Annotated in this window: 54 protein-coding genes, 1 tRNA gene and 3 riboswitches (1 of these 58 running past the window's edge); of the genes, 35 read left to right on the plus strand and 20 right to left on the minus strand. The window is 68.3% G+C overall.

The window, feature by feature from the left end; genetic code table 11:
- Window positions 1-240 (minus strand): transposase (locus GGR48_RS14980; protein WP_183952656.1); only part of this gene is annotated, 240 nt, incomplete at its 3' end.
- Window positions 241-397: 157 nt separating this feature from the next.
- Between GGR48_RS14980 and GGR48_RS14985 the strand changes: the two genes are divergently transcribed.
- Window positions 398-1,585 (plus strand): glycosyltransferase, encoded by a 1,188-nt coding sequence (locus GGR48_RS14985; RefSeq protein WP_183952657.1) that lies wholly within the window; start codon window positions 398-400, stop codon window positions 1,583-1,585.
- A gap of 4 nt (window positions 1,586-1,589) precedes the next feature.
- On the opposite strand, the gene GGR48_RS14990 is transcribed toward GGR48_RS14985, so the two are convergent.
- Genes GGR48_RS14990 through yajC form a run of 4 tightly spaced genes read right to left on the minus strand, consistent with a single transcriptional unit; the run spans window position 1,590 to window position 4,945 of the window.
- Window positions 1,590-1,976, minus strand: a complete 387-nt coding sequence (locus tag GGR48_RS14990) for an Mth938-like domain-containing protein (RefSeq protein ID WP_183952658.1) — start codon at window positions 1,974-1,976, stop codon at window positions 1,590-1,592.
- Window positions 1,977-1,985: 9 nt separating this feature from the next.
- Entirely contained in the window at window positions 1,986-2,966 is a 981-nt protein-coding gene (secF, locus tag GGR48_RS14995) for a protein translocase subunit SecF (RefSeq protein WP_183952659.1), read from the minus strand.
- Window positions 2,967-2,982: 16 nt separating this feature from the next.
- A complete protein-coding gene (secD, locus tag GGR48_RS15000) occupies window positions 2,983-4,587 on the minus strand; it encodes a protein translocase subunit SecD (protein WP_183952660.1) in 1,605 nt (534 codons plus the stop codon).
- Between the two features lie 7 nt (window positions 4,588-4,594).
- Window positions 4,595-4,945, minus strand: coding sequence for a preprotein translocase subunit YajC (yajC, locus tag GGR48_RS15005; RefSeq protein ID WP_183952661.1), 351 nt, complete (start codon window positions 4,943-4,945; stop codon window positions 4,595-4,597).
- A gap of 193 nt (window positions 4,946-5,138) precedes the next feature.
- Between yajC and GGR48_RS15010 the strand changes: the two genes are divergently transcribed.
- Window positions 5,139-5,215, plus strand: a tRNA-Pro gene (locus GGR48_RS15010).
- 201 nt (window positions 5,216-5,416) lie between these two features.
- Window positions 5,417-5,926, plus strand: coding sequence for a YcxB family protein (locus GGR48_RS15015; RefSeq protein WP_183952662.1), 510 nt, complete (start codon window positions 5,417-5,419; stop codon window positions 5,924-5,926).
- Window positions 5,927-5,961: 35 nt separating this feature from the next.
- Here GGR48_RS15015 and GGR48_RS15020 read toward each other — a convergent pair whose 3' ends face one another.
- A complete protein-coding gene (locus GGR48_RS15020) occupies window positions 5,962-6,540 on the minus strand; it encodes a septal ring lytic transglycosylase RlpA family protein (RefSeq protein WP_183952663.1) in 579 nt (192 codons plus the stop codon).
- A gap of 109 nt (window positions 6,541-6,649) precedes the next feature.
- A riboswitch (cobalamin riboswitch) is annotated at window positions 6,650-6,852 on the plus strand.
- A 158-nt stretch (window positions 6,853-7,010) separates the two neighbouring features.
- On the opposite strand from GGR48_RS15020, the gene GGR48_RS15025 reads away from it, so the two are divergent.
- The 7 genes from GGR48_RS15025 to cobJ all read left to right on the plus strand — a co-directional run bounded on the left by GGR48_RS15025 (window position 7,011) and on the right by cobJ (window position 16,180).
- Window positions 7,011-8,066, plus strand: coding sequence for a HoxN/HupN/NixA family nickel/cobalt transporter (locus GGR48_RS15025; protein ID WP_183952664.1), 1,056 nt, complete (start codon window positions 7,011-7,013; stop codon window positions 8,064-8,066).
- A 154-nt stretch (window positions 8,067-8,220) separates the two neighbouring features.
- Window positions 8,221-8,419, plus strand: a riboswitch (cobalamin riboswitch).
- A 181-nt stretch (window positions 8,420-8,600) separates the two neighbouring features.
- Window positions 8,601-9,638 carry a cobalamin biosynthesis protein CobW gene (cobW, locus tag GGR48_RS15030; protein ID WP_183952665.1) on the plus strand — a complete coding sequence of 346 codons (1,038 nt, stop codon included), beginning with the start codon at window positions 8,601-8,603 and terminating at the stop codon, window positions 9,636-9,638.
- 6 nt (window positions 9,639-9,644) lie between these two features.
- The gene (cobN, locus tag GGR48_RS15035; RefSeq protein ID WP_183952666.1) at window positions 9,645-12,965 is read left to right on the plus strand and encodes a cobaltochelatase subunit CobN; all 3,321 of its coding nucleotides are present in this window, start codon (window positions 9,645-9,647) and stop codon (window positions 12,963-12,965) included.
- A complete protein-coding gene (locus GGR48_RS15040) occupies window positions 12,962-14,083 on the plus strand; it encodes a cobalamin biosynthesis protein CobG (protein WP_183952667.1) in 1,122 nt (373 codons plus the stop codon). Before cobN ends, GGR48_RS15040 begins: the two co-directional genes overlap by 4 nt.
- Window positions 14,083-14,712, plus strand: coding sequence for a precorrin-8X methylmutase (locus GGR48_RS15045; RefSeq protein ID WP_183952668.1), 630 nt, complete (start codon window positions 14,083-14,085; stop codon window positions 14,710-14,712). Before GGR48_RS15040 ends, GGR48_RS15045 begins: the two co-directional genes overlap by 1 nt.
- Window positions 14,709-15,434: a precorrin-2 C(20)-methyltransferase gene (gene cobI / locus GGR48_RS15050; RefSeq protein WP_183952669.1), complete on the plus strand. Its 726-nt coding sequence runs from the start codon at window positions 14,709-14,711 to the stop codon at window positions 15,432-15,434. The genes GGR48_RS15045 and cobI overlap by 4 nt, the downstream gene beginning before the upstream one ends.
- Window positions 15,431-16,180: a precorrin-3B C(17)-methyltransferase gene (gene cobJ, locus GGR48_RS15055; RefSeq protein ID WP_183952670.1), complete on the plus strand. Its 750-nt coding sequence runs from the start codon at window positions 15,431-15,433 to the stop codon at window positions 16,178-16,180. The genes cobI and cobJ overlap by 4 nt, the downstream gene beginning before the upstream one ends.
- On the opposite strand, the gene GGR48_RS15060 is transcribed toward cobJ, so the two are convergent.
- Window positions 16,156-16,902 (minus strand): cobalt-precorrin-6A reductase, encoded by a 747-nt coding sequence (locus GGR48_RS15060; RefSeq protein ID WP_183952671.1) that lies wholly within the window; start codon window positions 16,900-16,902, stop codon window positions 16,156-16,158. The two genes, cobJ and GGR48_RS15060, sit on opposite strands and share 25 nt — an antisense overlap.
- On the opposite strand from GGR48_RS15060, the gene cbiE reads away from it, so the two are divergent.
- Genes cbiE through cobF form a run of 6 tightly spaced genes read left to right on the plus strand, consistent with a single transcriptional unit; the run spans window position 16,901 to window position 21,989 of the window.
- Window positions 16,901-18,100, plus strand: coding sequence for a precorrin-6y C5,15-methyltransferase (decarboxylating) subunit CbiE (gene cbiE, locus GGR48_RS15065; RefSeq protein ID WP_183952672.1), 1,200 nt, complete (start codon window positions 16,901-16,903; stop codon window positions 18,098-18,100). The two genes, GGR48_RS15060 and cbiE, sit on opposite strands and share 2 nt — an antisense overlap.
- On the plus strand, window positions 18,094-18,444 hold the full coding sequence (locus GGR48_RS15070; RefSeq protein ID WP_183952673.1) for a cobalamin biosynthesis protein: 351 nt from the start codon (window positions 18,094-18,096) through the stop codon (window positions 18,442-18,444). The genes cbiE and GGR48_RS15070 overlap by 7 nt, the downstream gene beginning before the upstream one ends.
- Window positions 18,441-19,205: a precorrin-4 C(11)-methyltransferase gene (gene cobM / locus GGR48_RS15075; protein ID WP_183952674.1), complete on the plus strand. Its 765-nt coding sequence runs from the start codon at window positions 18,441-18,443 to the stop codon at window positions 19,203-19,205. Before GGR48_RS15070 ends, cobM begins: the two co-directional genes overlap by 4 nt.
- Window positions 19,202-20,509 carry a cobyrinic acid a,c-diamide synthase CobB gene (locus GGR48_RS15080; protein WP_183952675.1) on the plus strand — a complete coding sequence of 436 codons (1,308 nt, stop codon included), beginning with the start codon at window positions 19,202-19,204 and terminating at the stop codon, window positions 20,507-20,509. The genes cobM and GGR48_RS15080 overlap by 4 nt, the downstream gene beginning before the upstream one ends.
- On the plus strand, window positions 20,506-21,228 hold the full coding sequence (gene cobA, locus GGR48_RS15085; RefSeq protein WP_183952676.1) for a uroporphyrinogen-III C-methyltransferase: 723 nt from the start codon (window positions 20,506-20,508) through the stop codon (window positions 21,226-21,228). The genes GGR48_RS15080 and cobA overlap by 4 nt, the downstream gene beginning before the upstream one ends.
- Window positions 21,225-21,989 carry a precorrin-6A synthase (deacetylating) gene (cobF, locus tag GGR48_RS15090; protein WP_183952677.1) on the plus strand — a complete coding sequence of 255 codons (765 nt, stop codon included), beginning with the start codon at window positions 21,225-21,227 and terminating at the stop codon, window positions 21,987-21,989. The genes cobA and cobF overlap by 4 nt, the downstream gene beginning before the upstream one ends.
- 365 nt (window positions 21,990-22,354) lie before the next feature.
- Here the strand turns inward: cobF and cobO are convergent, their stop codons facing one another.
- Complete coding sequence (gene cobO / locus GGR48_RS15095) at window positions 22,355-22,954, minus strand: cob(I)yrinic acid a,c-diamide adenosyltransferase (RefSeq protein WP_420854047.1); 600 nt, start codon at window positions 22,952-22,954, stop codon at window positions 22,355-22,357.
- Window positions 22,954-23,478, minus strand: a complete 525-nt coding sequence (gene cobU / locus GGR48_RS15100) for a bifunctional adenosylcobinamide kinase/adenosylcobinamide-phosphate guanylyltransferase (RefSeq protein ID WP_183952679.1) — start codon at window positions 23,476-23,478, stop codon at window positions 22,954-22,956. Before cobU ends, cobO begins: the two co-directional genes overlap by 1 nt.
- Window positions 23,479-23,505: 27 nt before the next feature.
- Between cobU and GGR48_RS15105 the strand changes: the two genes are divergently transcribed.
- From GGR48_RS15105 to GGR48_RS15115, 3 genes are read left to right on the plus strand one after another with little or no spacing between them, the layout of a single operon-like run.
- On the plus strand, window positions 23,506-24,495 hold the full coding sequence (locus tag GGR48_RS15105) for an aminotransferase class I/II-fold pyridoxal phosphate-dependent enzyme (RefSeq protein ID WP_240455931.1): 990 nt from the start codon (window positions 23,506-23,508) through the stop codon (window positions 24,493-24,495).
- Window positions 24,488-25,426: an adenosylcobinamide-phosphate synthase CbiB gene (cbiB, locus tag GGR48_RS15110; protein ID WP_183952680.1), complete on the plus strand. Its 939-nt coding sequence runs from the start codon at window positions 24,488-24,490 to the stop codon at window positions 25,424-25,426. Before GGR48_RS15105 ends, cbiB begins: the two co-directional genes overlap by 8 nt.
- The gene (locus GGR48_RS15115; RefSeq protein ID WP_183952681.1) at window positions 25,414-26,868 is read left to right on the plus strand and encodes a cobyric acid synthase; all 1,455 of its coding nucleotides are present in this window, start codon (window positions 25,414-25,416) and stop codon (window positions 26,866-26,868) included. The genes cbiB and GGR48_RS15115 overlap by 13 nt, the downstream gene beginning before the upstream one ends.
- Here GGR48_RS15115 and cobS read toward each other — a convergent pair.
- The 6 genes from cobS to GGR48_RS15145 form a co-directional block, all read right to left on the minus strand.
- A complete protein-coding gene (gene cobS / locus GGR48_RS15120) occupies window positions 26,853-27,569 on the minus strand; it encodes an adenosylcobinamide-GDP ribazoletransferase (protein WP_183952682.1) in 717 nt (238 codons plus the stop codon). The two genes, GGR48_RS15115 and cobS, sit on opposite strands and share 16 nt — an antisense overlap.
- Entirely contained in the window at window positions 27,566-28,123 is a 558-nt protein-coding gene (locus GGR48_RS15125) for a histidine phosphatase family protein (RefSeq protein WP_183952683.1), read from the minus strand. Before GGR48_RS15125 ends, cobS begins: the two co-directional genes overlap by 4 nt.
- Window positions 28,120-29,130, minus strand: coding sequence for a nicotinate-nucleotide--dimethylbenzimidazole phosphoribosyltransferase (cobT, locus tag GGR48_RS15130; protein ID WP_183952684.1), 1,011 nt, complete (start codon window positions 29,128-29,130; stop codon window positions 28,120-28,122). Before cobT ends, GGR48_RS15125 begins: the two co-directional genes overlap by 4 nt.
- Window positions 29,127-29,534 carry a DUF1636 domain-containing protein gene (locus GGR48_RS15135; protein WP_183952685.1) on the minus strand — a complete coding sequence of 136 codons (408 nt, stop codon included), beginning with the start codon at window positions 29,532-29,534 and terminating at the stop codon, window positions 29,127-29,129. The genes cobT and GGR48_RS15135 overlap by 4 nt, the downstream gene beginning before the upstream one ends.
- A 91-nt stretch (window positions 29,535-29,625) precedes the next feature.
- A riboswitch (cobalamin riboswitch) is annotated at window positions 29,626-29,807 on the minus strand.
- 162 nt (window positions 29,808-29,969) lie between these two features.
- Window positions 29,970-32,237 carry a S9 family peptidase gene (locus GGR48_RS15140; protein WP_183952686.1) on the minus strand — a complete coding sequence of 756 codons (2,268 nt, stop codon included), beginning with the start codon at window positions 32,235-32,237 and terminating at the stop codon, window positions 29,970-29,972.
- Window positions 32,234-35,353 (minus strand): glycoside hydrolase family 2 TIM barrel-domain containing protein, encoded by a 3,120-nt coding sequence (locus GGR48_RS15145; protein WP_244954867.1) that lies wholly within the window; start codon window positions 35,351-35,353, stop codon window positions 32,234-32,236. The genes GGR48_RS15140 and GGR48_RS15145 overlap by 4 nt, the downstream gene beginning before the upstream one ends.
- Window positions 35,354-35,475: 122 nt before the next feature.
- Between GGR48_RS15145 and GGR48_RS15150 the strand changes: the two genes are divergently transcribed.
- The 4 genes from GGR48_RS15150 to GGR48_RS15165 all read left to right on the plus strand — a co-directional run bounded on the left by GGR48_RS15150 (window position 35,476) and on the right by GGR48_RS15165 (window position 37,824).
- The gene (locus GGR48_RS15150) at window positions 35,476-35,889 is read left to right on the plus strand and encodes a MerC domain-containing protein (RefSeq protein ID WP_183952687.1); all 414 of its coding nucleotides are present in this window, start codon (window positions 35,476-35,478) and stop codon (window positions 35,887-35,889) included.
- 133 nt (window positions 35,890-36,022) lie between these two features.
- Window positions 36,023-36,922 carry an ROK family protein gene (locus GGR48_RS15155; protein ID WP_183952688.1) on the plus strand — a complete coding sequence of 300 codons (900 nt, stop codon included), beginning with the start codon at window positions 36,023-36,025 and terminating at the stop codon, window positions 36,920-36,922.
- A gap of 87 nt (window positions 36,923-37,009) precedes the next feature.
- Entirely contained in the window at window positions 37,010-37,549 is a 540-nt protein-coding gene (locus tag GGR48_RS15160; protein ID WP_183952712.1) for a glycosyl hydrolase 108 family protein, read from the plus strand.
- Complete coding sequence (locus GGR48_RS15165; RefSeq protein WP_183952689.1) at window positions 37,546-37,824, plus strand: 3TM-type holin; 279 nt, start codon at window positions 37,546-37,548, stop codon at window positions 37,822-37,824. The genes GGR48_RS15160 and GGR48_RS15165 overlap by 4 nt, the downstream gene beginning before the upstream one ends.
- A 131-nt stretch (window positions 37,825-37,955) precedes the next feature.
- Here GGR48_RS15165 and GGR48_RS15170 read toward each other — a convergent pair whose 3' ends face one another.
- Window positions 37,956-39,206, minus strand: coding sequence for an aspartyl protease family protein (locus GGR48_RS15170; protein WP_240455933.1), 1,251 nt, complete (start codon window positions 39,204-39,206; stop codon window positions 37,956-37,958).
- Between the two features lie 319 nt (window positions 39,207-39,525).
- Between GGR48_RS15170 and GGR48_RS15175 the strand changes: the two genes are divergently transcribed.
- Together GGR48_RS15175 and GGR48_RS15180 are read left to right on the plus strand one after the other, a co-directional pair.
- Window positions 39,526-39,954 carry a DUF4157 domain-containing protein gene (locus tag GGR48_RS15175; RefSeq protein WP_183952690.1) on the plus strand — a complete coding sequence of 143 codons (429 nt, stop codon included), beginning with the start codon at window positions 39,526-39,528 and terminating at the stop codon, window positions 39,952-39,954.
- Entirely contained in the window at window positions 39,951-40,181 is a 231-nt protein-coding gene (locus tag GGR48_RS15180; protein ID WP_183952691.1) for a hypothetical protein, read from the plus strand. The genes GGR48_RS15175 and GGR48_RS15180 overlap by 4 nt, the downstream gene beginning before the upstream one ends.
- A 119-nt stretch (window positions 40,182-40,300) precedes the next feature.
- On the opposite strand, the gene GGR48_RS15185 is transcribed toward GGR48_RS15180, so the two are convergent.
- Complete coding sequence (locus tag GGR48_RS15185) at window positions 40,301-41,836, minus strand: TadA family conjugal transfer-associated ATPase (RefSeq protein WP_183952692.1); 1,536 nt, start codon at window positions 41,834-41,836, stop codon at window positions 40,301-40,303.
- Window positions 41,837-41,944: 108 nt separating this feature from the next.
- Between GGR48_RS15185 and GGR48_RS15190 the strand changes: the two genes are divergently transcribed.
- Both GGR48_RS15190 and GGR48_RS15195 read left to right on the plus strand, forming a co-directional pair.
- Window positions 41,945-43,459 carry a S1C family serine protease gene (locus GGR48_RS15190; RefSeq protein ID WP_183952693.1) on the plus strand — a complete coding sequence of 505 codons (1,515 nt, stop codon included), beginning with the start codon at window positions 41,945-41,947 and terminating at the stop codon, window positions 43,457-43,459.
- 93 nt (window positions 43,460-43,552) lie between these two features.
- Window positions 43,553-45,112 (plus strand): hypothetical protein, encoded by a 1,560-nt coding sequence (locus tag GGR48_RS15195; protein WP_240455930.1) that lies wholly within the window; start codon window positions 43,553-43,555, stop codon window positions 45,110-45,112.
- A 301-nt stretch (window positions 45,113-45,413) separates the two neighbouring features.
- On the opposite strand, the gene GGR48_RS15200 is transcribed toward GGR48_RS15195, so the two are convergent.
- The gene (locus GGR48_RS15200; RefSeq protein ID WP_183952694.1) at window positions 45,414-46,265 is read right to left on the minus strand and encodes a bifunctional transcriptional activator/DNA repair enzyme AdaA; all 852 of its coding nucleotides are present in this window, start codon (window positions 46,263-46,265) and stop codon (window positions 45,414-45,416) included.
- A 224-nt stretch (window positions 46,266-46,489) separates the two neighbouring features.
- Between GGR48_RS15200 and GGR48_RS15205 the strand changes: the two genes are divergently transcribed.
- Genes GGR48_RS15205 through GGR48_RS15240 form a run of 8 tightly spaced genes read left to right on the plus strand, consistent with a single transcriptional unit; the run spans window position 46,490 to window position 52,270 of the window.
- Window positions 46,490-47,059, plus strand: a complete 570-nt coding sequence (locus GGR48_RS15205) for a F0F1 ATP synthase subunit delta (RefSeq protein ID WP_183952715.1) — start codon at window positions 46,490-46,492, stop codon at window positions 47,057-47,059.
- Between the two features lie 7 nt (window positions 47,060-47,066).
- Window positions 47,067-48,596 carry a F0F1 ATP synthase subunit alpha gene (atpA, locus tag GGR48_RS15210; RefSeq protein WP_007406897.1) on the plus strand — a complete coding sequence of 510 codons (1,530 nt, stop codon included), beginning with the start codon at window positions 47,067-47,069 and terminating at the stop codon, window positions 48,594-48,596.
- A gap of 3 nt (window positions 48,597-48,599) precedes the next feature.
- Window positions 48,600-48,893 carry a putative quinol monooxygenase gene (locus GGR48_RS15215; RefSeq protein ID WP_183952695.1) on the plus strand — a complete coding sequence of 98 codons (294 nt, stop codon included), beginning with the start codon at window positions 48,600-48,602 and terminating at the stop codon, window positions 48,891-48,893.
- Between the two features lies 1 nt (window position 48,894).
- Window positions 48,895-49,770 carry a F0F1 ATP synthase subunit gamma gene (locus GGR48_RS15220; RefSeq protein WP_183952696.1) on the plus strand — a complete coding sequence of 292 codons (876 nt, stop codon included), beginning with the start codon at window positions 48,895-48,897 and terminating at the stop codon, window positions 49,768-49,770.
- The gene (locus GGR48_RS15225; RefSeq protein WP_183952697.1) at window positions 49,770-50,363 is read left to right on the plus strand and encodes a hypothetical protein; all 594 of its coding nucleotides are present in this window, start codon (window positions 49,770-49,772) and stop codon (window positions 50,361-50,363) included. Before GGR48_RS15220 ends, GGR48_RS15225 begins: the two co-directional genes overlap by 1 nt.
- Window positions 50,363-51,835 carry a F0F1 ATP synthase subunit beta gene (gene atpD / locus GGR48_RS15230; RefSeq protein WP_183952698.1) on the plus strand — a complete coding sequence of 491 codons (1,473 nt, stop codon included), beginning with the start codon at window positions 50,363-50,365 and terminating at the stop codon, window positions 51,833-51,835. The genes GGR48_RS15225 and atpD overlap by 1 nt, the downstream gene beginning before the upstream one ends.
- On the plus strand, window positions 51,835-52,017 hold the full coding sequence (locus GGR48_RS15235) for an eL24 family ribosomal protein (RefSeq protein ID WP_183952699.1): 183 nt from the start codon (window positions 51,835-51,837) through the stop codon (window positions 52,015-52,017). Before atpD ends, GGR48_RS15235 begins: the two co-directional genes overlap by 1 nt.
- 1 nt (window position 52,018) lies before the next feature.
- Window positions 52,019-52,270 carry an ATP synthase F1 subunit epsilon gene (locus GGR48_RS15240; protein WP_058746267.1) on the plus strand — a complete coding sequence of 84 codons (252 nt, stop codon included), beginning with the start codon at window positions 52,019-52,021 and terminating at the stop codon, window positions 52,268-52,270.
- Window positions 52,271-52,598: 328 nt separating this feature from the next.
- On the opposite strand, the gene GGR48_RS15245 is transcribed toward GGR48_RS15240, so the two are convergent.
- Entirely contained in the window at window positions 52,599-54,770 is a 2,172-nt protein-coding gene (locus GGR48_RS15245) for a primosomal protein N' (RefSeq protein ID WP_183952700.1), read from the minus strand.
- 48 nt (window positions 54,771-54,818) lie between these two features.
- A protein-coding gene (locus GGR48_RS15250; RefSeq protein WP_183952701.1) for a sensor domain-containing diguanylate cyclase crosses the window boundary here: on the minus strand, window positions 54,819-55,478 show its 3' end. The gene runs 804 nt beyond the window's last position; the window shows 660 of its 1,464 coding nt (coding positions 805-1,464); its start codon lies off the right edge, out of view; its stop codon occupies window positions 54,819-54,821.

A 55,478-nucleotide genomic window follows, 5' to 3' on the forward strand; every position in this document is an offset into this window, starting at 1 on the left:
CAGCGCGTCGAGCAACTTGAGCCAGAAGCCACGGCGCGACCAGCGGTTGAACCGGTTGTAGATCGTGGTCGACGGCCCGTAATCGGCCGGGCAGTCGCACCAGCGGCTGCCGACCTTCAGCACATGCACGATCCCGGAGATCACCCGCCGGTCGTCTACCCGTCGTGCACCAGGCTGGTTCTTCGGCAAATGCGGCTCGATCGCCGCCCACGCTTCATCCGACAACCAGAACAGCGCCATGCCTCACTCCTCCTGATCCACACACCAGTGAATCAGGAAAACCATCACCCCTCAAGAGGCTGATTGAGTTTGAACCCTAGTCCAGAGTGGTGGTGCCGCCCGAAAAAGTGGTGCAAATGAGCCGCGCCTTGTGCGGGAGAGGTCGGTATAAGGCGTCATGCTGCACGTCCTGACCCTGTCCAGCCTGTTCCCCGATGCGACCCGGCCCAATTTCGGGGTCTTCGTCGAACGACAGACGGCGGCGCTGTCGGCGCGGCCGGGAGTGGCGGTGCGCGTCGTCGCGCCGATCGGCTTGCCGATCTGGCCGCTGGCGCGGGCGGGGCGCTTCCGCGTACAGGCCGCCCTGCCGCTGCGGGAGACGTGGCATGGCCTGGACGTGTCGCGGCCGCGCTTCGTCACGCTGCCGGGGACGGGCGGGCGGTTCCATGTCGCCGCGCTCGTCCGCGCGCTGGCACCGGTGCTCGACGCCTTATGGGCCGAGCAGCGTTTCGATGTGATCGACGCTTCCTTCTTCTTCCCCGACGGCCCCGCCGCCGTCGCGCTGGGACGGCGCTATGGCGTACCGGTGTCGATCAAGGCGCGCGGGGCCGATATCCATCACTGGGGCTACGCGCCCGCCACCCGTGCGCAGGTCGCCCGGGCGGCGCGCGCGGCGGACGGGCTGCTGGCGGTCAGCGACGCCATGGCCGACGACGTCGCCGCATTGGGCGTCGCGCGCCAGCATGTCCGGGTGCATCATACCGGCGTCGACCAGGCGCGGTTCCAGCCGACCGACCGCGCCGAGGCGAAGCGTGCGCTGGGTGTCGCGGGGCCGCTGGTCCTATCGCTGGGCGCGCTGATCCCGCGCAAAGGGCACGGCGTCGTCATCGACGCGGTGGCGCGGCTGCCCGGCGTGACGCTGATGATCGTGGGCGAGGGGGCCGAGCGTGACGCGCTGGCGACGCGGTCGCGGCGGCTGGGCATCGCCGATCGCGTGCGGCTGGTCGGCGGGATGCCGCATCATGACCTGCCGGCGCTGCTCGGCGCGGCCGATGTCATGGCGCTGGCGTCGGTGTCCGAAGGGCTGGCCAATGCCTGGGTCGAGGCGCTGGCCTGCGGCACGCCGATCGTCATCACGCCGGCGGGCGGAGCGCGCGATGTCGTGACCAGTCGCGCGGCGGGGCGGATCGCCAGCGCCGATGCGGGCGCGTTCGCGGCGGCGATCGGCGAGGTGTTGGCCCAGGCGCCCGATCCCTGGACGGTGCGCGCGGCGGTGCGGGATTTCACCTGGCCGGCCAATGCGGCGGCGTTGCACTCGCATCTGGCCGAACTGGTCGGGCGGCGGAACGACTCCGCGCCCCGATAAGGTGTCAGGCGGCGTCGAGCGGGTAGAGCGCGGCGACGATCTTGCGCCCCTCGCTGCGCAGCACACCCCAGGCGCGGGCGGCGGCGCGGCTATCCATCGCCTCGACGCCCAGGCCCGCCGCCTCCATCGCCGCGCGGAACGCCGCCGGCGGGCGGCGCAGTTCGGCACCGGTGCCCAGCAACAGGAACTCGGGCGCTTCGTCGATCAACGCCTGGACCGAGGCGGTGTCGAGCGCGTCGAACGCCGGCGGGCTCCACGGCTCATGCCAGTCGGGCGACAGGAGCAGCGCCGGATAGGCGATCTCCCCGACCCGGTAACCGTTCGCGGCGAAGCCACGGACGATCGGGCCGGGTGCGGTGGGATCGCGGGTGATGCGGATCGAATCGCTCATGCGCGCCGCTTAGCCCTCACGCGGGGTGATACGCTCGGCGTCGGCGATGGTCCGCTTGTCGGTGGTGCCCGGCTTCTCACGATTCGGCTCGGCGCGCAGGCCCAGCGAGATGAGCAGCGAGGACGAGACGTAGATCGACGAATAGGTGCCGACCACGATGCCCAGGATCATCGCGGCGGTGAAGCCGCGCAGCACATGGCCGCCCAGCAGCAGCAGCGCGACCAGCGCCAGCAGGATCGTGACCGAGGTCATGACCGTGCGCGGCAGCGTCTCGTTGACCGACAGGTTGATGATCTCGCGCATGTCCATCTTGCGATAGCGGCGCATATTCTCGCGGATGCGGTCGTCGATCACGATCTTGTCGTTGATCGAATAGCCGATGATGGTCAGGAACGCCGCGATGATCGTCAGGTCCAGTTCGAACTGGGTGATCGCGAAGAAGCCCAGCGTGACGAGCAGATCGTGGACGATCGCGACGATGGTCGACACGCCGAACTGCCATTCGAAGCGGAAGATGGCGAACAGGCCGATGCCCAGGATCGCCAGCACGACCGCCAGCACGCCGTGCTTGATCAGCTCGTTCGACACCTTGCCCGACACCGTGTCGTAACGGCTGAAGGTGGCGCCGGGGAATTGCTGGCCCAGCGCGGTCTCGACCTTGCGGACGACGGCATTGGTCGCGCCTTCGTCTTTCGATTCGGGCAGGGGCAGGCGAATGCTGATGGTGCGGCCGTCGCCGACCGTCTGGATGCTGGCTTCGCCCACGCCCAGGCCATCGACGACCGAGCGGACGCGGTCGGCCGAGGGCGGGGTGGGGAACTTCTCTTCGATCATCAGGCCGCCGACAAAGTCGACGCCCAGATTGAGGCCCTTGGCGAACGTCACGCCGACCGCGAGCACGGTCAGCAACAGGGTCAGCCCGAACGCCCAGCCGCGCAGGCGGACGAAATCGATGTTCGTATTGTCGGGGACGAGTTTCAGGAGGCGCATGATCTGTTCTCCTGCCTCAAATATTGATGGTCTTGGGCTTTTCGCGGCGCAACCACAGCGCCACGAGCATCCGCGTGAAGGTAACGGCGGTGAACACGCTGGTCACGATGCCGATCAGCAACACGACCGCGAAGCCCTTCACGGGCCCCGAGCCGAGCACGAGCATGATGACGCCCGAGATCGCGTGCGTGACGTTCGCCTCGAAGATCGTCCGGCTGGCCTCCTTATAGCCCAGCTCGACCGACTGGACGACGCTGCGCCCGCGTCGTCGTTCTTCGCGGATACGCTCGTTGATCAGCACGTTGGCGTCGACGGCGGTGCCGATGGTCAGAATGAAGCCCGCGATGCCCGGCAAGGTCAGCGTGGCGTTCAGCATCGCCATGACCGCCAGGATGACCAGCACATTGATGACGACCGCGATGTTGGCATAGATGCCGAACCGGCCATAGGTGACGGTCATGAACACGATCACCGCGACCGCCGCGATCGCCGAGGCCAGGATGCCCTTGCGGATCGAGTCGGCACCCAGGTCGGGGCCGACGGTGCGTTCCTCGACGACCTTCAGATCGACCGGCAGCTTGCCCGAGCGCAGCGAGATCGCCAGCTGGTTGGCGCTGTCGACGGTAAAGTTGCCGCTGATCGAGGCGCGACCGCCCAGGATCGGCTCATTGATGTTGGGGGCCGACAGCACCTGACCATCGAGGATGATGGCGAAGGGCTTGCCGGTGTTTTCCTGCGTGATGCGCGCGAACTTGCGGCCGCCCTGCGCGTCGAAGGTGATCGCCACTTCCGGCGCGTTCGTCTGTTGATTGAACTGCTGCTGCGCGTCGATGAGCTGGTCGCCCGAGATGATGACGGGACGCTTCACCGCGATCACCGGCGCACCCAGCGGGTTGCCGGGATAGGGCAGGACCTGGCTGCCCGCCGGTGCATTGCCCTTGACCACCTCGGCTGGATTGGCGGTGGTGTCGACCAGCTTGAATTCCAGCTTGGCGGTCTTGCCGATCAGGTCCTTGAGCTGCTGCGGGTCCTGAAGACCCGGCACCTGCACAACGATGCGGTTGCTGCCCTGCTGAAGGATGGTCGGTTCCTTGGTGCCCAGCGCGTCGATACGCCGCCGGACGACTTCGGTCGCGGTCTTCATCGCGGTGTCGACCGCCTGGTTCAGGCCCGCCTGGGTCGGCTTCAGCACGAAGCGCGAGGTGTCGACGACCTGGATGTCCCATTCGCGCTGGCCGCTCATGCCCGCACCGCCGCCGGTGATGGTCAGCAGCCGCTCGCGCGCCGCATCGACCTGCGAGGGGTCGCGCAGCATGAAGCTGAGCTGGCCGTTGCGGACCGAGATGTCACCGATGTCGATCCGCGGATTACCGCGCCGCATCTCGGCGGCGACCTGATCGCGCATCGTCTCCAGCCGCGTGTTGGCGAGGTCGGCGGTGTCCGCCTCCAGCAGCAGATAGCTGCCGCCCGCCAGGTCGAGGCCCTTGTTCACGCGGGGATGCGGAATCGAACCCCAGCTGTTGGTGACGCTTTCGGGCAGAAAGCTCGGGACCGCCAGCAGGCACAGGGCGGCCAGCAGGGCGATGATGGAAGCGACCTTCCAGCGGGGGAAATCCAGCATCGTGAGGTCAGTCGTTCGCGGGTTTGGCGTTGGGGTTGACCACGTCGGTCAGCGTCGCCTTGACCACGCGGACGCGGACGTTCGGGGCGATCTCGACCTCGACCAGCTGGTCCTCGACGCGGGTCACCTTGCCGACGATGCCGCCCGCCGTGGTGACCTGATCGCCCTTCTTGACCGCCTCGATCGACGCCTGCAGCGTCTTCATGCGGCGCTGTTGCGGGCGGATCATCAGGAAATAGAAGACGACGAAGACGAGGAGCAGCGGCGCGAGGCTGAGGAACGAGGCGGCGCCACTCGATGCGGCGGCGCCGGAGGCGGCGGCCATCACGGCGACTGGGGCGGTGAAGGGAATGAACATTCGGACCCGTCTTTGCTGAATGGGCACGGGCACCCGCCGATGCGCGAACGATCGACCAGCCCCCATGTCGGATAGCCTGCCCGCTACCATCGCAGGCGGACAGGCGCAATGGAGAGGCCGATGTGGTGTCGCCATCATCGCAACATCAAGGCTTGCATCCCGGATAAAACCCGCCTAGAGGCCGCCGCTCGGTCGGGGCGTAGCGCAGCCTGGTAGCGCATCACACTGGGGGTGTGGGGGTCGCAGGTTCGAATCCTGTCGCCCCGACCAATCTTCTTCCAACATTGGCGGATGACGATGAAGCGGGCGAAAGCCCGCTTTTTCGTTTTTGGCCTCTAGTTCCTAAATAGATCACGGCAAAGAGGCAGGCGATCATGCCGTCATGGGCGGATCGTAGCGACGCAATCCGAGTGTCAGCTACGAGTGTTCGACCCCATTGCGGAATATACAGCGCGATGGCACAGTCATGCCATGCAAGTAGCGAAATTCGACGCCACTGCCGATGATTTGCTGGCGGCATACCGCCTGAATTTTAAGATCAGACTCAAAGCAAAGCGCGCAAGGCGTAACCTCATGATAGGTTGTCTTTTTTTAAGTGTGCTATCGGTATTCGCGGCGTGGTTGTGGGATTTGGGCTCTTTGCCAATCGCTGCGGCAGTAGGCGCGGTCTATTGGGTGCTATTTTTAGTCGCTGTCTTCGGCGCCGCTTACCTGAGATTGCGCGGTCAGTCTCGAACCATCTATGCTCAGCAGAAAAACCTTCATGGAACTACGTTCGTCGAATGGGATGACAGAGGTATCAAATTTGGCTCGATAAGGGGGCAGTCGAACTTTGAGTGGGACGATTTTTACGGCATATTTGCAAATGCTGAAGTCATTATTCTCAAGCAAAGCGCAGATTTGATGAATTTCATACCGACGCGAGCGCTTACAGATGATCAGGTCGTATATATTGCCGGGCGCCGAACGGGGCAAAGTTAGACGGTGTCCTTAAAATGGGCCCTTGCATTCGTTATCTACCGCACCGTCATCCCCGCCGCCGCGACCTGCGACATCAGGTTTGCCCGCACCGCATCCGACACTGGCGGCAGAGGCCGCGCCGCCTTTCCGTGGCGCAGGCGTTCGCGGTCCTTCTCGTCCGGCTCGACGACGCGTACCCGCACCGCCGCCTTGCCGACCGCGCGCAGGCCCAACTGCTCGGCTGCGCCGCGTGACAGGTCGATGATCCGCGACGATCCCGCGAACGGGCCGCGATCGTTGACCCGCACGATGATCCGCCGCCCGGTATCCAGCGCCGTCACCTCGACATAGCTGGGCAGGGGCAGGGTAGTGTGCGCCGCCGTCGCCCAGCCGGGGCGGAAGCGTTCGCCGTTCGCGGTGCGCTTGCCCGATTCGCTGCCATACCAGCTGGCATAGCCGAGCATGTCGTAGGTCGCGTCCTCGGCGGGGACATAGGTGATACCCCGCACCGTATAGGGCTTGCCGATCCGCACCGGCGTGTCGCTGACCGGTCGGTAATGGCCGCCGGCGCAGGCCGCGACCAGGCAGGCCGCCGCCGGTGTCCAGCGCCGCCCCCGGAGAGGCCATCGTCTCACATTCACCATGAGGCGGGGCTTAAGCCGCGCGCCGGGCGCGATAAAGCGGTTTGCGCCTCCATCCACCGCAGACTATCCCCGTGCCGACCGGTCGGGGCTTTCAGCTCCATCGCCGGCCAATCGCATCGGTGCCCCTCGGGGCTTGAAACGGGAATATGGTGCAAAGCCATAGCTGTCCCTGCAACTGTAAGCGGTGAGCGCGTGATGCCGGTTCCTGCGAGAGGGAACAGCCACTGGAGTTATCCGGGAAGGCCGCATGACGGAACGCTTCGACCCGCGAGCCAGGAGACCTGCCGATGCGAGTCGCTCTTGCCGCGATCCAGGGGATGGTCATGGCTGGGATATATTGTATCATTTGAGCGACGCCGTCCGGCCGACCCGAATCGCAAGACCCTGCTAGGCGCGCGCCCGTCTGGCAGGAGCGGGGCGGCCTTTCGTCGCCATGGCGCTTGGGGGAGGTTGATCCGCCCATGTCCGAAGTTTCCGCCCGTTCTTCTTTGAAGCGTCGCGTCATGCTGCTGATGGGGGCGTTGGTCATCATCAATATCGCCGTCTGGGGCTGGGCGTTCAGCGTTTTTGCGGGCAACAGCCTGATGCTGGGCACGGCTTTGCTCGCCTATAGCCTGGGGCTGCGCCATGCGGTCGATGCCGATCACATCGCCGCCATCGACAATGTCACCCGCAAGCTGATGCAGGACGGTCAGCGGCCGATCGCGGTCGGCCTGTGGTTCGCGATCGGCCATTCCGCCATCGTGCTGATCGCGGCGACCACGGTCGCGCTGGCGGCGAGCACCCTGTCCGACTTCGAGGCGTTCGGGCAGAGCGGCGGCACCATCGCCACCATCGTCTCGGCGAGTTTCCTGTTCGCCATCGCGATCATGAACCTGATCATCCTGCGCGATGTCTGGACCCGCTTCCGCCGCGTCGCGCGCGGCGAGCCGATGGCGGAGGCCGATGCCGACATGTTGTTTTCGGGGCAGGGGCCGTTGTCGCGGCTGTTCCGCCCGCTCTTCCGGTTGATCCGGCGGAGCTGGCATATGGCGCCGCTGGGCTTCCTGTTCGGGCTGGGCTTCGACACCGCGACCGAGGTGGCGATATTGGGTCTGTCGGGGTCGCATGCCGCCGATGGCGTATCGCTGGCGACGATCCTGGTGTTCCCGGTGCTGTTCGCGGTCGGCATGGCGCTGATCGACACCGCCGACGGGCTGGTGATGCTGGGCGCCTATGAGTGGGCGTTCGTCCATCCGCTGCGCAAGCTCTACTATAACATGACGATCACGCTCGTCTCCGCGCTGGTTGCGCTGGTGATCGGCGGCATCCAGGCGACCGCCTTGCTTGCCGAGCGGTTCGGATGGACGGCGGGGCCGTTCCGTTATGCGGGCGCGCTGGCCGAGCATTTCAACGTGCTGGGTTTCGCGATCGTCGGACTGTTCGTCCTCTGCTGGGGGGCGAGTTTCCTACTCTATCGCTGGCGCGGGTTCGCGGCGATGGAGGCGCGAATTGCCAAGCCCGGCGCGGCGGGATAAATGCCGCGGATCGGGCTCCTAACCGCGAGAACATTGAACCGATCCGTCATTGCGAGCGGAGCGAAGCAATCCAGAGCCGGACCAGGACGCCCTGGATTGCTTCGCTCCGCTCGCAATGACAGCCTTGATCGCTTCGATGGGATCAACGACCCAGGAACTCGACGATCGCGCCGGTGCCCGCAAGGGCTTCAAACGGGAATGGGGTGAAAATCCCCGGCTGTCCCTGCAACTGTAAGCGGTGAGCGAGCGATGCTGGTGCTGTAGCAGGCACCGCCACTGGAGTGATCCGGGAAGGCGCATCCCCTTCGCTTCGACCCGCGAGCCAGGAGACCTGCCGGCGTCATGGTCGCTCTTGCCTGGACCCAGGGGGTGGTCGGGGCACGGTTCTCCGTCGGGGAGCGACGAAGCCATGCGGCCGGGGCCGCATCGGTCGCCGGTTCAGCGGGGCGGACGCATGTCGCGCGCCCGTTCGTCACCGCTCCGGCGACAGGTCCCATGTCCGCGCTCGCTCGTCCGGCGCGTCGGAGAAATAGCATGCGTGACCTGTCCAAGGTCCCCGTCACCATCGTCACCGGCTTTCTGGGCGCGGGCAAGACGACGCTCATCAGCCATCTGATCCGCAACGCCGGCGGCCGTCGCCTGGCGGTGGTCGTCAACGAATTCGGCACTTTGGGCGTCGATGGCGACATCCTGCAAAGCTGCGCGATTCCCGACTGTCCGGCGGAGAATATCGTCGAGCTGGCAAACGGCTGCATCTGCTGCACCGTCGCCGACGACTTCATCCCCACGGTCGAGCGGCTGCTGGCGATGGAGCCGCGTCCCGATCACATCCTGATCGAGACGTCGGGGCTGGCGCTGCCCAAGCCGCTGTTGAAGGCGTTCGACTGGCCCGCCATCCGCTCGCGCATCACGGTCGACGGCGTCGTAGCGCTGGCCGATGCGGAGGCGGTCGCGGCGGGCCGCTTTGCCCCCGATCTCGACGCGGTGGAGGCGCAGCGTGCCGCTGACCCCAGCCTCGACCACGAAACCCCGCTGTCCGAGGTGTTCGAGGACCAGCTCGCCTGCGCCGACATCGTCCTGCTGACCAAGGCCGACCTCGCCGGGCCGGAGGGCGTCGCCAAGGCGCGCGCAATCATCGCCGCCGAAGCCCCGCGCCCGCTGCCGATGGTCGAGGCGGTCGACGGCATCGTCTCCGCCGAGATCGTGCTGGGTCTGGAGGCGGCGGCCGAGGATGACATCGCCGCGCGCCCCTCGCATCATGATGGCGCGGACGATCACGAGCATGACGATTTCGACAGCATCTCGGTGATGCTGGGCGAGGTGGAGAGCCCCGAGGCGATCGCGGCGCGCATCGTGACGCTCGCCGAGCAGCAGGATATCCTGCGCGTGAAGGGCTATGCCGCCGTCGCGGGCAAGCCGATGCGGCTGCTGGTCCAGGCGGTCGGCCGCCGGGTGCGGACGAATTACGACCGTCCCTGGGGTCCGGGCGAGCCGCGCGGCACGCAGCTGGTCGTCATCGCCGAGCATGACCGTATCGACCGTGCGGCGATCGAGGCCGTGCTGAAGGGCTAAACGCACATGCATCTCGTCTTTCGCGAGAGCCATGGGCTGGAGGAACAGGCGGTTCCACAGGATCTGGGGCAGCGCCCCGGTGACGTGGTCGTGCTGTCCTTCTCCGACAGCGACCTCAGCGCCTTTGCGGCGGGCTGGCGGGTGGGCGGCTTCGACTGGTCGCTGCGGCTCGCCAATCTGTCGGCCTTGGTCCATCCGCTGTCGGTCGACACCTATGTCGAGCAGACGCTGGTTCACGCGAAGGCGATCCTGATCCGGTTGATCGGCGGGGCGGCGTACTGGGACTACGGCCTGCGTGAGGTCGAGCGGCTGGCGCGTGAACGGGGCATCGCGCTGGCGGTGCTGGCGGCGGACGGGCGTGAGGACCGGCGGCTGGCGGCGGCGTCGACGGTGGATGCCGGGTTGGTTCGGCGGTTGACGGCGCTGTGCGATGCGGGTGGGGCGGATGCAGCGGCGATGGCGTTGAGCGCGTTGGCGGCCGTCTCGCTTGCGGCCCTTGCCCCTCCCCAACCCCTCCCCCTGCCGGGAGAGGGGCTTTCTGCTGGAAGTGTCGCCAAAGGCACGCCCCTCCCGCAGGCGGGAGGGGATGGGGGAGGGGCCTCTCCACACGTAGCAGCTGTGGGAGGCTGGGCGCCGGACGGAGTTGTTTGCCCTGCAACTGCTGTACTGAAGCCAACCCGCCCCCGCATCCTGATCGTCTTCTACCGCGCCTATCTCGCCGCCGCCGATCTGGAACCCATCGCCGCCCTCCACACCGCGCTGACCCAACGCGGCTTCGATCCCATCGCCCTGTTCGTCCCCTCGCTCAAAGCCGAGGGCGCAGGCCCCTGGATCGCGCGCTGGGTCAAAGCCCTAAACCCCGCCGCGATCATCAACGCCACCGCTTTCTCCGCGCGCGGCGAGGACGACACCACCCCGCTCGACGGTGCGGGCGTGCCGGTGTTCCAGGTCGCGCTCGCCACCAGCGACCGTGAGGGCTGGGAGGGTTCCCCGCGCGGCCTGTCCCCCGCCGACCTCGCCATGCACGTCGTCCTGCCGGAGATCGACGGGCGGCTGTTCGCGGGCGTGGTCAGCTTCAAGCAACCCGGCGAGCGCGACCCCGATTTCGACATCGCCTTGCGTCTCCACCGCGCCGAGCCCGCCCGCATCGCGGCGGTCGCCGACCGGGTGGCGGGCTGGACGAAGCTGGCCGCGACCCCGGTGGCGGAGCGGCGGCTGGCAATCCTGTTGTCCACCTATCCGGGCAAGGACTGGCAGGCGGCGCATGCGGTCGGGCTGGACGGCTTTGCCTCGACGCAAGCGATCCTCGAAGACCTCCATGCTGCCGGTTACGACACGGCCCCGCGCGCCGACCTGCCCGCCGCGCTGATCGGAAACCGCATCGCCTGGCCGGTCGTCGCCTATCGCGAGGCGCTGGCCAGCTTGCCCGAAACCCTTCGCGCCGACCTGCTCGAAAGCTGGGGCGCGGTCGAGGACGACCCCCTGATCAAGGGCGACCAGTTCCATTTCCCCGCCCTCACCCTCGGCAAGGCGATCGTCGCGCTCCAGCCCGAACGCGGGCGGCGCGAGGCGCGCGCCGACGATTATCACGACCTCTCCCGCTGCCCGCGCCATTCCTATGTCGCCTTCTACCTCTGGCTGCGTGCGCAAGGGATCGACGCGCTGGTTCATGTCGGCGCGCATGGCACGCTGGAGTGGTTGCCCGGCAAGGCGGTCGCGCTGTCCGATGCCTGCTGGCCCGAGGCGCTGACCCGCGACTGGCCGGTCCTTTATCCCTTCATCGTCAACGATCCGGGCGAGGCGGCGCAGGCCAAGCGCCGTCTGGGCGCGGTGACGATCGGCCATGTCCCCCCGGCGCTGGTCCAGGCGGAGACGGGCGCGGGGCTGGGGCGGCTGGAGGCATTGCTCGACGAATATGCCAATGCCGATGGCCTCGACCCCGCGCGGCGCGATCGGCTACGCGGTCTGATCGCCGAAGAGGCGGAGAACGTGGGGCTGGGCGAGACTTTGGGGCTGGCGGGGACGGACGATCCGCTCGCCCGGATCGACGCGTTCGTCTGCGACGTGAAGGACAGCCAGTTCGGTGAAGGGCTGCACATCTTCGGCCGCGGCGAGCAGGGCGCGGCCGAACGCGCCGGGCTGCTCGCCGGACTGGATGGCAAGCGCGTTCCGGCGGGGCCTTCGGGTTCGCCCTATCGCGGGCGCGCCGATGTGCTGCCGACGGGGCGCAACCTCTATGCCATCGACCCGCGCGCGGTGCCGAGCCGCGCAGCGCAGACCCAGGGCGTCAAGCTCGCCGAGGAGCTGCTCCGCCGCCACATGCAGGAGGAGGGCGATTACCTGCGTACCCTGATCGTCGATCTCTGGGGATCGGCGACGATGCGCACGGCGGGCGAGGAGTTCGCCATGGCGCTGCACCTGATCGGCGTCGAGCCGGTCTGGGATCACCGTTCCGAGCGGGTGACGGGGTTCGAGGTCATGCCGCTGATGCGCTTCGACCGGCCGCGCGTCGATGTGACGTTGCGCGTGTCGGGGCTGTTCCGCGATGCCTTCCCGCATCTGGTCGCGCTGTTCGGGCAGGCGGTGCGTGCGCTGGCCGCTCGCGACGAAGAGGCGGACTGGAATCCGTTCAAGGGACAGGCGACTCCGCGCGTCTATGGTCCGGCGCCGGGCCGCTACGGTATCGGGCTTGACCCGGAGGCGGGCTATGACGAGGCCGCGCGGATCGAGGCGGGGCAAAGCTGGCTCGCCGCCTCGGCCACCGCGCTCGACGATGGCGACCGGCGCGATGCGGCAGGGATCGCGGCGCGGGTGGCGGGGGCGCAGGCCTTCGTTCATGTCCATGACCTGCCCGAGAGCGACTTGTTGCTCGCCGCCGACTATGCCGCGCATCAGGCCGGTTTCGCGGCGGCGCGGGCGGTCGTGGGCGAGGGGGCGGCGTCGCTCTATCATCTCGACACGCGCGATTCCGAAAGCCCCAAGGCGCGGACGCTGGCCGAGGAGATCGCCCGCACCGTGCATGCCCGCGCCGCCAACCCACGCTGGGTGGCGGGCATGATGGCGCATGGCTTTCGGGGCGCGGCCGAGATCGCCGCGACGCTCGACCATCTGGGCAGCTTCGCGCATCTGGCCGATGTGGTGCCCGCCGCGCTGATCGATTTGTACTGGGATGCGACGTTGGCCCGCGACGAAGTGCGCGAATTCATGGCGCAGGCGAACCCGGCGGCGCTGGCGGCGATGGAGGCGCGCTTTGCAGCGCTTCATCGGGCGGGACTGTGGCGGACGCGGCGCAATTCGGTGCTGGCGATGCTGGACGGCGCGGCATGAGCGGGTTCGAGGTCAGGGGCTGGTGCCCCGATGCGTTCCGCCCGATGATGGCGGGTGACGGCCTGCTGGTCCGCGTGCGTCCGCCGCTGGCTCGGTTGACGGCGGCGCAGGTCGAAGGGCTGTGCGACGCGGCGAACGCCCATGGCAATGGTCAGTTCGACCTGACCGCCCGCGCCAACCTGCAATTGCGCGGCGTTACCGAGGCGGGCTGGCCCGTGCTGATCGAAGAATTGCAGGCGCTCAGGCTGGTTGACTCCGATCCGGTGCGCGAGGGGCGGGCGGCGATCCTGCTCAACCCCGACTGGCGTGAAGGCGACGACACCCATGCCATCGCCAGAGAATTGCGCGCGCGGCTGGCCGAACTGCCTGAATTGCCGGGCAAGGTCGGCTTTGTAGTCGATGCCGGACCGAAGCTGATGCTGGCGCAAGAACCCGGTGATTTTCGAATTGAGCGAGCGGCTACAGGGGAATTACTGTTGCGCGCCGATGGCCGGGCAAGCGGCGTGACTGTGACCCGCTCGAATGCCGTCGATGCGCTGATCCGGCTGGCGCACTGGTTCGCCGACAGCGACGGAGCCGCCACCGGGCGGATGGCGCGGCACAAGGCCGCGCTACCCGACTGGGCTAAAGGGAACGCCGTACCTGCAACGGGTACAACGATGCAGCCCGGTGCGCATCCGATCGGTGCGGTCTATGGCCTGCCTTTCGGCCGGATCAATGCCGCGTCGCTGGCCGCCTTTGTCCGCACCCATGACTGCGCCATTCGCCTTACCCCTTGGCGGCTCCTGATCGCGGAGGGCATCGCCCCGACGCCAGCCCACGGGATGCTGCTGGCCGACAGCTCTATCCTGCACGTCGATGCCTGTGTCGGCGCGCCCGCCTGTCCGCAGGCCAGCGTCGCGACCCGCGATCTTGCCGCCCAACTCGCGCCGCTGATCGAGGGCCGCCTGCACGTCTCGGGTTGCGCGAAGGGCTGCGCACGGGCACGGGCGGCGGACTGGGTGTTGACCGGGCGGGCGGGGGCGTTCGATCTGGCGCGCAATGCCCGCGCCGGGGCCGCGCCCCTTCACACCGGATTGACGCCCGAGCGGGCGGTCGCGCTTCTCGGAGCCTGTTGATGTCGTACGTTTATGAAACCGATGGCGCGGCGATCTATCGCCAGTCCTTCGCCATCATCCGCGCCGAGACGGACCTCGCCCGCTTCGATGCGGAGGAAGAGCCGGTTGCGGTGCGCATGATCCATGCCGCCGGGCTGGTCGAACTGGCGCCCTCGATCCACTTTTCGAGCGGCTTCGCAGAGGCGGGGCGGCAGGCGCTGGCGAAGGGCGCGGCGATCCTGTGCGATGCACATATGGTCAGCGAAGGCGTCACCCGCGCGCGCTTGCCCGCCGACAATCCGGTGATCTGCACGCTGCGCGATGCCTCGGTGCCTGCACTGGCGAAAGAGATGGGCACGACCCGCTCCGCCGCCGCGCTGGAGCTGTGGCGGCCGCACCTGGCGGGGGCGCTGGTGGCGATCGGCAATGCGCCGACCGCGCTGTTCCATCTGCTGACCATGCTGGAAGATCCGACATGCCCGCGTCCGGCGGCGATCATCGGCTGTCCAGTCGGTTTCGTCGGTGCGATGGAGTCGAAGGACGCGCTCTGGGAGGCGCAGCCCGTGCCATGCGCGATCGTAAAGGGTCGCCCCGGCGGCAGCGCGATCACGGTGGCGGCGATCAACGCACTGGCGAGCCGCGCCGAATGACGGGAACCGTTTACGGAGTCGGCCTGGGGCCGGGCGCAGCGGACCTGATGAGCGTCCGCGCCGACCGGCTGGTGCGCGGGGCGCGGCATGTCGCCTATTTCCGTAAAAGCGGACGGCGCGGCCATGCGCGTACCATCGTCGAGGGCATGCTGCGGGGCGACGTGGTCGAATATCCGATGGACTATCCGGTCACGACCGAAATCCTGTTCACTGATCCGCGCTATAACGAATGCCTGTCGGCCTTTTATGCGGACTGCACCGCGCATATCCTGTCGCTGGTGCAGGGCGGCGAGGACGTCGTGGTGCTGTGCGAGGGCGATCCGTTCTTCTATGGCTCGTTCATGCACTTGCACAGCCGGTTGAAGGACCACGCCCCCGTCGCGGTCGTGCCCGGCATCACCGGCATGTCGGGCGCTTGGACCGCCAGCGGCGCGCCGATCACCTGGGGCGACGATGTGCTGACCGTCGCGATGGCGACCCTGCCCGAGGCGGAGCTGACCCGCCGCATCGCCGAGACCGACGCACTGGTCGTCATGAAGATCGGCCGTCACTTGCCCAAGTTGCGCCGCGCCATCGCGGCGGCAGGGCGGACGGAGCAGGCATGGCTGGTCGAACATGCCGCCCAAGCCGGGGAACGTGTGCGCCGTCTGGCCGAGGTGGAGGATGCACCCGCCCCCTATTTCTCGATCGCCTTGATCCATGGACAGGGACGGCGGCCATGAGCGGCTGGCTGATCGTCGTCGGCCTGGGGCCGGGCGCGGAGGCGATGGTGACGCCGGAGGTGTCGGCGACGCTGGCGGAGGCGACCGATGTGGTCGGTTACATTCCTTATGTCGCGCGCGTGCCCAAGCGGCCCGGCCTGACTCGCCATGCCAGCGACAACCGGGTCGAGCGCGACCGTGCGCTCCATGCACTGGAGATGGCGGAAGCAGGGCAGCGCGTCGTCGTGGTGTCCTCGGGCGACCCGGGCGTGTTCGCCATGGCGGCGGCGATCTTCGAGCGGGTGGAGGAAGATGCCGAGCGCTGGCACGATCTCGACATCCGCGTCCTGCCCGGCATCACCGCGATGCTGGCGGCAAGCGCGCGGGCGGGGGCGCCGCTCGGGCATGATTTCTGCGCGATCAACCTGTCGGATAATCTGAAACCGCAAGCGCTGATCGAGCGGCGATTAAAGCTGGCGGCGGAAGCGGATTTCGCCATCGCGCTTTATAATCCCCGTTCAAAGGCGCGGCCCGATGCACTGGACGCCGCCTTCGCGCTGCTCCGCGAGACATGCGGTGACGAGCGCCCGGTATTGTTCGCCCGTGCCGTTTCGACGCCGGAGGAGCATTTGCGCATCGTGTCCTTGCCCGAAGCATGCGGCGAGATGGCCGATATGCGTACCATCGTCATCATCGGGTCCAGCCGCACGCGGATGATCCCGCACGCCGGGCGGCCGATCCTCTATACCCCCCGGACGACGCCGTGATCCAGCCACTCCAGCACGGCCGCGACGCTGCTCACCTGCGGGCGGGGCGGGATGAAGGGGCGGTCGATCATCACGACCGGCAGGCCCAGTTCGCGCGCCGCATCCAGCTTGGCCCGCGCGCCCGATCCGCCCGCATTCTTGGCAACGACCACCTCGATCCGGTGGTCGCGCAGCAGCGCGCGTTCGCCCGCCAGGGTGAAGGGACCGCGATCCACCACCAGGTGATGGTAGGGCAAAGCGGGCGGCGCGGCAGCATCGACGAAGCGCAGCAGATAGAAGTGCTGCGGCGCGCTGGCAAAATCGCCGATGGTCTGGCGACCCAATGCGAGGAAGACGCGCGCCGGACCGGAGCCGAGCGCCGCCACCGCCTGTTCGGTATCCGCCACGCGGGTCCAGCGATCGCCGGGACCGTCCACCCATTCGGATCGGGTCAGCGCGAGCAGTTTTACGCCTGCGCGCTCCGCCGCCGCGATGGCATTGGCGCTGATCCGCGCGGCGAAGGGGTGAGTCGCGTCGACCAGATGGGTCACGCCTTCCCGCGTCAGATAGTCGGCCAGACCGTCCACGCCGCCGAACCCGCCGACACGGGTCGGGATCGCCTGCGCGCGCGGGTTTTCGGTGCGGCCCGCATAGCTGAGCGTCGCCCGCTCGCCTTGCGCGGCCAGCGCGGTGGCCAGGGCGCTCGCTTCGGTCGTGCCGCCGAGCAAAAGGATATGGCGCATGGCTGACTCCGGGCCGTGGCTGACGATCGTCGGGATCGGCGAGGATGGCTGGGACGGCCTGACCGCCCCCGCCCGCGCCGCGATCGAGGCCGCCGATAGCGTGATGGGTGCACCGCGTCACCTGTCGCTGCTGCCCAAGGCGGGTCGCGCCGAGCGGATCGTCTGGCCGGTGCCCTTCGCCGAGGGCGTGCCGCTGTTGCTCGAACGGCGGGGCGAGCGGGTGGTGATGCTCGCCTCGGGCGATCCCTTCTGGTTCGGCGCGGGGTCGGTCGTGACCCGTCATCTGGAGCCGGGCGAGTGGGTCGCCTATTCGGCACCGTCGACGCTGTCGCTGGCGGCGGCGCGGCTGGGTTGGCCGGTCGAGACGATCCACAGCGTCGGCCTCCACGCGCGCCCGGTCGAGACGCTGCGTCCGCTTTTGGCGCCGGGACAACGCATCCTGGCGTTGATGCGTGACGGCGCTTCGGTGACCGGGCTGGCCGCATGGCTTACCGAGCAGGGCTTCGGCGACAGCGCGCTGACGGTGCTGGAGGCGCTGGGCGGGCCGCGTGAGCGGGTGCGGGGCTGCACGGCGAATGCGCTCGACTGGACCGACATCGCGCACCCGGTCGCGGTGGCGATCGAGCCTGCCGGGGCGGGGCGAGTCCTGCCCTGCGCGAGTGGCCTCGACGACGACTGGTTCGCGCATGACGGCCAGATCACCAAGCGCCCGGTCCGCGCGCTGGCGCTCTCCGCGCTCGCCCCGTGTTCCGGCGAGTTGCTGTGGGACATCGGCACCGGATCGGGTTCGGTCGCGATCGAATGGCTGCTGAGCGACGCGACCACCCGCGCCATCGGCTTCGAGCGCGATCCCGACCGTCTCGCGCGCGCCGCCGACAATGCGGCGCGGCTGGGCCTGACCCGGCTGGAACTGGTCGAGGGCGATGCGGTCACCGAACTGGCCCAGCGCCCGCACCCCGATGCGGTGTTCGTCGGCGGCGGCCTGTCGCGGCCGTTGGTCGAGGCGTTGCGGACCCTGCCGCACTGTCGCTTGGTCGCCCATGCCGTGACGCTGGAGACGGAGGCGCTGCTGGCGGAATGTCATGCGCGATACGGAGGTGAGTTGCTGCGCATCGAACTGGCGCGGGCTCGTCCGCTCGGCACGAAGCGGGGGTGGAAGGCTAGCTATCCTATCGTGCAATGGCGGGTCGCATGGTGATCGCGGGGTTCGGATGCCGGGCAGAGGCGACGGCCGAGTCGTTCCGCAGCGCGTTGGCGGCGACCGGCATGCGTCCGGATGCGCTGGCCGTACCCGCCGACCGCGCCGCGGTGATCGCGCCATTCGCCGAAGGCATGGCTGTCCACACCATCGCCACCGACCTGTTGCAAGGCATCGACACCCCGACCCGCTCGACCGTCAGCCTAGCCGCGCGTGGCGTGGGCAGCGTCGCCGAAGCCGTGGCGCTCGCCGCCGTCGGGCAGGGCGCGCGGATCGTCATTACCCGTGTAATCTCCTCCGACCGCATGGCAACCTGCGCCATTGCCCAGGGACTTGAAGAATGACCGTCCATTTCATCGGCGCCGGACCCGGCGCGCCCGATCTGCTGACCCTGCGCGGTCGCGACCTGATCGCCGCCTGTCCGGTATGCCTCTATGCCGGATCGCTGGTGCCGGAGGCGGTGCTGGCGCACTGCCCGCCGGGCGCGAAAATCGTGAACACCGCGCCGATGACGCTCGACGAGATCATGGCCGAGATCTCGGACGCCCATGCCAAGGGGCAGGACGTCGCCCGACTCCATTCGGGGGACCTGTCGGTCTGGTCGGCGATGGGTGAGCAGGTCCGGCGGTTGCGTGAACTGGGCATACCCGTCTCGGTGACGCCCGGCGTGCCGTCCTTCGCGGCGGCGGCGGCGGTGCTGGAAAGCGAATTGACCCTGCCCGGCGTCGCCCAGTCGGTGATCCTGACCCGCACTCCCGGCCGCGCCAGCGCGATGCCCGATGGCGAGTCGCTGACTGCCTTTGCCGCGACCGGGGCGACGCTGGCCATCCATCTGTCGATCCACAATCTGGCCAAGGTCGTGGCCGACCTGACCCCGCATTACGGGAGCGACTGCCCCGTCGCGATCGTCTGGCGCGCCAGCTGGCCCGAGCAGCGGATCGTCCGCGCGACGCTCGCCACTATCGAGGAAGCCGCCGCCGATGGGCCGGAGCGGACCGCGCTGATCCTGGTCGGCCGTGTCCTCGCGCCAAGCGGTTTCGCCGAGAGCCGTTTGTACGCCGAAGGCTATGACCGTCGCTATCGCCCCGGAAACAGCCTGACATGACGCCGGGCCTGATGATCGCCGCGCCCGCCTCGGGCACTGGCAAGACGACGGTGATGCTCGGCCTGCTCCGCGCGTTTCGCGATGCGGGACTGGCGGTGCAGCCGTTCAAGAGCGGCCCCGATTACATTGACCCCGCCTTTCATCGCGCAGCCTGCGGGCGGGCGTCGTTCAACCTCGATGGCTGGGCGATGCCAGCCCCGCTGCTCGATACGCTGGGTCAGCGCGGGGCGGATGCCGATCTGGTGTTGGCGGAAGGCTCGATGGGACTGTTCGACGGTGTGGCCAAGCCCGGCGCGACCGGCATGGGCAGCAGCGCGGAGACCGCCAAGCGCATGGGCTGGCCGGTGATCCTGGTCATCGACGTATCGGGTCAGGCCCAGTCGGCGGCGGCGACCGCGCTGGGCTTCGCACGCTACGACCCGGAATTGCGGGTGGCGGGCGTGATCCTGAACCGTGTGGCGAGCCCGCGTCACGAGCGGCTGGCGAAGTTGGGTTTCGAGGAGATCGGCCTGCCGGTCTTCGGCGCGCTGCCTCGGCGCGGCGACCTGGTCCTGCCCGAGCGGCATCTGGGGCTGGTGCAGGCGGTCGAGCATCCCGAACTCGACCGGCTGATCGGCGACTATGCGGCGTTCCTCGCGGCGCATGTCGATCTGGAGGCGGTCCGTGCGGCGGCCTATGCCAAGCCCGCCATGCCCATATCCGGCACGCTCCCGCCACCGCCCGCCCAGCGGATCGCGCTGGCGCAGGATGCGGCCTTTTCCTTCGTATATCCGCATATGCTGGAGGGCTGGCGCGCGGGCGGTGCGGAAATCCTGCCCTTCTCACCGCTGGCCGACGAAGCCCCCCATGCCTCGGCCGATCTGGTCTGGCTGCCCGGTGGCTATCCCGAGCTTCATGCCGGACGGCTGGCGGCGGCGGAGCGTTTCCGCGCCGGGCTCGCCGCCCATGCCGCCACCAAGCCGATCCACGGTGAGTGCGGCGGCTATATGGCGCTGGGCGAGGCGCTGATCGACGCGGCGGGCGTCAGTCACCGGATGGCCGGGCTGCTCGGCCTCGTCACCAGCTATGCCAAGCGCAAGATGCATCTGGGCTATCGCCGCGCGACCTTGCTTGGTGACGTGGCGGGCATGCCCGAGGGTGCGGTGCTGGGCGGGCATGAGTTTCACTATTCAACCGTCCTCGAACAGCCCGATGCCCCGCTTGCCCATGTCGTCGATGCGCAAGGTGACGCCGTACCGGAAACCGGATCGCGGCGGGGCCAGGTGACTGGCACCTTCTTCCATCTGGTGGCGCGCTGGTGGTGAGCGGGTTCGTATCCCTCGTCGGTGCGGGGCCGGGCGATCCGGAGCTGCTGACGCTGAAGGCGGTGCGCTGTCTGGGCGCGGCCGATGTCGTATTGTTCGACGACCTCGCCGCCGGGCCGATGCTGAGCCATTGCCGCCCCGACGCCGAGCTGATCGCGGTCGGCAAGCGCGCGGGGCGCGCCTCGCCCAAACAGGGTGAGATCGATCGGCTGCTGGTCGACCATGCGCTCAGCGGCAAGCGGGTTGTCCGGCTGAAGTCGGGCGATCCCGGTATCTTCGGGCGGTTGGAGGAAGAGATCGTCGCGCTGAAGACGGCGGGCATTCCTTATGAGATCGTCCCCGGCGTCAGCGCGGCGAGCGCGGCGGCGGCGGCGGCGGGTATTCCGCTGACCCGGCGCAACGAAGCCAGGCGCGTGCAGTTCGTGACCGGTCATGACGTCACCGGCGCGCTGCCCGCCGACCGCAACATGGGCGCGCTGGCCGATGCGAGCGCGACGACGGTGGTGTTCATGCCCAAGCGGACCTTCCCCGCGCTGGCCGAGACGCTGGTCGCGCACGGCCTGTCGCCTGAGACGCCGGCGCTGATGGCCGAGCATGTCGGCTGTCCCGACCAGCGGCTGACCCGCGCCAGCGTGGGCGCGCTGGCGGCGCAACTGGCAGAGGGCGTGTCGGACAAGGCGGCGCTGATCCTCTACGGCCCGCTGATGGAGGATCTGTGATCCATCTCGACCTGATCGGCATCGGCACGGGCAATCCCGATCATCTGACTCGTGCGGCGGAGGCCGCGATGCGCGCCGCCGACCTGATCCTGCTGCCGCGGAAAGAGGACAAGGCCGAGCTGATCGACTTGCGCCGCGACATCTGTGCGCAGGTGCTGGCCGGGACGGCGGTGCGCGTGGTCGAGTTCGACCTGCCGGTGCGGGCGATTGAGGGAGCCTATCTCGATACGGTCGAGCATTGGCACGATGCGATTGCCGAACGCTGGGCGGCGGAGATCGCGGCGCATCTGCCGGGTGGCGGGCGCGTGGCGTTGCTCGTCTGGGGTGATCCGTCGCTGTACGACAGCACGATCCGTATCGCCCGGCGCCTGGCCTCCGTGGAGCGGGTGACGGTGGTGCCGGGGATCACCAGCCTCCAGGCGTTATGTGCGGCGCATGCCGTTCCCTTCAACGCGGTCGGGGCGCCGGTGATGGTGACGACCGGGCGGCGGCTGCGCGAAACTGGTTGGCCCGAGGGGGCGGATAGTGTCGCGGTGATGCTCGATGGGGGGTGCGCGTTCATGACGCTGGACCAGCCGGATGTCGCGATCTGGTGGGGGGCGTATCTGGGCATGGCGCAGCAAGCGATCGAGTCCGGGCGGCTGGCGGATGTCGCCGAGCGGATCGTTGCACGCCGGGCGGAACTGCGGCGTGCGCATGGCTGGATCATGGACGTGTACCTGCTCCGGCGGGGTGGGGATTTGGTGGGGGAAGGGGCGTGATGGAGCCCTCCCCTCTGCCACGCGCCGCTCCCCTCCCGCAGGCGAGTTGCGGGTCGGCCATGCCCCCGGCATGGCCTGAACGATGCGAGGCATCGTTCACCCGCAACTGGGCTGGGGGAGGGTCCCGCCCCAAGCTGTATCGCCCGTGGCTTAACCCCCACCCCAAACCCCTCCCCCCTGCCGGGAGGAGGGGCTTAATGCGGATCGTTTCGTCCCGAGCATCTCCCCTCCCGCAGGCGAATTGCGGGGCGGCCATGCCTCCAGCATGGCCTGAACGACGCGGGGCATCGTTCACCCGCAACGGGGTTGGGGGAGGGCAGGGCCACAGGCCAGACGCCGTTTGGTGCACCCCTCCTTGCTTAGGCTTAGAACTCGATGCCCTTTTGCGCCTTCACGCCCTGTTCGCGGAAGGGGTGCTTCACCTGCGTCATGTCGGTCACCAGGTCCGCCGCGTCTATCAGCGCCTCGGGCGCGTTGCGGCCGGTTATCACGACATGCGTCATCGCCCCCTTGGTGCTCAGCACCTCCAGCACCTCGTCGACCGGCAGGTAATCGTAACGCAGCACGATGTTCAGCTCGTCCGCGACGATCAGGTCGTAGGACGGATCGGCGATCATCCGCTTGACCTCGTCCCACGCACCCCGCGCGGTGGCGATGTCGCGGGTGCGGTCCTGCGTGTTCCAGGTGAAGCCTTCGCCCATCGCGTGGAAATCGACCTCTGGAAAGCGCGCCAGCACGGCCGCTTCGCCGGTGGTCATCGCGCCCTTCACGAACTGGACCATGCCGACGCGCATGCCGTGGCCGACGGCGCGGATCACCATGCCGAGCGCGGCGGTCGTCTTGCCCTTGCCCTTGCCGGTATGGACGATGATCAGGCCCTTTTCGGCATCGCGTGCGGCGACCTTGCTGTCCTGCGCGGCCTTTTTCTTGGCCATGCGCTCGGCATGTTCGGCGTCGGTTCGCATCATTTCTCTCCTGAAAGCCTGAGCGGCAGTCCGGCGACGACCAGATCGGTCGCATCGCACACCCGCGCCAGTCGCTGGTTGAGCGTGCCCTGCGCGTCGCGGAAGCGCCGGGCCAGCGCATTGTCGGGCACGATGCCGAAGCCGACTTCGTTGCTGACCAGCACCACCGGCCCGGGGGCGTTTGCCAGCGTCGCGACCAGCGCATCGCCAGCCGCCGCCAGATCGGCCTCGCCGAGCAGCAGGTTGGTCAGCCACAAGGTCAGGCAGTCGACCAGCAGCACCCGGTCGGCGCGGCTATGCTGGGCGATAGCTTCGGGCAAAGCCAAAGGGGCCTCCACGGTCGTCCAGCGTTCGTCGCGATCGGCTTGGTGCCGCGCGATGCGGTCGCGCATCTCGTCGTCCCATGCCTGCGCGGTCGCGATGAAGCAGCCGGTGGGCGTCATCGCTTCGGCCAGCGCCTGTGCGTGGCGGCTCTTGCCCGACCGGGCACCGCCGAGGACGAGAATGGTGCGGGGCGTCGTCATGCCGCTCCGCATCGCGGGAGCGGGCCGATGACGCAAGCCCCCATGGCCGCGCTGACCTATCATGGCGGCCGGATCGATGCGGCCAAGGCGTTGTTCCCGAACGCGCCCGCGCCCTGGCTGGACCTGTCGACGGGGATCAATCCGGTGGCATGGACCCCGCCCGAGGGTCTGGCGGTCGACGCCGCCCCCTTGCCGGACCGCAGCGCGCTGGCCCGGCTGGAAGCGCTGGCGGCGGCGCATTTCGGCGTCGCGGCGGAGCGGGTCGCGGCGGTGCCGGGCAGCGAGATGGCGCTGCGCCTGTTGCCAATGCTCGGTGTGCTTCAGCCGATCGTCGCGGTTCGGCCTAGCTATGGCACCCACGGCGCGGTGGCCTCCACGCGGGTCGACCAGTCTGCGCTGGACGATTGGGTGGGGCAGGCGGGGAGCCTGTTGGCCGCCAACCCCAACAATCCCGACGGCGTTCACCGCTCACTCGAGCAGCTGGTCAGATTGGCGGCGGCGCAAGAGCGGGCGGGCGGCTGGCTGATCCTCGACGAGGCCTTTGCCGATGCGATGCCGGGACGCGGCTTTGACGGTGGCGAGCAGGTCGTGTTGCTGCGGTCGTTCGGCAAGTTCTTCGGGTTGGCGGGCGTACGGTTGGGTTTCGTGATCGCCCCACCCGAAATACTGACGCGCCTTCGCGCGTTGCTGGGCGACTGGCCGGTATCGGCGCAGGCCATTGTCTGGGGCAGCGCGGCTTATGCCGACAGCGCGTGGATCGCGGCGACCCGGATAGCGCTGCGTGAACGAGCGGCGGCCATGGATGAAGTACTGGCGCGTCATGGCCTGACCGCGCGCGGAGCCTGTCCGCTGTTCCGCATGGTCGAGACGTTGGACGCCGCCGCGATCTTCCAGCGACTGGCGACGGCGGGCATATTGGTGCGGCCCTTCGCCGATGCGCCGGAGCGGTTGCGTTTCGGCGTACCCGCCGCAACGGCGGACCTCGAACGACTGGATAGGGCGTTGCGGCATGGCTGATCCCGTCGCTCTGGTCGCATTGGCGCTCGATGCCGCGATCGGCTGGCCCGACCGGCTTTATGCGCGTGTTGGCCATCCGGTCGGGGCATTCGCGCGATTCCTGAATCTGGCCGAGCGGCTGGGCAATTCGCCCAAGCGGCCGGAGGGCGTGCGGCGGGGCTTGGGTGTCGTAACCATGGTCGCGCTGATCGCGCTGACGGGCGGAATAGCCTGGGGGATCGAGCACGCCGTGCATCTGTGGCTCGGCCGGTGGGGTTGGGTTGCCAGCGCCGTGCTCGCCTGGCCCGCGCTGGCTCAGCACAGTCTGTACGTCCATGTCCGGCCCGTCGCCGACGCGCTGCTGCGTGGCGACCTACCCGCCGCCCGGGCGCTGGTCGCGCGGGTGGTGGGGCGCGATACCGAGCGACTGGATCAGGCGGGCGTGTCGCGCGCGGCGATCGAGACACTGGCGGAGAGTTTTTGCGATGGCATCGTCGCGCCGCTCTTCTGGTTGCTGCTGCTCGGGCTGCCGGGTGTGTGGATGTACAAGGCGATCAACACAGCCGACAGCATGATTGGCCATAAGGAGCCGCGCTGGCGGGCGTTCGGCTGGGCGGCGGCGCGAATCGATGACGGGGCGAATTGGATTCCGGCGCGGATCGCGGGGGTACTGATGTGCGTCGCGGGTGCCGGCGGCTGGGCGGTGATGAAGCGCGACGCGCGCGCCCATGCCTCGCCCAATGCGGGCTGGCCCGAAGCGGCGATGGCGGGGGCACTTGGCGTCGCGCTGGCCGGGCCGATCGCCTATGATGGGGTGACCCAGATCAAGCCATGGATCGGCCGCGAGGGGCGGGTCGCTCAGCCACGCGACATCGTGACCGCCCTGCAAATCTATGCGCGCGCCTGTCTGTTGCTCTGGGTGATCGCGGGGGGCGTCGCATGGCTGGCGTGATGATTCAGGGCACCGGCTCGGACGTGGGCAAGTCGGTGCTGGTCGCTGGCCTGTGCCGGGCTTTCGCCAATCGCGGGCTTCGCGTCCGGCCCTTCAAGCCGCAGAATATGAGCAACAATGCCGCCGCGACCCCGGACGGCGGCGAGATCGGGCGGGCGCAGGCGACGCAGGCGCTGGCGGCGCGGGTGACGCCGCATGTCGACATGAACCCGGTGTTGCTGAAGCCGCAGGGCGACCGCACCTCGCAACTGATCGTGCGCGGACAGGTGCGCGGGATGCTGCCGGCGTCGAAATGGCGCGAGGGGCGGATCGGCCTCCTGCCCGAAGTCGTCGACTGCTATCGCCGGTTGGAGGAGGAATGCGACCTCGTCATTGTCGAGGGCGCAGGCTCGCCTGCGGAAGTGAACCTGCGCAGCGGCGACATCGCCAATATGGGCTTCGCGCGCGCGGCGAACGTGCCGGTGGTGCTGGCGGGAGACATTGACCGGGGCGGCGTGATCGCCTCGCTGGTCGGGACGAAGGCGGTGATCGACCCGGCCGATGCCGCGATGATCCGGGGCTTTCTGGTCAACAAGTTTCGCGGCGATCCGGCATTGTTCGCCGACGGGATGGCGGTGATCGCCGAGCATACCGGCTGGCATTCGCTGGGGCTGATCCCCTGGCTGGCCGACGCGGCACGCCTGCCGAGCGAGGATGCAGTCATCCTGGAGCGGAGCCGCGCCGGTGCCGGGGGGCGGATCGCGATCGCCTGTCCGATCACGCCGCGCATCGCCAATTTCGACGATCTCGATCCGCTACGGCTGGAGCCGCAGGTCGATCTGGTCATGGTCCGCCCCGGCCAGCCCATTCCCGATGCCGCGATGATCGTGCTGGCGGGATCGAAGGCGACGATCGCCGACCTGGCCTTCCTCCGAGAGCAAGGCTGGGACATCGACATCGCCGCGCATCACCGGCGCGGACGGCCGGTGCTGGGCTTGTGCGGCGGATACCAGATGCTGGGCCGTGTCGTCGCCGACCCGGACGGGATCGAGGGGCCGGCGGGGCGTGTCGCAGGGCTGGGGCTGCTGGATGTCGAGACGGTATTGACGGGCGAAAAGACGGTGCGGCCGGTGACGGGCGCGGCGCTAGGCGCGTCCTTTTCGGGGTATGAAATCCATCTGGGGCGCACGAGCGGCCCCGATACCGCGCGTCCCGTGGGCCATCTCGCCGATGGCCGGGCGGAGGGAGCGGTCAGCGCCGATGGGCTGGTCGCGGGCAGCTATATCCATGGCCTGTTGGGAGAGGCCGGGCAGCGGGCGGCGTGGCTGGCGCGGATCGGCGTGGCGGGGCAGGGGCCGGATCATAGCGCCGATGTCGACGCCGCGCTCGACGCCATCGCCGCCGTGCTGGAGGCGCATGTCGATTGCGACGCGCTGCTGCGGATCGCTCAGGGCCGGGCGTAGAGGACGGCGGCGAGGAGCAAGGCGGTCTCGGTCAGCTCGATGCCGGCGCCATGCACGTCGCCGGTCACGCCGCCCAGCTTGCGCCGGAACCAGAGCGACAGCGCGACGATCACGAGCGGCGCGGTGACCAGCGGCGGATAGGCCAGACCTAATAGAAGGACGACCATGATCCACGCGATCATGTCGAACGGCCGCACCGCGCGCGACACCAGCGCGCCCAGCCCGCCGGGGCGCAGCGGCGGCAGGACGCGCGCCCAGATCAGCGGCCCGACCCGCGCCGCCGCCGGGATCAGCGCGACGATCGGCCAGGCGGCGAGCGCCAGCGCGTGAAGCAGCACCAGCTTGGCGAGCAACTGCATCACCAATGTCACGACGCCGAAGCTGCCGATATGCGGATCGGCCATCACCGCCAGCAGTCGCGAGCGGTCGCCATGCGCCGCCCCCAATCCATCGGACAGGTCCGCCAGCCCGTCGAGATGCAGCGCGCCCGTCACCCACACCCAGGCGATCAGCGCCGCCAGCGCCCCCGCCCAGGGGTTGACGATCGCCCCGAGCCGCAAGGCACCCGCGACGATCGCCCCGATGACCAGCCCCGCGACCGGATAGAGCCGGATCGCGGCGGCGAAATCGGCTTCATCGGCCTCGACGCGCGGCATGGGCAGGCGGGTGAGGAAGCTCAGCGCCAGGATCAGCGGCGTCATGCGGTCACCAGCCCGCTGACCTGCCCCGCGCGCGGTGCGCCGTCCCACACATCCAGCGTCAACAGGCTGGCATAGGGCAGCGCAAAGGCCCAGACGGTACGGACATCGAATCCGCACAGCACATGCAGCGCCGCGCGCATCGCGCCGCCATGGGTGACGATCAGCGTCGGCTCTGGCGGGAGTTCGGCGATCGCGGCACCGACCCGCGCCACCAGATCGGACCAGCGCTCGCCCCCCGGTGGGGCTGCGGCATCGGGGTCGTCCCAGAAACGGCCGAGCGCCGCCGGGTCGATCGACGCGGGCGCCAGGCCGTCCCAGTCGCCGAAATCCAGTTCGCGCCAGCGGGCGTCGACCTCGGCTGGTCCGATCGCCTCGGCACAGGCGCGCGCGCGCGACAGGTCGGAGGCGATGCGGCGGGCGATGCTCAGCCCGCGCGCGCGCGACACACACGCGGCAATGCCCGCCGCCGTCGCCCGACTGTCGGTCCGCCCCAGCATCCGCCCCGTCCGTTCGGGTTCGCCATGGCGAAGCAGATGCAGGCGGAAGGCCGTCACGCGCTCGCCACGCCCGCTTCGGCGAAGGTCGCCATGCCGTCATGCGCGGCCAGCGCCGCGCGGATGACCTGTACCGCCACCGCCGCGCCGCTCGCCTCGCCCAGCCGCATGTTGAGCGACAGAATCGGGTCCAGCTCCAGCCGCTGCAACAGCCGGATATGCCCCGGCTCGGCCGAGCAATGCCCCGCCAGGCAATGCGCGGTGATCCCCGGATTGACCAGCGCCAGCGGCGCGATCGCGGCGGTGCCGATGAAGCCGTCGAGCACGACGGGCACGCCCTTCATGCGCGCCGCCAGCACCGCGCCCGCCATGGCGGCGATCTCGCGCCCGCCCAGCCGGCGCAGGATTTCGAACGCGCTGGTCAGATGCTCGGCGTGCAGCGCCAGCCCCTCGGCCACCACAGCCGCCTTGCGCGACAGGCCTTGCGCATCGACCCCGGTGCCGGGGCCGACCCAGTCGGCGGGATCGCCCCCGAAACTGGCGGCGGCGAGCGCGGCGGCGGGGGTGGTGTTGCCGATTCCCATCTCGCCCAGCACCAGCAGATCGGCATCGCCGACCGCCGCCGCCCCCGCCGACAGAGCGGCCAGGCATTCGGCCTCACTCATCGCGGGTGCGGTGGTGAAGTCGGCGGTCGGCCGGTCGAGGTCGAGCGGTACGACCGACAGGTCCAGTCCCGCCGCCGCCGCCAGCGCGTTGATCGCGGCCCCGCCGGCGTGGAAGTTGGCGACCATCTGGACGGTCACCTCGGCGGGAAAGGCGCTGACCCCGCGTGCGACGACGCCGTGATTGCCGGCGAAGATCACTACGCGCCCACGCGCGATCCGGGGCCGTTCATGTCCCTGCCAGCCGGCCATGAAGACGGCGATGTCCTCCAGCCGGCCGAGCGACCCCGGCGGCTTGGTCAGCTGTCCCTGGCGACGCGCGGCGGCGTCGCGCGCGCCGGCATCGGGCTGGGGCAGCGCGGCCAGCGTCGTCTCGAAACTGGCGACGGTCGGAAAGGCGATCATTCGACCACGAAGCCTTCGGGCGGTGTGCGGGTCAGGAAATGGCCCTTCACCCCTTGCGGCCATTGCTTGTACGGCACCTGGCCCCAGTCGCTATCGGCATAGGCTCTCGCATAATCCAATATGGCGCGCGCGGCGTCTTCGTCGGGCGTGAACTTGCCCATGACGTATCCGACCTTGCCGGGGCAGCGGAGATGGACGGTGCAGAAGGACTGGCAGGCGAAGAGGCAGGGCATCTCCTCCACCGCGACATCGGCATAGGCGGGGTCGGAGGCCTGGACGGCGCGCAGGGCCTCGACCAGCAGCGCGCCGCCGCGCTTGCCCTCGTCATTCTCGCGCGCCTCGTCGGACAGGCGGCAGGTGTTGCAGGCGACCACGGCGGGGCCGTTCGCGGCGGGCTTCAGCATGGGGTAGGCTCGGTCATCGGGGCAGGTCTCCAAAGGCGCTGTCGCCCGCGCGAGGGGATGCCCCGTTCCGCCCGGCACACCCTGTCCGGTCGAAGGACGACGGCGACGGGCAGGTCTCCTGGCTCGCGGGTCGGGGTCGCTCCGCCGCCTTCTCGGGAAAGCCCCAATGGCGTGATGGCGGATGGCTCGCCGCTTACAGTTGCAGGGGCAGCCGGGGTGTCGCACCCCGTTCCCTTTTGATCCCCGAGGGGAACCTGTCGCGGCGGCAGCGATAGGCGCGTGGGGCATGGGAGGCAACAGCCCTATTCCTCCCCGGTACGGGGAGGTGGCAGCGCGCAGCGCTGACGGAGGGGGGCTTGCCAAACCGGGCATCCCCGGCCGCACGCCCCCTCCACCATGCTGCGCATGGTCCCCCTCCCCGTACCGGGGAGGAGATCAATCTTCCCCGCGCAACGCCTTCAGGAAAAAGGCATATTGCCGCCGCATCGCATAGGCCACCGGCCCGGTGCTGCGCCCCGCCGTATGCTCGCCGCCGGGGATGACCAGCAGGTCGAAATCCTTGTCCGCCTTGATCAGCGCGTCGACGACCTGGGTGGTGCTGGCGGGATCGACGTTGGAGTCCTGCTCGCCGACGACCAGCATCAGCTTGCCCTGCAAGTTCCCCGCATGGACCACGCCCGAGGCGTCGAGATAGCTCTGGTCGACCGGATAGCCGAGCCACTGTTCGTTCCAGTCGATCTTGTCCATCCGGTTGTCGAAACATCCGGCATAGGCGACCCCGGCCTTGTAGAATTCCGGGTGGAACAGCAGCGCGTTAAGCGTGCTCTGCCCGCCCGCCGAGCCGCCATAGATGCCGACGCGCGACACATCGACGCCGGGGTCCTTGGCCGCCAGTGCCTTCATCCAGGCGATCCGATCGGGAAAGCCGCTATCGTCCAGGTTCTTCCACGCGACGTCGTGAAAGGCCTTGGAGCGGTTGGCGGTGCCCATGCCGTCGATCATCACGACGACGAAGCCGAGATCGGCCAGCTGCTGCATCCCCATGACCTTGTCGCCGCCGGAAAAACCGCCGAACGGCCAGAAGGCCTTGGGCACGAAACTGTCATGCGGCCCGGCATAGATGTTCTCGATGACAGGATAGCGCTTGGCCGGGTCGTAATTGCGGGGGCGGACGACCAGGCCGTAAATGTCGGTCCTGCCGTCGCGGCCCTTGGCGGTGAAGCGCTCCGGTGGGCGGAACCCGGCGGCGGTCAGCGCGGTGATGTCGCCCTTTTCCAGCGTCTGGATCAGGCGGCCGTCGCGCGCGTCGTGCAGCTCCATCGTTTCGGGCAGGTCGGTGCGCGAATAGACGTCGACATAGGTGGTCATGTCCGGCGAGAAGCGCACCTCGTGCGTCGCATTCTCCTGCGTCAGCCGGGTCAGGTTGCGGCCGTCGAAATCGACGCGGAACCAGTGTTTATAATAGGGGTCCTCACCCGGCACGAAGCCACTGGCCGAGAACCAGATCTGTCGCTTCTCGTCATCGACATGGGCGATGTCGCGGACCAGCCCGTTGCCCTTGGTGATCTGGCGCACGACCCGGCCGGTCGCGCCGTCGACCAGATAGAGATGCCGCCAGCCGTCGCGCTCCGAGGCCCAAAGGATTTCGCGGCCCAGCCCCTTCACGTCGTGCGACCAGATGCGGTCGCGGAAGACGAAGGTCTTGGCGGTCTCGGTGACGGCGGCATGCGCCCGGCCAGTATCGGCATCGACCGCGATGATCTTCGCTTCGCCGAAGCCGCGTTTCAGGTCGTTGAAGGCGAAGCTCTTACTGTCGGCGCGCCATTCGGGCGCGGACAGGGTGTAGGCACCCGCGAACAGCGACGGGTCGATGTCGGTGCGCTTGCCGTCCGAGACGCGGAACAGCACGGGCGCTTCCTGGTCCACCGCGTCGCCGGGCTTGGGATAGAGTTGCTGCACGACCTCGGGCTGGACCTTGCCCGGCGGCGCGGCGAGGACGCGGGTGACCATGCGGGCATAGCCGGGGCGGACACGCTGGAGCGCGATATGCTGGCCGTCCGGGCTCCAGGCGATGGTTTCGGGGTCGTAGAAATTGGCGGGGCTGCCGTCTTGGCTACGCCAGACCTCCTTGCCGCCATTCGCCTCCCGTACAACCAGATTGTCGTCGAGGACCAGCGCCTCCAGCTTGCCGTCGGGCGAGAGGCGCGGATGGTTGTCGGCGGGCACGCGCAGGTCGCGCACCACGCCGAAACCGCGCGGGCGGCTCGGGTTTTCCGGCGGGACGACGGTGCAGACCGGTCGAGCGAGGATGCAGCGATAGGTGACGCCGTCCTCATAGCCGATGCTGAAGGTGATCGCCGAGTGGTCGGGCGTGTAGCTGAAATGCTCGAAGGGCAGGCGCAGCGGTTCGATCGGCTTGCCCATGACCTTGGCCAGTGCCGGTGCAAGCGCGGCGGCGTCGAAGGCGGGGGCCTTGGCGCGGGTGGTCGCGTCGACATCGACAAAGGCGAAGCCGCCCGCGACCGTCTTGCGATAATGGAAATGCCGCCCGTCCGCGTCCCATTCGGCGGGCGAGGCGATGTCGCGGGTCAGCCATTGCCATTGCTCGCGAAGCGCCAGCGACCGGGCGATCCGGTCGGGCACATTCTGCGCCGCGACCGGCGTGGTGGTCAGCAACAGGGCAAGGGTGAACAGTCTCTTCAACGCGCCGCTCCGATGGTGAAGCTGTAGGTCAGCGGCTGGAGCGCGATGCGATAGGGCATGTGCGCGCGGCCATCGAGGTTCCAGCCGGTATCGCCGCCGACCCCGACCTGCGCGGCGTCGATCAGCAGCGTGCCGTCGCCATGCGGGCGGATGTCCGAGCTATGCGCCTGCGCGGGCGGCTTCATCGCAAGGTCGGCATAGGGGAAGGGCAGCGCGTTGACCGACAGTGGCTGCGCCCCCGTCACGCGCAGGCCCGGGCCGGTGCCGGTCAGCTGGACCCAGCGGACATCGGTCTTGTTGCCGCTCTCCTGCGGCCGGGCATAGTCGTGATACTGGTCCGCCAGCTTGCCGTCCCAGCGCGCGATCATCGCACCCGTCTTGCGATCGGCATAGCTTTCCCAGGGACCGCGCCCGAACCAACTCACTTGCGTGAACTGCTGCCCCGGCGTCGCGAAGGCGAGGCCGACGCGTAACGGATCGGGCAGCGTCATGCGCAGCGGCGTGAAGCGCACTGTCGCGGTCGCCGCACCGTTGGGGGCCATGGTCCAGCGGGTCTGCATCTTCACCGATCCGACGCCCATGTCGTGATCGACGACGATGGCATTGCCGTCCTGCCGGATGGCGTCGAGGCGGCGATGGTCGGAGAAATATTGCCACATCGCATGGCTCTTGGGCACCCCCGCGCCGACGTCATTGTCGGTCGGGGCACGATAGAAGTTCGGCGCGCCACCGGTCAGCAGCGTCTCGCCGTCGCGGGCATAGCGGCGGACGAGGCCGGTCGTCCGGTCGATGTCCAGCACCGCATTGCCGGCCTTCAGCGTCATCGCATCGGCGCTCTCCTCCGGCACGACCGATTCGGCGGGAGCGGCGGCGAAGACGGGGGCGGAGAGCGCGAACTGCTCCCAGCCGATGATCTGGCCCGCGGGCAGCGGCGGGATCGCACCCGCTCTGGTCCGAGCGCGCAGGATCAGCGAACGTTCGGCACCGGGGTCCCTGGCGGCGGGCAGGGTGAAGGCGAGGGGCGCGCTTTGCCCAGCGGCGACCGAAGGCGTGGCGATGCTGCCGCGCGCCGTCTCGGCGCCATTCTCCAGCACCGTCCAGTCCAGCGTAAAGCGCGACAGGTCGATATGGTCGTGGCGGTTGACCACCTGCCAGCCGCTGCCCGCTTGCGTGAAGGTGATCGGCGACTGGACATGCGCCATCTCATAATATTCGGGATCGGGTGTGCGGTCCGACTGGATCACGCCGTCGCCCATCGGGCTGTCGTCGCCGTGCAGCCCGGCATCCTTGGGATCGGGATCATAGTCGAGGCCCTGGCCCCAATAGGGGCGGCCCTGCTTGTCCTTCAGGATCATCGTCTGGTCGACCCAGTCCCAGACGAAGCCGCCCTGCAACTTCGGATATTTGCGGAACGTGTCCCAATAGCCTTGGAAGTCGCCCAGGCTGTTGCCCATCGCATGGGCATATTCGCACAGGATCAGCGGCTGGGTGAATTCGGGTCGCTGGGCGTAATCGGCCAGCTTCTCGACATCGTCATACATGGGCGCGAAGATGTCGACATAGTCATTCGTCGGGTGCCGCCAGCCGCTCATGCTATAGCCGAGGAAATTGATCAGCCGGGTCTTGTCGTGCGCGCGGACCCATTTGGCCGCCGCCTCGAAATTGGGGCCGACGCCGCTTTCATTGCCCAGCGACCAGAAGATGATCGAGGGATGGTTGCGATCGCGCTCGACCATGCGCTGCACCCGGTCGAGATGCGCGGCGGCCCATTCGGGTTTGTGACCCAGGTTCAGGGTCGGGTCGCCCTTCTCCTGGGTGAGGCCCAAATAGCCGTGGCTCTCGATATTGGCCTCGTCCATCACGTAGAGGCCATATTCGTCGGCGAGGTCGTACCAGCGCGGATCGTTGGGATAGTGCGAGGTGCGGACCGCGTTGATATTGGCGGCCTTCATCAGCTCGATGTCTTTCCGCATCGTCTCCTCGGACACGATGCGGAATGTATGCGGATCATGCTCGTGGCGGTTGACGCCGCGGATCATGATCCGCTTGCCGTTCACCCGGACTTCGCCACCCGCCACCTCGACGGTGCGGAAGCCGATGCGGCGGCTGGTCGCCTCGATCAGCTTGCCCTTCGCGTCGAGCAGTTCGACCAGCAGCGTGTAGAGATTGGGGTCCTCCGCACTCCACGTCTTCACGGCCGGCACTTCTGCCGTGATCGTCGCGCTGTTGCCGGTCGGCGTCGCGGTGCGGGTTAGGACCGTTCGCTTGCCCTCGAGCAGGGTCGCACGCACGCTTGTCCCTTCCGCCGCCCCCGCCAGATCGACCTGCGCCGACAGCGTGCCGTCGCGATAGTCACGGGTCAGCCCGGCGTCGATCTCCAGGTCGCGGATATGCGTCTGCGGCGCGGCATAGAGGGTGATCGACCGCTCGATCCCGTTGACCCGCCAGAAATCCTGATCCTCCAGATAGCTGCCGTCCGAATGGCGATAGAGTTCGATCGCGATGACATTCCTGCCGGGCCTGGCGGCGCGGCTGATGTCGAACTCGGTGGGGAGCTTGGAGTCCTCCGAATAGCCGATCTTCTGGCCGTTGACCCAGAGATAATAGGCCGCCCCCGCCGCGCCGATGTTCAGGAGCAAGCGACGGCCGGCGAAATGCGCCGGCACCGTGACGTCACGGCGGTAGGAGGCGACCTCGTTCAGCCGATGCTCGATGAACGGCGCGTTGCGCGGGAAGGGATAGCCGCTGCCGACGAAGATCGGACGACTCAGCCCCTGGGCCTGGAGGATACCCGGCACCGCGACGCTCGGCCAATCGGCGACGTCATGGTCGGGACGCTCGAAGCCGATGGGCCGCGCCTCCGGATTGGGGGACATGTGCACTTTCCATTGGCCGTCCAGCGACAGATGGTAGCGCGAGCGGGCGGTATCGCCGGCCAGCGCGGCAGCGCGCGTCTCGAACCCGGCGAAGCTGCTGTGCATCGGCTCGGCACCGATGCGGTCGATGGCGGGGTCTTCCCATTCGGGGCGCGGCGCGGACGGCGCCTGCTGCGCCGGCGCGGTATGCGCCATCAGGGCGGAGAGGCCCGCGCACAAGAATAACCGGGCCTTCGCCATGATCCGCTCCCTTATCGATGGCGGCAAGGTATATTATACGGAATACAATTCAACCCGCCGTCATGCCCTGGGTTAGATGATATTTTGTATCATTAATGATGCGGATGGTGTAGGGGGTGTGCATGGAACGGATCGACGGCATCGCTACACCCGACAGGCATCACGGTCGGGGTTGGGACCGACTGGCCATCTCGGCCTCGGCGCTTTGTCTGGTCCATTGCCTTGTCCTGCCGCTGGTCGCCGCCTTCCTGCCGATGATCGCGCAATGGGCGGGGTGGGGCGAGGCGTTTCATGTCGCCATGCTGGGCATCGCCGTTCCGTTGAGCAGCCTGACCCTGTTCGCTGGCTGGCGACGCCACCGGGCCTTGGTGCCGCCGGCGATCGGCGCCGCGGGGCTGGCGCTGCTGGTCGCGGGGCTGGTCTTCGATGGGCAGGGGCTGGGTACGGCGCTGACCGTGGCGGGCAGCATCGCGCTGGCGGTGGCGCATATCGCCAATCTGCGGGCCAGCAATCTGGCGATTCTGTCGGCACTGTAACGCTAAGCCGCACGACGCGGATGTTGCCCCATTTGCGCACGGTCTTTCCACGCGTTTTTGCGCGATGCCCTTGACCGGCACCGGCGCTTTCGCGCAGTCGCGCAGACCCAATATGGTCGGGCGGGAGAGTGGAATGGTCGAGGCACAGGATCGGATCGTCGCGGGCGTGGAACTGGGCGGGACGAAATCGATCGTGCTGATCGGGCGGGGCCGCGACATTCTGGTGTCGGAACGCCTGCCCACCACCACGCCCGCCGTCACCTTGGCCGCGCTGCGCCAGCGTCTGGCCGAATGGCAGGACCAGTATAAGCCCGAAGCGCTGGGCATCGGCAGCTTCGGCCCGATCGCGCTCGACAAGACCGGTATGGATTACGGCCATATGCTGGCGACGCCCAAGCCCGGTTGGGCCGGCGCGGATGTCGCGGGGGCGCTGTCCGAAGGCTTTGGCGAGCGGGTGGCGATCCATACCGACGTGACCGGCGCCGCGCTGGCCGAGGGGCAGTGGGGCGCGGCGCGCGGGCTGTCCGACCATGTCTATGTGACGATCGGCACCGGTGTCGGCATGGGCATCATCGCCGGCGGCCAGCCGGTATCGGGACGGATGCATCCGGAGGCGGGCCATGTCCGCGTCCGCCGCGTCGCGGGCGATGATTTCGCCGGCGCCTGCCCCTTCCATGGCGATTGCCTGGAAGGGCTGGTGGCCGGTCCCGCCATTGCCGCGCGGACGGGCAAGCCGGCACAGGAACTGGCGGCGGACGATCCCGCCTGGACCTTCGTCGCCGATGCCCTCGCCGAGAGCTTCGCCGGGCTGTTCCTGACGCTGGCCTGTGGCCGGATCGTGATCGGCGGCGGCGTCGGGGTGGGGCAGCCGCACCTGCTCGACATGGTGCGCGCCGCGACGGTCGAGAAGCTGTCGGGCTACCTCCCCTTCGTCGACGCGGCGCAGGTCGCCAACCGCATCGTCCATGCCCAGTTGGGCGACCAGGCCGGGCCGCTCGGTACCCTGGCGCTGGCGCGCAGCGTCCTGGACTGATCCCCCGCACAAAGCGCTGTCCTACAGCGAACCGATATGGTTCGTGTTGTCCGTCACAGGGAGGGCGACATGGGACAGCGGGACGAGGTGGATGTGGATGCGCTGATCGCGCAGGTGATCGCGCGCGAGGGGGATTATGCCGATCATCCCGCCGACCGGGGCGGGGCGACCCGGTTCGGCATTACCGAGGCGGTGGCGCGCGCCGACGGCTATGACGGGGCGATGCGCCGTCTGCCGCTGGCGCGGGCGGAGGCGATCTATCGCCGCCTCTATTGGTCCGCACCGGGATGGGACCGGGTGGCGACGCGCGCCCCCCGGCTGGCGGCGGAATTGTTCGACACCGGCGTGAATATGGGGCCGGCGGTGGCGGCGGGTTTCCTGCAGCGCGCGCTCAACGCGCTCAATCGCGGCGGCGGCGACTATCCCGACATGGCGGTGGACGGCCGGATCGGCCCTGCGACGCTTGCCGCGCTCGACGCCTTTCTGCGCCACCGGGGGCCGGCGGGCGAGATCGTGCTGTTGAAGGCGGTCGAGGCGTTGCAGGGCGAACGCTATCTGACGCTGGCCGAGCGGCGGCCGGCGAACGAGGCGTTCCTCTATGGCTGGCTGGCGGATCGCCTGTCATGAGCCGGGAGGACGCCATGGCACCGGGCGACGCGGATGCGAACGACCGCTGGACCCGGCGGGCGCGGCCGACCTTCCTCTATGTCATGTACCTGCTGCTGCTCTGGAGCATCCCGATGGGTCTGCTCGCAGGGGTGAAGCCGGCAATGGCGGCGGCGATGATCCGGGGCATGGCGCAATATCTGGCCGCCATCCCCGAGCCGCTCTACGCGCTCTTCGGCACGGGTTATCTCGGCTACACCGTCGCGCGCGAATGGGGGAAGCGGCCCAAGGCGTGATGAGGCAAGCCCCTCCCCTTCAGGGGAGGGGTTGGGGTGGGGCCTCTCCTCTTGGTGCAGGGCTTGTGGAAGCGCCCCACCCCCGCCCCCTCCCCTGACGGGGAGGGGTGATTCGGTTCAGTCATCTCGCCTCAATAGAAGCGGGCGAGGGTGAGGCTGCGTTCCTGGCCGTCGCACATGCGCAGGCGGACCGTGGTGCCGGGCTTGCCCACGGTCCAGCGGGCCATGGCGCTGTCGACATAGTCCTTCGGGATCGGCTGGCCGTCGATGGCGCAGATCGCGTCACCTTCGCGCCAGCCGGCCTTGTCCGCCGGCCCGCCGCGCATGACGTGGAGCACGCGCAGCCGGTCGCCGGCGACACCCATCAACAGCCCGGCGGTCGAACGCAGCGCCGGCTGGTCGGCATCGGGACCGGGGGCCAGCACCATGTGCCCGGCGCCGGGATCGAGCAGCACGCGGTAGCGTTGCAGGAAGCCCGACCCCAGCCGCCCGGCGACGCCGACCGATTCGCTGAATCCCTTGGCTGGCTCGATCCGCACCTCGACCTCGCGCGCGGTCAGGCTGCCGAGCTTCACGGTCGGCGCGATCGCCAGGTCGTTGACCGAGGGACCGGCCAGCCCGAACCCGATCGCGCTGGTGGTCGGCAGCGACGCCAGCTTCGCCGCGCGCCATCCGGCCTGGGTCACGGTCAGCGCCGAGCCGTCGCCGGTATCGACGATCACCGGCGACAGCCGCGTATGGCCCAGGCCCACCACGCTTTCATATACGCGCCGCTCGGCCGAGATGGTCAGCGGCGCGGTCGCCCCCCGGAACGGCATCCGCCCCGAGGGGAGCAGGCGAAAGCGCTTGGCCTGATAATCGATGTCGAGCGCATGCGCGGCGAGCAGATCGCGCCCGACCAGCAGATCGACCGGCCTGGCATCGCCCGTCGCCATCGCGGGCAGGGGGGCGACCGCGACACCGCCGCCCTTGCGGGTCAGGCCGCCGAGCGACAGCGTGCGAGTCGGCATCCAACCGATTGCGACGGCACCGCCGATCGCGCTCGCCTCGCCGCCCGGCCGGATGCGCGCGGCCTTCGCGATGCCGGAGTCGCGCGACAGCAGTGTGAAGCTGACCCCGGTGTCGAGAATGGCCGACGCGCTCTGCCCGTCGATCGTCATGGCGAAGCGAATCTGGTTGCCCGGCGTCAGCTGAAAGCGAATCCAGCGCGCCTCCGCATCGGCGGCGAGCGTCGCGACGCCCGGATCGCGCGCGGCGGCGGCGACCACATCCTCACCCGTATCGGCTGCATCGGTGACCGGGGCCGGTTCGGAGGCGCGCGGGGCCATCATCGCGGCGGTCAGCAACAAGGGGGCGGGGAGCAGATAGAGCAGGCGACGCATCACATCCCAACGCCTAGCCCAGCCAGAGGCTGCGCGCGCGGGAAATCGAGGGTGTGCGTTCACCTCCGCAAAGGCAGCGATGAGGAATACGCCTTCCTTTCAGCACCACCCCGACTTTCGCCGGGGTGGTGTGTCACGATTTATAGTGCGCTTCTGCCGGAGGAGCGGCCTACCCATCACCCCTCCGTCCTGCCATTCCGATAGCAGGAGGGAATTGACGGCGGCACCCGCATCCCATGATCGACGTTATCCCGACGACAAGGAGGCAGGGATGGGCCAGCATATCCGACGGTCGCTGACATCGGGGGAGTCGCACCATGTGACGCAGATATTCGGCACCGCGCTCGATCAGGAGCGGGTGAAGATCCACAATCGTCGCGCCTATTTCTTCCAGCCGTCCGACACCGCGATCACGCCCAATGGCGAGGTGTATTTCCCGCCCGCCAGCTACAAGCCCGATTTCTCGACGAGCGTCGGTGATGCCGCCTGGCTGATCCACGAACTGACCCATGCTTGGCAATATCAGCAGGGCATGTGGGTGAAGCTGCGCGCGGTGTTCAACCGCAACTATCATTATGGCGATCTGTCGCGATCGCGCCGGCCGTTCCTGTCCTATGGTATCGAGGCGCAGGCCTCGATCGTCACCGACTATTTCCTGCTGACCCACCATCATCGGCCGCAACGGGGCAGCGGGGCGTATCGGGATTATGTCGACATCATCCCTTTCGCCACCGGGAGGACCGCATGAAACGAGTCGCCGTCGCGCTGATAGAAAGCGGGCTGACCGCTATCTACTGGTGGCTGGTCGCCACCCTGTCCTTCGGCCTGTTCGGCGGCAGCCGCAACCCGCTGGCGCCGCCGCCCGGTCGCGGCGAAATCCTGGTACAGACGGGGGCGACCGTCATCATCGCGATCGTCGTCTATGCGATGCTGTCGCTGCTCTGGCAGAAGTTGGTGCGCCCGCGCCTGTTCTGAAGCGCTTGGATTCTGATGACAATGCTCGGAACCGATACAAGCCCCTCCCCTGAAGGGGAGGGGTTGGGCCCGTCTCATGTCATCCTGCTCTGGAAACGCCCGAAACTCGATCAGCGCGCTTACAGGCACGCCTCCAGCAGCGCCTGGTCGAAACCGAACTGCTTGGCCTTGTCCAGCGTATAGGGGCGCAGGCCCGCCGAGCGGTACTCGCCGATGATCTTGCCGTCCGCGCCTTCGTCCAGATAGTGGAAGCTGAACAGCTCCTGGGTGACGATCACCGGGCCTTCCATCCCGATCACTTCCGTGATGTTGGTCACGCGGCGGCTGCCGTCGCGCAGGCGCTTGACCTGGATGACCATGTCGACCGAGTCGGCGATCTGGCGGCTGATCGCCTCCTTGGGCACCTTGATGTCCGACATCATCACCATATTCTCCATACGCGCCAGCGCCTCGCGCGGGGAGTTGGAGTGGAGCGTGCACATCGATCCGTCATGGCCGGTGTTCATCGCCGCGAGCATGTCGAAACACTCCGCGCCGCGGATTTCGCCCAGGATGATGCGGTCGGGGCGCATGCGCAGCGCGTTCTTCACGAGGTCGCGGATGCTGATCTCGCCCTGCCCCTCCAGATTGGCGGGGCGGGTTTCCAGCGGCAGCCAGTGCGGCTGTTGCAGGCGAAGCTCGGCGGCGTCCTCGATGGTCAGCACGCGCTCGCCCGGGTCGATCATCTTGGACAGCGCGTTCAGCATCGTCGTCTTGCCCGAACCGGTGCCGCCCGAGATCACGATGTTGAACCGGCTGGCACCCGCGATCTTCAGGAGCGTCGCCATGTCGTTGCTCATCGACCCGCCGTTCGCCATCATGTCGAGCGTGATCGGCTTGGCCGAGAATTTGCGGATCGACAGCGCGGTGCCGCGCAGGGACAGCGGCGGCACGATCACGTTGACGCGGCTGCCGTCCTTCAGCCGCGCATCGGCCAGCGGTGTGGTCTGATCGACGCGGCGGCCGACCGAGTTGACGATGCGCTGTGCGACCTGGAACAGATGTTCCTCGTCGCGGAACTGGATATGCGCCAGCTCCAGCCGGCCCTTGCGTTCGACATAGGTCTGTTCGGGGCCGTTGACCATGATGTCGGTCACGTCCGCATCGGCGAGCAGCTCCTCGAGCGGCCCCAGCCCGAGCAGCTCGTCGACCAGCACCTTTTCCAGCGCGAACTGCTCGCGCCGGTTGAGCGTCAGCTTCAGCTCGGCCAGCACCTCGCCGATGATCGGGCGGAATTCCTCGGCCAGTTCGTCCTTGCCCAGCGTCGCGGCGGCTTCGGGGTCGACGCGTTCGAGCAGGCGGGGAAGCACCTGTTCTTTGATCCGGTGGATCGACGCCTCGAACCCCTCGCCGCGCGCGGGCACGGGATCGACCGAGGCGGCCTGGCGTTCGGCCAGCCGCTGCATCGCGTCGAGCGTCTCGGTGGGGGCGGGGGCGGCCAGGCTGCTCAGCGGCGGGAACTGGCCGCCCGCACCGGGGCCCTCGACATCGGTGCGCGGGGCAGGTGGTTGAGCGGATGTCTGGGCGGGGCCGGGGCCATGCATCGGCCGCGCCACGCCGAAGGCGGGACGCCCCGCTGCGCTTCCCAGACCCGGACGACGACCGAACGCACTCATCCCGCAATTCCCCATGGCATAGCACGCCCGCATAAAAGCCAAGATTTACGATATGCCTAACCGAACGCGGTTGCCGCCGGGCAAAGTCGCGGGATATGGCGGCCGGCGATGTTCAGCCGCTTCGTCCTCGCGCTCGCCCTGACCGTCGTCGGGTTCCTGCCCGTCGCGGCGTGGGCCGACGACATCGCCGCGACCGCGCGCGGCGTGGTGCGCGTCGTCACCATCGCGATGGTCGACGATCGGGTCGAGGGGTTCGGTCATGGCTCGGGCTTCGCGGTCGCGCCCAACCGCATCGTCACCAACGCGCATGTCGTCGAACTGGCCGAGCGCTATCCCGACAATGTCGTCGTCGGCGTGGTGCCCTCCGAGGGCAGCAAATCCTATCAGGGGCGGGTGATCGCCTATGATTCGCGCCGCGACCTGGCGCTGATCGAGGTGAGCGAGGCCAAGCTGCCGACGGTCGCGCTGTTCACCGGTCCGGTGACCGAGGGGGATCAGGTGATCGCGCTCGGCTATCCCGGCAATGTCGATCTGGCGACCGCCCAGTCGGCGGCGGACTATATCCGCCCGCTGTCGCCCGTCCGGTCGCAGGGCGTCGCCTCGGGCCGGCGCGCGCTGACCGGGATCGAGGTGCTGCTCCACACCGCCAGCATCGCGCGCGGCAATTCGGGCGGACCGCTGCTCGATCCGTGCGGGCGGGTGATCGGGGTCAATTCGGCGCTGACGCGCGCCGACGACGGCGATTCGACCTTCGGTTTCGCCATCGCCGATACCGAGCTGATGGCCTTCCTGCGCGCCGCCAAGCAACCCTATGCCTCGGTCGGGTCGCCCTGCACCTCGATCGAGGAGCGGCTGCGTGAGGACAGCGCGGCGGATGCGCGCGCGGTGGCGGACGCCGCCGCCGCCCGGCGCGAGGCGGCGAGTGCGGCGGCGTTGCGGCGCGAGGAAGCGCTCAATGCGGCGCGCAGCGAGGCCGAGCGGACGCGCGAGAATGTCATGGCGCTGGCGGCGTTGCTGCTGGTCGGCGGCGCGCTGGCGATGGGTGGGGCGGGGCTGCTCGAGTCGCGGGGGCAGCGCCGGCCGGCGATCTGGACCCTCTCGGCGGGCGGGGTCGCGGTGGTGGCGGCGGTCGTGACCTTCCTGCTACGCCCTTCGGCCGACGTCACCCTGCCGCGCGAATCGAGCATGACGCCCGCCGCCGCGTCGCCCACCGCAGCGCTCGGACCCTTGATCTGCACCCTCCAGCCCGATCGCAGCCGGATCACCGTATCCTCCACCGCCGAGAGCGCGTTCAACTGGGGCGCCAATGGCTGTGTCGACCGCGACGTCCAGTATCTGGAAGGCGAGGGCGGATGGCAGCGCATCCTGGTGCCCGATGACGAGCAGACCGTCACCGTCGCGCGCTTCGATCCGCTGACGCGCACCTATACCCAGACGCGCTACATGCTGCCCGCCGCGACGATGGAGTCGATCCGCAAGCTGCCCGGACCGAACACCGCGCGCGCCTGCACCCGCGACGATGCCGTGCTCCAGAAACTGGAGGCCGAACAGGCCGCGATCCGCCAGCAGCTGCCGCCGCTGCCCAACGAGAAACTGGTCTATAGCTGCCGCTCGGCGCGCTGACGCCCCCTGTCTGGCGCGCAATTCACTTGCCAGTCGCGGTCCATATCTGTTGGATCGAACCCTGATCTGAGACGGCTTGGGAGGGCCGGGGGAATGACGAACTGGGGGGTGCGTGTCGGCCGATGGATGGCCGCCGCGACGGGCATGGCATGCGCGGCGCTGTCGGCGATGCCCGCAAAGGCGGAATGGCGCGAGGCGCGGGGGCGGCATTTCGTCCTTTACGGCAACATGCCCGAGGACACGCTGCGTACCATGGCGACGCGGCTGGAGCAGTTCGACGGCGCAATGCGCCAGCTTCACGCGCTCCCCGAGCAGGAGGGCGAGGAAAGCAATCCCGTCACCGTCTATGTCCTGCCCGACGAATCGGCGGTGCGACGGCTCTATGGCAAGGGCGGCGACCATATCGCGGGCTTTTACGAGCCGCGCGTCTCCGGCTCGGTGGCGTTCACGCCGATGCGCGGGCAGGGCGACGGGCTGAACGCGCTGAAGCCCCAGATCGTGCTGTTCCACGAATATGCCCATCATTTCCTGCTGGGCAATTCGCAGATCGCCTATCCGGCCTGGTATTCCGAAGGCTATGCCGAGTTCGTCAGCACCGCGCGCTTCGATCGCGAGGGCATCATGATCGGCGTGGCGGCGCAGCATCGCGCTTACGGCCTGATCGATAGCAGCAAGCTGCCCATCGAGACGCTGTTCGATTCGACCCGGCGCAAGCTCGATTCGCATGAGCTGGATCAGGTCTATGGTCGCGGCTGGCTGCTGACCCATTACACCCAGTTCGATCCGACCCAGTCGCCCAAGCTGAACGCGTACCTCAAGCTCCTCAACCAGGGCGTGCCGAGCATCGCGGCGGGCGATCAGGCGTTCGGATCGCTGAAGGCGCTGGACCGGCAACTCGACGGCTATCTGCGGCGCAGCACGCTGCCCGGTCGGCTCGTCCGGTACGAGCGGCTGCCCAAGGCCGAGATCGCGGTGCGGACGATGAGTCCGGGCGAGCAGCAGATGATGCCGTTGCGCATGCAGTCGGATCGCGGCGTGAACCGCACGACCGGCCAGCAGGTCTATGAGCGTGCCGCCCGAATCGCGGCGGCCTATCCCGGCGATGCGGTCGTGCAGGGCTGGTTCGCCGAAATGGCCTATGATGTCGGGCAGGACGTGGCGGCCGAGGCGGCGGCGGACCGGGCGCTGGCGATCGATGCGAAATCGCAGCAGGCGCTGCTCTACAAGGGGCTATTGCATCTCCGCCGCGCCTATACCGAGCATAGCCGCGACCCCGCGCGCTGGCGCGAGGCGCGCAGCTGGATCATCCGCGCGAACCGGGTCGATACCAATGCCGCCGAACCGCTGGCGACCTTCTACCGCAGCTTCCTGATGGCGGGCGAGAAGCCGAGTGATTCGGCGGTCGCGGGACTGGGGCGCGCCTTCGAACTGGTGCCGCAGGACCGGGGGCTGCGCTTCCTGCTCGCCGGGCAGCAGATCACGGCCGACCAGATCGACGACGCCAAGCGCACGCTGCGCCCGCTCGCCTTCGACCCGCACTCGCCCGCCGACAATCCGGCGGCGACGCTGTTGGCCCTGCTGGAAGCGGGCAAGACACAGGAGGTGAAGGTCGCGCTGGCGACGATGACCGATCGTCGGGGGCAGGAGGACTAGCGAGGGGCGTAGGGCTTCCCTTTGGGGGCTCTGAGCGACCCCTATTCGGCGAATTGGGCCGGATCGACATCCAGGCCATCCGCTTCTTTCCTCCCCTGCAAGGAGTGTCAGGTGGATTGCCTCCCAGGCAATCCAGATCATGCCGGGGGCATGATCGACCTGACACTGGGACCATGCGAAGCATGGTGGAGGGGTGTCCCCAGTCGTGAGTGACGACGGATCTCGCCCACGGGGACACCCCTCCGTCAGGCCTTCGGCCTGCCACCTCCCCTTGCAGGGGAGGAATGAATGTCGATCGGTTCTAGGCCTTCGTCGCGAGAGCCAGCCATCGGCATGAAACTGCTTCCTCAAAGGCTGTCCGGCGAGCGGCCTCCGGCAATTGCGGATCAGCCAGGTCCACCTCCGCCACCGCTTGCACCAAGCGGCGCAACGTCTCGCCCGTGGCCGGCCGGATCGACGCGGCGGGAAATGCGGCGATCAGCGCGGTATCGTCTGCCTCGAAGGCGATAAGCGCCAGCCCGCGCGGAGTGGCGGCGAGCAGGAGCGGACCGAGCGGCGTCGGCACCACCGCCCAGTCGATCGTCACGCCATCGCCACCCCGCCGCCACTGGCCGGGGGCCATGCCCAATCGCTGTTCGCTGTCGGCATAGAATCGGCTCGGCCCGGCATAGCCCGCCTCGTAGAGCGCCCGGGTGATGCTCATATCGTGCGACAGTGCCTCGGTCGTGCGCGCGGCGCGGCAGGCGCGGGCATAGGCGGCGGGCGTCACCCCGGTCGCGCGCCTGAACAGCCGGTGGAAATGATGCGGCGCATAGCCGACCCGCTCGGCCAGGTCGGACAAGACGGGCATCTCCTCCGCCACCTCGATCATCGCGATCGCCTCGGCCACCGCGCGTCGGTCGCGCGCCACCGCGTCGGGCAGGCAGCGGCGACAGGCGCGGAAACCGGCGGCGCGGGCGCCATCGGGGTCGGCATAGAAGGCGACATGCTCGCGCCGGGGGCGGCGGGCCGCGCAACTGGGGCGGCAATAGATGCCGGTGGTCTTCACCGCGACGACGAACCGGCCATCGGCCGCGCGGTCGCGCCGCTCGAACGCTGTCCAGGCGGCCTCGACATCGAGGGTTTCGAGCGGCGGGTTGGCACGATTTTCCATGGCGATACGCATCCTAGCGTGGGCGCTGAGCGGATTCATCCCGTGGCTTGCGCGCAAACACCGCTGACAATGTCGTCACCAACCTGTCACAAGATGCGCCACGCAGCTTGCATCCAAAGGTTCCCGATGCTAACCGCCCGCCAACCCATCGGAGGCGCGTTTTTCGCGCCCCGTTCCCCATGGGGCCAACCCGTTCGTTGTTCGAGGAATTCGCATCCGTGGAGATGTCCGGCGGTACTATAAGCGGCACAGGCGGCATCCAGGCGAGCCTGGGTGGACGTTATGCGCTCGCGCTGTTCGAAACCGCTGCCGAGCAGCGTTCGATCGACACGATCGAGGCGAGCCTCGTGACCCTTCGCGATGCGCTGGCCGCCGATAAGGATCTGGCCGCGCTGACCAAGAGCCCGGTCGTGGCACGCGGCCAGGCGGTCAAGGCGATCCTGGCGGTCGCCGACACGCTGGGTCTCGACGGGGTGACCAAGAATTTCCTCGGCGTCCTCGCCGAGAATCGGCGCCTCTCGGCGCTGCCGCAGATCATCCGCGCGTTCCGCCAGCTGGCCAGCCGCCATCGCGGCGAGGTCGCGGCCGAAGTGACGAGCGCCCACCCGCTGACCGAGGCGCAGGTCGCCGAGCTGAAGCAGCAGCTGCGCACCCGCGTCGGTCGCGAGGTGTCGGTCGACCTGTCGGTCGATCCCGACCTGCTCGGCGGGCTTGTCGTCCGCATCGGTTCCCAGATGATCGATAGCTCGATCCGCACCCGTTTGAATGCGCTCGCCAGCGCGATGAAAGGCTGACGTTCCCATGGATATCCGCGCCGCAGAAATCTCCAAGGTCATCAAGGACCAGATCGCCAATTTCGGCACCGAGGCCCAGGTCAGCGAGACCGGCCAGGTGCTGAGCGTCGGTGACGGCATCGCGCGCATCTACGGCCTCGACAATGTCCAGGCGGGCGAGATGGTCGAGTTCGCCAATGGCGTGCAGGGCATGGCCCTCAACCTCGAAGCCGATAATGTCGGCGTCGTGATCTTCGGCTCGGACGCCGAGATCAAGGAAGGCGACACCGTCAAGCGCACCGGCACCATCGTCGACGTGCCGGTCGGCCGTGGCCTGCTGGGCCGCGTCGTGGACGGCCTGGGCAACCCGATCGACGGCAAGGGCCCGATCGAGGCGACCGAGCGTCGTCGCGTCGAGGTGAAGGCGCCGGGCATCATCCCGCGCAAGGGCGTGCATGAGCCGGTCCAGACCGGCCTGAAGGCGATCGACGCCCTCGTCCCCGTCGGCCGTGGCCAGCGCGAGCTGATCATCGGCGACCGCCAGACCGGCAAGTCGGCCGTCGCGATCGACGCCTTCATCAACCAGAAGACGGTCAACGCCGGCACCGACGAGTCGAAGAAGCTCTACTGCATCTACGTCGCCGTGGGTCAGAAGCGCTCGACCGTGGCGCAGCTGGTCAAGACGCTCGAAGAGAATGGCGCGATGGAATATTCCATCGTCGTCGCCGCGACCGCGTCGGAGCCCGCGCCGCTTCAGTTCCTCGCGCCCTACACCGGCACCGCGATGGGCGAATATTTCCGCGACAACGCGATGCACGCGCTGATCGTGTTCGACGATCTGTCGAAGCAGGCCGTTGCCTATCGCCAGATGTCGCTGCTGCTGCGCCGTCCGCCGGGCCGTGAAGCGTATCCGGGCGACGTCTTCTATCTGCACAGCCGTCTGCTCGAGCGTGCGGCCAAGATGAACGACGCCAACGGCGCCGGTTCGCTGACCGCGCTGCCGATCATCGAAACCCAGGCGGGCGACGTGTCGGCCTACATCCCGACCAACGTGATTTCGATCACCGACGGCCAGATCTTCCTCGAAACCGATCTGTTCTTCGCGGGCATCCGCCCGGCGATCAACGTCGGCCTGTCGGTCAGCCGCGTCGGCTCGGCCGCGCAGACCAAGGCGATGAAGAAGGTGTCGGGCTCGATCAAGCTGGAGCTGGCCCAGTACCGCGAAATGGCCGCCTTCGCGCAGTTCGGCTCGGACCTCGACGCCTCGACGCAGAAGCTGCTGAACCGCGGTGCGCGCCTGACCGAGCTGCTCAAGCAGCCGCAGTTCAACCCGCTGCCCTTCGAGGAGCAGACGGCGTCGATCTTTGCAGGCACCAACGGTTACATCGATAACGTGCCGGTGGCGCAGGTCGTCCGCTACGAAGCGGCGATGCTGGCGTACCTGCGCAACGATCACGCCGATGTGCTGGCGATGATCCGCGACACCAAGGATCTGGGCGACGAGGCCAAGGGCAAGCTCAAGGCCGCGCTCGACCAGTTCGCGAAGATCTTCGCGTAAGCAATGGCGCTGACCTATCTCGCGACGATCCGGCTGAAGCCGGAGCATTTCGGGGCGGCCTGTCAGGCCGTCGCCGGGATCGTCGCGAGGACCCGGACGGAGGCGGGGTGCGAGCGGTTCGATCCGCATCCCGCCGCCGACGGCAGCGCGACATTGTATATTTACGAGCGGTGGGCCGACCGCGCGGCTTTTGAATTCCACCATGCGCAGCCGTACACGCGCGCGGTCTTCAAGAGCTACGAGGATTGGCTGGCAGGCCCGGTCGAGCTGACCGAGCTAGCGGACGGATTGGAATAAAATGGCGAGCCTCAAGGCCCTCAAGATCCGGATCAACTCGGTCAAATCGACCCAGAAGATCACCAAGGCGATGAAGATGGTCGCCGCCGCCAAGCTGCGCCGCGCGCAGGATGCGGCGCAGAACGGCCGTCCCTATGCCGAGCGTCTCGAAGCGGTGATGGCCGGTATGGCCGCGCGCGTCGGTGGCGTCGGTGCGTCGCCGCTGCTGGCGGGCACCGGCAAGGACGATGTCCAGCTGCTGGTCGTCGCCACCTCGGAGCGTGGCCTGGCGGGTGCGTTCAACACCAACATCGTCCGCGCCGCGCGCCGCAAGGCCGAAGAGCTGCAGGCACAGGGCAAGACGGTGAAGTTCTATATCGCGGGCAAGAAGGGGCGCGTGCTGAAGCGCTTCTTCCCCAACGCGATCCTCGCCGATCATGACATGAGCGCCATCAAGGCGCCCAAGTTCGACGACGCCCGCGTCATCGCCGACGACCTGATCGCCCGCTTCGGGCGCGGTGAGTTCGACGTGGCGCATCTGTTCTACTCGAAGTTCGTCTCGGCGCTGGTGCAGGACCCCGTCTCGCAGCAGCTGATCCCCGTGCCGATGCCCGCCCCGACCAAGGGCGAGACCTCGGTCGAAGCCGTCGCCGAGTTCGAGCCGAGCGAAGAGGACATTCTCGACGCGCTGCTGCCGCGCAACGTCGCCGTGCAGATCTTCCGCGCGCTGCTGGAAAACCAGGCCGGTTTCTACGGCTCGCAGATGAACGCGATGGACAATGCCACGCGCAATGCGGGCGACATGATCCGCCGTCTGTCGATCCAGTATAACCGCACGCGTCAGGCCGCGATCACCACCGAGCTGGTCGAAATCATCTCGGGCGCCGAGGCGCTCTGATGCGTCTCGCGCTCCTTCTGGGCCTGACGGTCGCTTTGGCCGGATGCGGCCGGGCGTCCGATCAGCCGAAGGACGCGCCCAAGGCTTCGCCGACGCCGTTCGTGACGGGCGGCTGGACTACCGTGTTCGGCAATGCAGCCGAGACGGTCAGCCTTCTCGACCGGATGGGCTTTCGCATGAGCGGCTACGCGCCCGTTCAGGGCCAGTATCGTGCGATCGCGCAAGCGACGCCGATGGCCGATCCGTCGGTCTCGCCGGTCAATATGGGCAATCTGATGGTCGAGGGCGATGCGAAGCGGCTGAACGAGATCCGCTTTTCGCTCGACCTCGTCAATCTCGACACCAGCCCGTTCGCCAAGACGCAGTTCATCCGTTGGGTCACCAAGCCGATGGATCAGCTGGGTCTGGACGGCAAGGATGCGGTTTCGGCCGCGATCCAGACCGAAAGCGCCACCACCGGCCACCTGACCGGCGCCGATTACCGTGTTACCCGTGACAAGATCGACGGTGGCCGCCGTCTGGTCGTAACCTTTACCCGCCCCGAAGCCCGCCCCGAAGCGATTTCGGGCTCTACCGAACCAAGGAAGCAATGATGGCAACCGCCGCTGAGGACATCCGGCCGACCACGGCCACCAACAATGTCGGCACGATCGCCCAGGTCATCGGCGCGGTCGTCGACGTTCACTTCCCCGATCACCTGCCCGCGATTCTGTCGGCGCTGGAGACGGACAATAACGGCACCCGTCTGGTGCTCGAAGTCGCGCAGCATCTGGGCGAGAACACCGTCCGCACGATCGCGATGGACACGACCGAGGGTCTGACCCGCGGCCAGAGCGTGACCGACACCGGCAACCAGATCCAGGTGCCGGTCGGCCCCGCGACGCTGGGTCGCATCCTGAACGTCGTCGGCGAGCCGATCGACGAGCGTGGTCCGGTCGCCACCGACCTGCGCGCGCCGATCCACGCCAAGGCGCCCGAGTTCATCGAGCAGTCGACCGAGAGCGCGATCCTGGTCACCGGCATCAAGGTCATCGACCTGCTGGCTCCTTACGCGAAGGGCGGCAAGATCGGCCTGTTCGGCGGCGCGGGCGTCGGCAAGACGGTTCTCATTCAGGAACTGATCAACAACATCGCCAAGGGCCATGGCGGCACCTCGGTGTTCGCGGGCGTCGGTGAGCGGACCCGTGAGGGCAACGACCTGTATCACGAATTCCTCGACGCGGGCGTGATCGCCAAGGACGCCGAGGGCAATGCGATCAGCGAGGGCTCGAAGGTCGCGCTGGTCTATGGCCAGATGAACGAGCCGCCGGGCGCCCGCGCGCGCGTCGCGCTGTCGGGTCTGACCATCGCGGAATATTTCCGCGACCAGGAAGGCCAGGACGTGCTGTTCTTCGTCGACAACATCTTCCGCTTCACGCAGGCGGGTGCGGAAGTGTCGGCGCTGCTGGGCCGTATTCCCTCGGCCGTGGGCTATCAGCCGACCCTGTCGACCGACATGGGCGCGCTGCAGGAGCGCATCACCTCGACCAACAAGGGTTCGATCACCTCGGTCCAGGCCGTGTACGTTCCCGCCGACGACTTGACCGACCCGGCGCCGGCCACCTCGTTCGCCCACCTGGACGCGACGACCGTGCTCAACCGCGCCATCTCGGAGCTGGGCATCTATCCGGCCGTCGACCCGCTTGACTCGACCAGCCGCGTGCTGGAGCCGCGCATCGTCGGCCAGGAGCATTACGAGACGGCGCGTGCGGTCCAGTCGCTGCTCCAGCGCTACAAGGCGCTGCAGGACATCATCGCGATCCTGGGCATGGACGAGCTGTCCGAAGAGGATAAGCTGACCGTCCAGCGCGCCCGCAAGATCCAGCGCTTCCTGTCGCAGCCCTTCCACGTCGCGGAAGTCTTCACCGGCATCTCGGGCAAGTTCGTCCAGATCGAAGACACGATCCGCTCGTTCAAGGCAGTGGTCGACGGTGAGTACGACCATCTGCCGGAAGCGGCCTTCTACATGGTCGGCGGCATCGACGAAGCCGTCGCCAAGGCCGAGAAGCTGGCCCAGGAAGCCTGATGTCCACGCCGCGCCGCGAGGACGCGGTCAACGACGTCTGTCCCTGGTCGGGTAAGCCGATCAGCGACGACGGGTTGACGGTCTATCGCGGCGCGGTGGTCGGCTTCTGCAATCCCGGTTGCCGGGACAAGTTCGACGCGGCCATCACCGCGTTCGACCGCGCGATTGAAACGAGACCCTGACATGCTGCACTTCGAACTCGTGACCCCCGAAAAGCTTCTCCGCTCGGAGGAGGTGCATATGGTGGTCGTCCCCGGCACCGAGGGCGATTTCGGCGTGCTGGAGGGCCATGCGCCCTTCATGTCGACCATTCGCGACGGCGCGATCCAGGTGTATCGCACCGAAAAGGGCGAGCCGGAATCGATCCAGATCCGTGGTGGTTTTGCCGAGGTGGGGCCCAAGGGCCTGACCGTGCTGGCGGAGCATGCGGGGTAAGGCTTTCCGGCCTTCTTCCGGGTTTTGAAACGGTCGCGGCGCAAGCTGCGGCCGTTTTCGTTTGTGGGGTTGGCGTAGGGGGCGGAGCGTGACCTTCGACTTCGCTCAGGCTGAACGGGGCGGATGGAAGGCCGCTACTCCCACCCTCCGTTCAGCCTGAGCGAAGTCGAAGGCCAAGGGAGGCCCGTGCTGCAAACGGTTAGCCCCTCCCGCAGGCGGGAGGGGTTTGGGGAGGGCCAGAAGTCTCACCGAGACCATCGCCTGCGGCTTTCCCTCCCCCATCCCCTCCCGCCTGCGGGAGGGGCGTGCTTTGGGCAGAGCGGCGTCCTCACAAAAAGCTATACGGGTCCACGTCCACCGCGACCCGCACCTTGGCGGGCCATTCCACTCCGCCCAACCATTCGCGGATCACATCCTGCACGGCCAGCGCCCGGCGCGCATGGACCAGTAACCGGAACCGATGCCGCCCGCGCAGCATCGCCAGCGGCGCAGGGGCAGGCCCGAAGACGTGCATCCCGTCCACCTTGGGGGCCGCACGCGCGATCATGTTCGCGGTGGACTGCGCCGCGCCCTGATCCTCCGACGACACGATGATCGCGGCATAGCGGCCGAAGGGCGGCGCATCCGCATCGCGCCTGGCTTCGGTTTCTGCCGTGTAGAAGGCTTCCGCATCGCCCGTGACAAGGGCCTGCATCACCTGCGCCTTGGGGCTGTGCGTCTGGATGAAGACATGACCCGGCTTGGCCCCACGCCCCGCGCGCCCCGACACCTGCCGGATTTGCTGAAAGGTCCGCTCCGCCGCGCGCAGGTCGCCGCCATCGAGGCCAAGGTCTGCGTCGATCACCCCGACCAGCGTCAGGTTGGGGAAGTGATAGCCCTTGGTGATGAGCTGCGTGCCGACGACGATGTCGATGTCACCCGCCTCCATCCGACCGACGAACTCGGCCGCCTTCGCTGGGGACCAGATAGTGTCGGAGGTGACGACGGCGATCTTGGCTTCGGGGAACAGCGCGGTCGCCTCGTCCGCGATCCGCTCGACACCGGGGCCACAGGCGACCAGCGTGTCCTCGCCGTCGCATTCGGGGCAGGCGCGCGGGGTGGGCAGGACGTGACCGCAATGGTGGCAGGCCAGCCGCCGGACCAGCCGGTGCTCGACCATCCAGGCGGTGCAATTGGGGCACTGAAAGCGATGCCCGCAGGTGCGGCACAACGTCAGCGGGGCATAGCCGCGCCGGTTGAGGTAGAGCAGCGACTGTTCGCGCTTCTCCAGCACGTCCTTCATCGCCGCGACCAGCTTGGGCGCGATCCAGCGGCCGCGTTCGGGCGGGTTCTGGATCAGGTCGATCGCCTCGATCGTCGGCATCTGCGCCGGGCCGAAGCGGCCGGGCAGCTTGACCTCGGTATAGCGGCCCAGCGCCACCTGTTGCCGCGTCTCGATCGCGGGAGTGGCGGAGGCCAGGATCACCGGGCAGGGCTCGAACTTGCCGCGCATCACCGCCACGTCGCGCGCGTGGTAATGGACGCCGTCCTCCTGCTTGAAGCTGGTCTCATGCGCCTCGTCGACGACGATCAGGCCGAGATTGGCATAGGGCAGGAACAGCGCCGAACGTGCGCCGACCGTTACCAGGCCCTGGCCGCTGGCGATCGCGCGCCAGGCGCGGCGTCGCTGCGACGAGCGCAGGCCCGAATGCCACGCCACCGGCTCGCAGCCGAAGCGGTCGTGGAAGCGCTTCAGGAACGGCTCGGTCAGCGCGATTTCGGGAAGCAGGACTAGCACCTGTCGCCCCTCTGCGATCGCCTGCGCCACCGCCTCGAAATAGACCTCGGTCTTGCCGGAGCCAGTCACGCCATCGAGCAGCACCGGCTGGAACGCATGGGCACTGACGCCCGCCACCAGCGTATCGGCCGCCGCGCGCTGATCCTCGGACAGCTCGGGGCGGTGATGGTTCGGGTCGGGCAGGGGAAAGGGGCTGTCGATGTCGACCTCCACCCCCTCGATCGCGCCGTTCTTCACGAGGCCCCGGATCACCGCGTCGGAAACATCGGCCATCGTTGCCAGCTCGCGGATCAGGCCCTGCCGGTCACCGATCCGCTCCAACGCCTGCGCCCGCTGCGGCGTCAGGCGGTCGGGGATATGGCCGGTGACGCGGTATTCGGTGACGGTGCGCGCGCCCTCCAGCGCGGAGGTGGAGGACAGCGCCATGCGCACTACGGCGGCGGGCGGAGCGAGATAATAGTCCGCCGTCCACTCGATCAGCCGCCGCAGCGCATCGGGCAAGGGCGGCGCATCGGCGACACCCAGCAGCGGGCGCAGGCGATTGTCGCCGACCTCGGCGTCCGAAGGCATCCGCTCGGGCTCCCACACCACGCCCAGCAGCTGGCGCGGCCCCAGCGGCGCGACGACGATCGACCCCGGCTCGACATTCATCCCATGCGGGATGCGATAGTCGAGGGGGCCGAGCGCGGAGTTCAGGACAAGGACGCGAGCACGCGAAGACATCGCTTCGCTATATGGGCGTGACGGCGGATTAGGAAAGGTGCGCGGTGATCAGGCGCTGCGTCGGCGATCGCCACCCCGCCGCCGTTCCCCGGTACGTTCGCGCTTGGCGCCATAAAGCCGGGTATCGGCATGGTGCATGAAGTCGCGCGTATTGTGGCAATCCTCGGGCCGCAAGGTCAGGCTGACCGTGCCGCTGCACCCCATGGTGATATGGCCGACCGTGATCGACAGGGTCAGCAGCGCCTCGAGCCGGACCTGCAATTCCTCGGGACGGGCGAGCAGCGCAGGATCGCGGATGATAATGCCGAATTCGTCCCCGCCCAGCCGCGCGACGAAACAGTCCTTCAGCCAGTCGGCGCGCAGGCGATTGCCGACCATGCGCAGCACTTCGTCACCGGCGGGATGGCCGAGCGTGTCGTTGATCAGCTTGAACCCGTCGAGATCGATCAGCACCAGGCCCAGCAGCGTTTCCGTCGCCGCCGCCTCGCCGATCGCCGCCTCCAGCGCGCGGTCGAACGCCGCGCGGTTGGACAACAGGGTCAGCGCGTCGGTGTCGGCCAGATGGCGAAGCTGGGTCTCCAGCGCGTGGCGCTCGGTCACGTCCTGGAACATGCCGACCAGGCCATGTACGCGGCCGTTCGCCATCTCGCGCTCGCCGATCACACGGACCCGGCGTCGCCGGCCCATGGCGGTGACGAAGTCCAGTTC

It is taken from the genome of Sphingomonas pseudosanguinis (assembly GCF_014196255.1).
Lineage (GTDB): Bacteria > Pseudomonadota > Alphaproteobacteria > Sphingomonadales > Sphingomonadaceae > Sphingomonas > Sphingomonas pseudosanguinis.

Coding starts and splice junctions, on each gene's coding strand:
- GGR48_RS14985 (WP_183952657.1), top strand. CDS start 398: ATGCTGCACGTCCTGACCCTGTCCAGCCTGTTCCCCGATGCGACCCGG.
- GGR48_RS14990 (WP_183952658.1), bottom strand. CDS start 1,976: ATGAGCGATTCGATCCGCATCACCCGCGATCCCACCGCACCCGGCCCG.
- secF (WP_183952659.1), bottom strand. CDS start 2,966: ATGCGCCTCCTGAAACTCGTCCCCGACAATACGAACATCGATTTCGTC.
- secD (WP_183952660.1), bottom strand. CDS start 4,587: ATGCTGGATTTCCCCCGCTGGAAGGTCGCTTCCATCATCGCCCTGCTG.
- yajC (WP_183952661.1), bottom strand. CDS start 4,945: ATGTTCATTCCCTTCACCGCCCCAGTCGCCGTGATGGCCGCCGCCTCC.
- GGR48_RS15015 (WP_183952662.1), top strand. CDS start 5,417: ATGCAAGTAGCGAAATTCGACGCCACTGCCGATGATTTGCTGGCGGCA.
- GGR48_RS15025 (WP_183952664.1), top strand. CDS start 7,011: ATGTCCGAAGTTTCCGCCCGTTCTTCTTTGAAGCGTCGCGTCATGCTG.
- cobW (WP_183952665.1), top strand. CDS start 8,601: ATGCGTGACCTGTCCAAGGTCCCCGTCACCATCGTCACCGGCTTTCTG.
- cobN (WP_183952666.1), top strand. CDS start 9,645: ATGCATCTCGTCTTTCGCGAGAGCCATGGGCTGGAGGAACAGGCGGTT.
- GGR48_RS15040 (WP_183952667.1), top strand. CDS start 12,962: ATGAGCGGGTTCGAGGTCAGGGGCTGGTGCCCCGATGCGTTCCGCCCG.
- GGR48_RS15045 (WP_183952668.1), top strand. CDS start 14,083: ATGTCGTACGTTTATGAAACCGATGGCGCGGCGATCTATCGCCAGTCC.
- cobI (WP_183952669.1), top strand. CDS start 14,709: ATGACGGGAACCGTTTACGGAGTCGGCCTGGGGCCGGGCGCAGCGGAC.
- cobJ (WP_183952670.1), top strand. CDS start 15,431: ATGAGCGGCTGGCTGATCGTCGTCGGCCTGGGGCCGGGCGCGGAGGCG.
- cbiE (WP_183952672.1), top strand. CDS start 16,901: ATGGCTGACTCCGGGCCGTGGCTGACGATCGTCGGGATCGGCGAGGAT.
- GGR48_RS15060 (WP_183952671.1), bottom strand. CDS start 16,902: ATGCGCCATATCCTTTTGCTCGGCGGCACGACCGAAGCGAGCGCCCTG.
- GGR48_RS15070 (WP_183952673.1), top strand. CDS start 18,094: ATGGTGATCGCGGGGTTCGGATGCCGGGCAGAGGCGACGGCCGAGTCG.
- cobM (WP_183952674.1), top strand. CDS start 18,441: ATGACCGTCCATTTCATCGGCGCCGGACCCGGCGCGCCCGATCTGCTG.
- GGR48_RS15080 (WP_183952675.1), top strand. CDS start 19,202: ATGACGCCGGGCCTGATGATCGCCGCGCCCGCCTCGGGCACTGGCAAG.
- cobO (WP_420854047.1), bottom strand. CDS start 22,954: ATGCGAACCGACGCCGAACATGCCGAGCGCATGGCCAAGAAAAAGGCC.
- cobU (WP_183952679.1), bottom strand. CDS start 23,478: ATGACGACGCCCCGCACCATTCTCGTCCTCGGCGGTGCCCGGTCGGGC.
- GGR48_RS15105 (WP_240455931.1), top strand. CDS start 23,506: ATGACGCAAGCCCCCATGGCCGCGCTGACCTATCATGGCGGCCGGATC.
- cbiB (WP_183952680.1), top strand. CDS start 24,488: ATGGCTGATCCCGTCGCTCTGGTCGCATTGGCGCTCGATGCCGCGATC.
- GGR48_RS15115 (WP_183952681.1), top strand. CDS start 25,414: ATGGCTGGCGTGATGATTCAGGGCACCGGCTCGGACGTGGGCAAGTCG.
- cobS (WP_183952682.1), bottom strand. CDS start 27,569: ATGACGCCGCTGATCCTGGCGCTGAGCTTCCTCACCCGCCTGCCCATG.
- cobT (WP_183952684.1), bottom strand. CDS start 29,130: ATGATCGCCTTTCCGACCGTCGCCAGTTTCGAGACGACGCTGGCCGCG.
- GGR48_RS15135 (WP_183952685.1), bottom strand. CDS start 29,534: ATGCTGAAGCCCGCCGCGAACGGCCCCGCCGTGGTCGCCTGCAACACC.
- GGR48_RS15145 (WP_244954867.1), bottom strand. CDS start 35,353: ATGGCGAAGGCCCGGTTATTCTTGTGCGCGGGCCTCTCCGCCCTGATG.
- GGR48_RS15150 (WP_183952687.1), top strand. CDS start 35,476: ATGGAACGGATCGACGGCATCGCTACACCCGACAGGCATCACGGTCGG.
- GGR48_RS15155 (WP_183952688.1), top strand. CDS start 36,023: ATGGTCGAGGCACAGGATCGGATCGTCGCGGGCGTGGAACTGGGCGGG.
- GGR48_RS15165 (WP_183952689.1), top strand. CDS start 37,546: ATGAGCCGGGAGGACGCCATGGCACCGGGCGACGCGGATGCGAACGAC.
- GGR48_RS15170 (WP_240455933.1), bottom strand. CDS start 39,206: ATGCGTCGCCTGCTCTATCTGCTCCCCGCCCCCTTGTTGCTGACCGCC.
- GGR48_RS15180 (WP_183952691.1), top strand. CDS start 39,951: ATGAAACGAGTCGCCGTCGCGCTGATAGAAAGCGGGCTGACCGCTATC.
- GGR48_RS15185 (WP_183952692.1), bottom strand. CDS start 41,836: ATGAGTGCGTTCGGTCGTCGTCCGGGTCTGGGAAGCGCAGCGGGGCGT.
- GGR48_RS15190 (WP_183952693.1), top strand. CDS start 41,945: ATGTTCAGCCGCTTCGTCCTCGCGCTCGCCCTGACCGTCGTCGGGTTC.
- GGR48_RS15195 (WP_240455930.1), top strand. CDS start 43,553: ATGACGAACTGGGGGGTGCGTGTCGGCCGATGGATGGCCGCCGCGACG.
- GGR48_RS15200 (WP_183952694.1), bottom strand. CDS start 46,265: ATGGAAAATCGTGCCAACCCGCCGCTCGAAACCCTCGATGTCGAGGCC.
- GGR48_RS15205 (WP_183952715.1), top strand. CDS start 46,490: ATGTCCGGCGGTACTATAAGCGGCACAGGCGGCATCCAGGCGAGCCTG.
- atpA (WP_007406897.1), top strand. CDS start 47,067: ATGGATATCCGCGCCGCAGAAATCTCCAAGGTCATCAAGGACCAGATC.
- GGR48_RS15215 (WP_183952695.1), top strand. CDS start 48,600: ATGGCGCTGACCTATCTCGCGACGATCCGGCTGAAGCCGGAGCATTTC.
- GGR48_RS15220 (WP_183952696.1), top strand. CDS start 48,895: ATGGCGAGCCTCAAGGCCCTCAAGATCCGGATCAACTCGGTCAAATCG.
- GGR48_RS15225 (WP_183952697.1), top strand. CDS start 49,770: ATGCGTCTCGCGCTCCTTCTGGGCCTGACGGTCGCTTTGGCCGGATGC.
- atpD (WP_183952698.1), top strand. CDS start 50,363: ATGGCAACCGCCGCTGAGGACATCCGGCCGACCACGGCCACCAACAAT.
- GGR48_RS15235 (WP_183952699.1), top strand. CDS start 51,835: ATGTCCACGCCGCGCCGCGAGGACGCGGTCAACGACGTCTGTCCCTGG.
- GGR48_RS15240 (WP_058746267.1), top strand. CDS start 52,019: ATGCTGCACTTCGAACTCGTGACCCCCGAAAAGCTTCTCCGCTCGGAG.
- GGR48_RS15245 (WP_183952700.1), bottom strand. CDS start 54,770: ATGTCTTCGCGTGCTCGCGTCCTTGTCCTGAACTCCGCGCTCGGCCCC.